This is a genomic window from Burkholderia sp. PR2 (assembly GCF_052372875.1).
Taxonomy (GTDB): domain Bacteria; phylum Pseudomonadota; class Gammaproteobacteria; order Burkholderiales; family Burkholderiaceae; genus Burkholderia; species Burkholderia diffusa.
On sequence record NZ_JBQRWH010000004.1, the window covers coordinates 3,170,772 to 3,227,059 of the forward strand.

The following is a 56,288-nucleotide window of genomic DNA, read 5'->3' on the forward strand; positions in this document are numbered from 1 at the left end:
TACGAAGCGTTCTTCCGCGTGATCAGCTCGTGGGAACGCCGCCATCTGCTGCTGCACGTCTGAGCGTGCGCACGACCGAATACGGAATCACGGAGGAAACATGACTTACCGCAACGAATCTGCATGGATCCAGCCGGCCGCGCCGGCCGCCGCACCGCGCACGACGCAGGCACGCTCGACCGCCGAATACCGCGCGCTCGACGCTGCGCACCACATCCACCCGTTCTCGGACATGGGTGCGCTGAACCGCGCGGGCAGCCGCGTGATCGTGAAGGCCGACGGCGTCTATCTGTGGGACTCGGACGGCAACAAGGTCATCGACGGGATGGCCGGCCTCTGGTGCGTCAACGTCGGCTACGGCCGCAAGGAACTCGCCGACGCCGCGTATCGCCAGCTCCAGGAACTGCCGTTCTACAACACGTTCTTCAAGACGACGCACCCGCCGGTGATCGAGCTTTCCGCGATGCTCGCGGAAGTGACGCCCGCCGGCTTCAACCACTTCTTCTATTGCAACAGCGGCTCGGAAGGCAACGACACGGTGCTGCGCCTCGTGCACCAGTACTGGCGCGTGCAGGGCAAGCCGCAGAAGAAATACGTGATCTCGCGCAAGAACGGCTACCACGGCTCGACGATCGCGGGCGGCACGCTCGGCGGGATGGGCTACATGCACGAGCAGATGCCGTCGAAGGTCGAGCACATCGTGCACATCGATCAACCGTATTTCTTCGGCGAAGCGCAGGCCGGCGAGACGCCCGAGGCATTCGGCCTCGCACGCGCGCAGCAGCTCGAGGCGAAGATCCTCGAACTCGGCGCGGAGAACGTCGCGGCGTTCATCGGCGAGCCGTTCCAGGGCGCGGGTGGCGTGATCTTCCCGCCGTCGACGTACTGGCCGGAAATCCAGCGGATCTGCCGCAAGTACGACATCCTGCTCGTCGCCGACGAAGTGATCGGCGGCTTCGGCCGCACCGGCGAATGGTTCGCGCATCAGCACTTCGGCTTCGAGCCGGACCTGATCACGATGGCCAAGGGCCTGACGTCGGGTTACGTGCCGATGGGCGCGGTGGGCATCCATGAACGCATCGCGCGCCCGATCATCGACAACGGCGAATTCAATCACGGCCTCACGTACTCGGGCCATCCGGTCGCGGCGGCGGTGGCGGTCGCGAACCTGAAGCTGCTGCGCGACGAAGGGATCGTCGAGCGCGTCAAGCACGACACTGGCCCTTACTTCCAGGCGCTGATGCGCGAGACCTTCGCGCGTCATCCGATCGTCGGCGAAGTGCACGGCCACGGGATGGTCGCGAGCCTGCAGCTCGCCGAGTCGCCGGCCGAACGCCACCGCTTCGCGAACGGCGGCGACGTCGGCACGATCTGCCGGGACTTCTGCTTCAGCGGCAACCTGATCATGCGTGCGACCGGCGACCGGATGCTGCTGTCGCCGCCGCTCGTGATCTCGCGTCAGGAAATCGATGAGCTCGTATCGAAGGCGAAGAAGGCCGTCGATGCGACCGCCCAGCAACTGGGCCTTTCGTAACGACTTTGCCTACAGGCGTGCGGCGGGTGCCGCACGCCGCCATAACCCAGGGGAATTCCACCATGCGTGCCTGCTTTCTTCGCCAAGCCTGTTCCGTCGCGGCCCTTGCCGCCGCGGCCGCGTTCACTTCGGTCGCCAGCCCGTCGGCGCACGCCGACGAACTGAACGTCTACAACTGGTCCGACTACATCGCACCCGACACGATTCCGAACTTCCAGAAACAGACGGGCATTCACGTCAAGTACGACAACTACGACAGCGACGACACGCTGCAGGCGAAGCTGCTCGCGGGCAGCTCGGGCTACGACATCGTCGTGCCGACCTCGAACTACATGGCCAAGCAGATCCAGGCCGGCGTGTATCAAAAGCTCGACAAATCAAAGATCCCGAACCTCGCGAATCTCGATCCGCTGCTGATGAAGATGATCTCGGATGCCGATCCGGGCAACCAGTACGGCGTGCCGTGGGCGTATGGCACCGACGGCATCGGCTACAACGTGCAGGCAGTGAAGAAGGCGCTCGGCGACAAGGCGCCGGTCGACAGCTGGGCGCTGGTGTTCGACCCGGCCAACATGGAAAAGCTGAAGGGCTGCGGCGTGTCGTTCCTCGACCAGGCCGTCGACGTGTTCGCAGCCACGCTGCAATACATGGGCAAGAACCCGAACAGCACGAACCCCGGCGACTACCAGGCTGCGTTCGAAGTCCTGAAGAAAGTCCGCCCGTACATCACCCAGTTCAACTCGTCCGGCTACATCAACGACCTCGCGAACAACGACGTATGCGTCGCGCTCGGCTGGTCAGGCGACATCGGTATCGCGCATCGCCGCTCGGCGGAGGCCAAGCGCGCGTATGACATCAAGTTCGCGAATCCGAAGGAAGGCGGGCTGCTGTGGTTCGACGTGATGGTTGTCCCGAAAGATGCGCCGCACCCCGAGGCCGCGATGAAGTGGATCAACTACGTGTCGGACGCGAAGGTCAACGCGGCGATCACCAACACGGTGTTCTACCCGACCGCGAACAAGGCCGCGCGTCAGTTCGTGACGCCGGCCGTCGCGCAGGATCCGACCGTCTATCCGCCCGAAGACGTGCTGAAGAAGATGGTGCTGATGAAGCCGATGCCGGCCGACATCCTGCGCCTCGAGAACCGTCTGTGGGCGCAACTGAAAACCGGCCACTGATCGCCATGCATCACGGCGGCGCAGGCATCGCTCCACGCCTGCGCGCCTGAGATACGCGGACCGCCGTCCGCCTGCGCGCGCCGCGCGCCCTGTTCCATCCGGCACGAGCCGTTGTCCGCGAGTCGCGTTGCGCGTCTCGCGCGGGGACGCTCACGCCTGCAATCCGTGAAGAACGAATGGTGACTCCCATGCAATCGATACCCTCTTCCGCTGCTGCACGCCAGACCCAACCGGCCGCCCCGGCCCGCTCGAAGAACGACGCGTTCGTGCGCATCGAAAACGTCGTGAAGAAATTCGGCGACAGCACGGCCGTCGACAACGTGAATCTGACGATCGCGAAAAACGAATTGTTCGCACTGCTCGGCAGCTCGGGCTGCGGCAAGTCGACGCTGCTGCGCATGCTCGCCGGGCTGGAAACGGCCACCTCCGGCAAGATCTTCGTCGACGGCGAGGACCTCGCGTCGCTGCCGCCGTACCGCCGGCCGGTGAACATGATGTTCCAGTCGTACGCACTCTTTCCGCACATGTCGGTCGAGTCGAACGTCGCGTTCGGCCTGAAGCAGGAAGGCACGCCGAAGAACGAAATCAAGGAACGCGTGGCCGACGCGCTTGCACTCGTGCAGATGAGCAAGTACGCGAAGCGCAAGCCGCATCAACTGTCGGGCGGCCAGCAGCAGCGCGTCGCGCTCGCCCGCTCGCTGGTGAAGCGCCCGAAGCTGCTGCTGCTCGACGAGCCGATGTCCGCGCTCGACAAGAAGATCCGCCAGAAGACCCAGCTCGAACTCGTGAACATCATCGAGAAGGTCGACGTGACCTGCGTGATGGTCACGCACGACCAGGAAGAAGCGATGACGATGGCGAGCCGCCTCGCGGTGATGAGCGAAGGCAAGATCGTGCAGATCGGCTCGCCCGGCGAAGTGTACGAATTCCCGAACAGCCGCTTCTCGGCCGAATTCATCGGCTCGACGAACCTGTTCGAGGGGCGCGTCGTCGAGGACGAACCCGATCACATCTTCGTCGAGAGCGACGACCTCGAGGCACGCATGTACGTGAGCCACGGCGTGACCGGCCCGCTCGGCATGCCGGTCGGCATCTCGGTGCGCCCGGAACGCGTGCACGTGTCCCGCGAAAAGCCCGGCTCGCATCACAACTGGGCGCGCGGCGTCGTGACCGACATCGCGTACATGGGCGCGTACTCGCTGTACCACGTGCGCCTGCCGAGCGGCAAGACGGTGGTGTCGAACCTGTCGAGCTCGCACCTGATGCACGACAGCGCGCCGGCGTGGAACGACGACGTGTTCGTGTCGTGGTCGCCGGCCAGCGGCGTCGTGCTGACGCAATGAGGGCGACATGATGAGAACTTCCGCTTCCACGCCTTCCGCGCCGGTGCCGACCGGTGCGACCGCTACGACTCAGGCCGCCAAACGCCGCAGCCGCTTCGCCGCGCTGTCGCGCTTCCTGCCGTCGGGCCGCGGCATCGCGATCGGCGTGCCGTTCGTGTGGCTCACGATCTTCTTCGCGCTGCCGTTCGTGCTGGTGTTCAAGATCAGCTTCGCCGACCAGGTGATGGGGATCCCGCCGTACACGTCGCTCGTCGAGATCAAGGACGGCGTCGTGCACTTCGCGCTGCAGCTGTCGCACTACGCGTTCCTGCTGCAGGACGACCTGTACATCGCGACCTACCTCAGCTCGCTGAAGATGGCCGCCGTGTCGACGCTGCTGTGCCTGCTGATCGGTTACCCGATGGCGTACTACATCGCGCGCTCGGAACCGGCCCGGCGCAACGTGCTGATGATGGCCGTGATGCTGCCGTTCTGGACGTCGTTCCTGATTCGCGTGTACGCATGGATCGGCATCCTGAAGGATGACGGCCTCCTGAACCACACGCTGATCGCACTGGGCATCATCCACACGCCGCTGCGCCTCTATCACAGCGACGCGGGCGTCTACATCGGGATGGTCTATTCGTACCTGCCGTTCATGGTGATGCCGCTGTATGCGCACCTCGTGAAGATGGATCTGACGCTGCTCGAGGCCGCGTACGACCTTGGCGCCAGACCGTGGGTCGCGTTCACGCGCATCACGCTGCCGCTGTCGAAGAACGGGATCATCGCCGGCAGCCTGCTGGTGTTCATTCCGGCGGTCGGCGAGTACGTGATTCCGGAGCTGCTCGGCGGCGCCGACACGCTGATGATCGGCCGCGTGATGTGGGACGAGTTCTTCAACAACATGGACTGGCCGATGGCGTCCGCGGTGACGGTCGCGATGGTGCTGCTGTTGCTGGTGCCGATGGCGCTGTTCCAGTACTACCAGGTCAAGGAACTGGAGGAAGCGAAATGATCAAGCCGAGCAAACCGCTGTCGACAGGCGTCCTCGCCTTCGGCTTTCTGTTCCTGTACATCCCGATCATCAGCCTGGTCGTGTACTCGTTCAACGAGTCGAAGCTGGTGACGGTGTGGTCGGGCTTCTCGCTGAAGTGGTACGCGGCGCTGTGGCAGGACGACGAGCTGCTCACGGCCGCGTGGCTGTCGCTGAAGATCGGCCTCCTGACGGCCACCGCGTCGGTCGTGATCGGCACGTGGGCGGGCTTCGTGCTCGCGCGCTTCGGCCGCTTCAAGGGCTTCACGCTGTACACGGGAATGATCAACGCGCCGCTCGTGATTCCCGAGGTGATCCAGGGCATCTCGCTGCTGCTGCTTTTCGTGGCGCTGGAGCAGATGTTCGGCTGGCCGAAGGGTCGCGGGATGGTGACGATCTGGATCGGCCACGTGATGCTCTGCGTGTCGTACGTGGCGATCATCGTGCAGTCGCGCGTGAAGGAGATGAACAAGTCGCTGGAGGAAGCTGCGCTCGATCTGGGCGCGACGCCGCTGAAGGTGTTCTTCGTGGTGACGCTGCCGCTGATCTCGCAGGCGCTGCTGTCGGGCTGGCTGCTGTCGTTCACGCTGTCGATCGACGATCTGGTGCTGTCGGCGTTCCTGTCCGGGCCCGGCTCGACGACGCTGCCGCTGGTGGTGTTCTCGCGTGTGCGTCTTGGCCTGAACCCTGAAATGAATGCACTCGCGACGCTGTTCATCACCGCAGTGACGATCGGCGTGATCGTCGTGAACCAGATGATGATCGCGCGCGAGCGACGCCGCGTGGCCGACATGAAGGCGGCGTTCGCGGCGGCCTGACTTCCCTCTTCCCGTTCCATCGATAACAAGACCCGCGCGCCGCGTGATGCGGCGCGCAAACCGATCACACATTGACAGGCCCACGACAAGGAGAATCCGCAATGAAGAAGAAACTGATCTGCCTGCTGGTGGCCGGCGCGTTGCCGGGCATCGCGCTGGCCGACTCGACCTCCGCCGAAATCAAGGCACTGCAGGCGCAGGTCGCCGCGCTGCAGAAGCAGATGAAGGCCATGCAGGCGCAGCTCGCCGCGAAACCGGGCGGCACGCCGGTCGCGCAGGCCGGCGCGACGGCCTCGGCCAAGCCGGCGATGGTGGCCGCCGATCCGTCCTCGCCGGACTACGGCCGTGCCCAGGCCACGCTGACCAACGACGAAGTCAGCGAAATGAAGCAGCAGATCGCGAACCAGCAGCTGAAGGTCGACTCGCTGACGGACGCGGCCAACACCGGGCCGCTCGCGGGCCTGTCGGTCACGGGCTACATCGACCCGACCTACATCTACAACCGCGCGGCCGGCACGTCGTCGTTCCTGTTCGCGAACCACGAGAACGCGTACAACTACTTCAACAGCACGTTCGGCGATCTCTACCTCGACATCAAGAAGACCTTCGGCGTCGGCCCGATGGCGCCGTCGGCGGAGATCACGCTGATGCCGAACCGCGGCAACGGCATCACGCTGCTGCAGAACTCGCGCGGCTCGATCACCGACAACCTGCTGAACACGGCGGTCGTCAACGTGCCGATCACCGCGTCGACGACGCTCGTCGCCGGTTTGATCCCGAGCTTCGGCGGCTACGAGGTGCAGCAGTCGAACCAGATGCTCACGCTCACGCACAACCTGCTGTACGATTTCTCGGATCCGGGCAGCTACGTCGGCGTCGGCGCGAACTACACGAAGGGCAACTGGGCGTGGAAGTTCTTCCTCGGCAACGAGCAGTACCGCACGTACGGCTCGGTCACGCAGACGGGCACCAATGCGCTCGGCGACCCGATCAGCACGAGCAACAAGGTGCCGACCTTCACCGCGCGCGCGGACTACACGTGGTCGAGCGCACTCGATATCGGCGGGTCGTTCAACATCGGGCGGCAGACGCTGGCGAGCGCGATCGACGACCAGGGCGTCGTCCACTACGGCCCGGGCGGCGCGGCACCGAGCGCCTATGGTTCGTTCTTCTTCGGCGAACTCGATGCGACCTACACGCTCGCCGATATTCAGTACAACGCCGAAGTCGACTACGGCCGGCAGCAGCATGCGGCATTCAACGGCGGGCTCGCGCAGTGGTACGGTCTGTCGCTGCTCGCGCACCGCAAGTTCAACGCGCCGGTGGTCGGTCGCATGGGCGTGACGCTGCGCTACGACCTGCTCGCCAACACGAAGAACGGCGGCGGCGGTGGCGGCATCGCGCTGAACGGCAACGGGATGGATCCGAACAACGGCTTCGGCGTCGACGCGGACTGCCTCGCGATGTCGAAGGCCGGCGGCGGCCTGGGCTTCGAGTGCAAGGGCGCGGTGCGCCAGGACGTCGCGCTCGATCTGCTGTTCTATCCGACCCAGCAGATCACCGTGAAGGTCGAATACCGGCACGACTGGGCGAACAACAAGGTGTTCCTGCGCAACGACGGCTCGTACGGCAAGTCCAACGACCTGCTCGCGACGCAGTTCATCTATTCGTTCTGATGCTGGCCTCGCGGGACGCCGTGCCGCGTGCATGGCGTCCCGCATCGTTTCACCCGGCCGGATCGCGGTGCGTCGCGCACCGGCGCCGGCCGTCCTCGAGGGAGTCGGTTTGATGACGCAGTCTTTCACCCGCCGCGCCGACGCGCTCGCGCGCGACTCGTACTACGAAGCGACCGCCGCGCGACCCGCGGCCGACGATCCCGTGCTGGAAGACGCGATCGACGTCGACGTGTGTGTGATCGGCGCGGGCTTCGCGGGCCTGTCGACGGCGCTCGACTGCCGCGCGCGCGGGCTGTCGGTCGCCGTGATCGATGCGCACCGGCCCGGCTGGGGCGCGTCGGGCCGCAACGGCGGCCAGGCAATCACGGGCTTCGCGAAAGACGAGGTGATCGAGCGGCAGCTCGGCGCCGCCGGCGCGCGTGCCGCGTGGTCGCTGTCGCTCGACGGCGTCGCGCTGATCGCCGAGCGCATCGCGCGCCACGGCATCGACTGCGACTTCACGCGCGGCTACCTCACGGTCGCGACGAAGCCGCGCCGCATCGACGACCTGCGCGCATGGATGGATGCCGCGACGTCGCGCTGGGGCCATCCGTCGCTCTCGTGGCTCGACACCGGCGCGATTCGCGCGCGCATCGCATCGTCCCGTTATCTGGCGGGCGTCTACGATCCGCTGTCGGGTCACCTGCATCCGCTCAAATATTGCCTGGGCCTCGCCGATGCCGCGCGCCGCGAAGGCGTCGCGCTCCATGCGCACACGCCCGCGCTCGACGTCGTTCGCGGCGCGCGGCCGGTCGTGCGCACACCGTCGGGCGAAGTGCGCTGCCGCTTCGTCGTGTCGTGCTGCAACGCAGGCCCCGGCGGCATCCTGCCGGCCGCCACCGCCGCGCGCATCGCGCCGATCGCGTCGTACATCATCGCGACCGAACCGCTCGGCCGCGCGCGCGCCGACGCGCTGATCGCGCAGCGCGAAGCCGTGTGCGACAACAACTTCTTCCTCGACTACTTCCGGCTGTCGGCCGACCATCGCATGCTGTTCGGCGGCCGCGCGAACTCCGCGGGCGCGTCACCCGACACGCTCGCGGAAACGATCCGGCAGCGCATGGTCGGCGTGTTCCCGCAGCTCGCCGACGTGCGCGTCGACCACGCGTGGGGCGGCTTCGTCGACGTCACGCGCAACCGCGCGCCGGACTTCGGCGCGCTCGATCCGAACTTCTTCTACGTCCAGGGCTTCAGCGGGCACGGCGTCGCGCTGACCGGAGTCGCCGGACGCGCGATCGCCGGCGCGATCGCGGGCGACACGCGCGCGTTCGACCTGTTCGCGCAGCTGCGCCACCGGCGCTTTCCCGGCGGCGACGCGTGGCGGCAACCCGCGCTCGAACTCGGGATGCTGTACCACCGCGTGCGCGAGCTGTTCTGAGCCCCTTCATTCGCTTTCCTGATCATGCAGACATTCGCCAACCAGCCGCACGTCGCGTCTTACTACGCGGCGACCGCCAACGATACGACCCGCCATGCGCCGCTCGCCGGCACGACCGACGCCGATGTGTGCGTGATCGGCGCGGGCCTCACCGGTTTGTCCGCCGCGCTCAACCTCGCCGAGCGCGGCCACTCGGTGACCGTGCTCGAAGCGTCGCGGGTCGGATGGGCGGCGAGCGGGCGCAACGGCGGCCAGCTGATCGGCGGCTTTGCATGCGACATCGACACGTTCGGCAACTTCATGCCGGAAGGCGACGTGAAGCGGATCTGGGACATGGGGCTCGAAACGCTGTCGCTCGTGAAGTCCCGCATCGCGCGGCACGACATCGACTGCGCGCTCGTACCGGGCTACCTGACCGCCGCGAACACCGAGCGCGACGCGGATGCGCTGAAGCGCTGGCGCGACGAGGCCGCGAAGCGCTTCGGCTACGACCGCTTCCATTTCGTGGAGGCAGACGAGCTCGGCGACTACGTGCAGTCGGCGCGCTATCGCGGCGGCCTGTACGACCCCGACAGCGGCCACCTGCATCCGCTGAACTACACGCTCGGGCTCGCGCGTGCGGCCACCGACGCCGGCGTGCGGATCCACGAGGACAGCTGCGCGACGCGCGTGCGCGACGTGTCGGGCGGCCACGTCGTCGAAACCGCCCAGGGGCAGGTGCGCGCGCGCTTCGTCGTGCTCGCGTGCAACACGTACGTGGGTACGCTCGCGCCCGCGCTGTCGAAGAAGATCATGCCGGTCGGCACCTACGTGATCGCCACCGAGCCGCTCGGCGAAGCGCGCGCCGCCGCGCTGATGCCCGCGCGCGCGGCGATCTGCGACAGCCGCTTCGTGCTCGACTATTTCCGGCCGGCGCCCGACACGCGGCTCGTGTGGGGCGGCAAGGTCAGCTATTCGACGCGGGAACCGCGCGATCTCGCGGCGGCAATGCGCGCGGACATGCTGAAGACGTTCCCGCAGCTCGCGGACGTCAAGGTCGACTACGCATGGGGCGGCTTCGTCGACATCACGATGAACCGCGCGCCGCACTTCGGGCGCGTGGCGCCGACGATGTACTTCGCGCAGGGCTTCTCGGGGCACGGCGTGAACACGACCGCGCTCGCGGGCAAGCTGATCGCCGAGGCGATCGACGGCCAGGCGAGCCGCTTCGACCTGTTCGGCAAGATCCGGCATCGCGACTTCCCCGGCGGCGCGACGCTGCGCACGCCGGCGCTGGTGCTCGCCATGAGCTGGTACCGGCTGCTCGACGCGTTCGGCATGCATTGAGCGGGCCGCGTCGGAGCGATGCGAGCCGTAAGCGCGTCGCACACCGCGCGTCTCACGCCACACACCGATGCAAAATGAAAAACGGCCGCGCAACCAGCGCGGCCGTGCAATCGATTCGCGTGACATCGGTGCGTCGGGCACATACCGTGCCCACGCACCGCGCACGACATGCACCGATCAGTCCGTCCCGTACTTCGGCGAATGCGGACCGTACAGCAGCCCGTTCGGCGGACCGGCCGACAGCAGCCGCGTGCTGGTGAACGCGGCGACGTCATGGCTCTGGTCGATCAGCGTGTTCGCGATCTGCTTGACCGCTGCCGTCACCAGCATGCCGATCAGGCTGCCGCCGCCGTTGTTGCCGCCCTCGTCGCTGCTCGCGCTCGCCCGGCCCTGCCACAGCACGTCGCCGGTGCGCAGATCGACGAGCTTCGCCGAGGCCGACACGACCGTTGCGCTCGCAAGGATCCGGTAGACGGTGCCGTACTGCGACACCTTCGAATACAGCGCGGCATCCGCACCGAAAATCTCGCGCAGCTTCGCGGGCGACGTCTGCTGGATCTCGGCCGCGTTGGTCAGGCCGTTCTGCTTGAACGTCTCGTCCATCACGGCAACCGGCACCACGTAGTAGCCGGATTCGGCCAGCGGCAGCGTCATCTGCGACAGCATCCCGTAGGTTGCCGCCACGTCGGACGTCTCGTTGAGGGGCGGCAGGACGAGGATCGAGCGCGGCTGGCTCTTCTTGAACGCCGTGTAGTCGGGTCGTTTCACCGGCTGCGCGCACGCGCTCAGCAGCGCGACGATCGACAGCACGGACATCAGCTTGAATGAGAGTGTCTTGAACATGGCGGGCGCGTTACGGTTTGGCGGTGGTCGGGGCAGTATCCTTCTGGCCGGCGATCGCCTGGGCGGCTGGCTTCTGATCCGCGGTCTTCGACGCGCCGGTCTTCTTCTTCATCAGGAAATCCATGAAGGTCGACGATTCCGGGAACGACTGCTTCTCGGCCTGCAGTTCCTGCTCGGCCTGCTGCTCGTTGCCGACGCTCGCGTACAGCATCCCCAGATGCGCATGGAAGCCCGGCGGCGGCATGTTGCCCTTCGCGCGAATCTCCTGCAGCGCCTTTTCGAGCGCGTCGATCTGCTCCTGCGGCGACTTCTGCCCCTTGAAGTACTCGTACACCTGCGGCTGATAGCCGGTCCACTGATAAAGCGGCGGCGTGGAGCTCGCGCAGCCGGCGAGCAGCAAGGCGGCGGCCGTTGCCGGCAGCCAGTTACCCCGTTTCATGGTCTGTTCTCTTTTGATGTCGTTGTCAATCGGTCCAGCGCGGCGCCGGCCCCGGCGCCGCGCTGCTACATGGGCTGCGACGCTTACTGCGGTACCTTCAGCGTGCCGGCGTCGACCTGGTCGACGAGATGATTCACGGCTTCCTGGATCGCGAGGTCAAGCACCTTGCCGTTGAGCGTCGAGTCGTAACCGGCCGTGCCGCCGAAGCCGATCACTTCCCGGTTCGACAGGCTGAACTCGCCCGCACCCTGGCTCGACGCGACGACTTCCGACGTCGTCGTGTCGACGATGTTCAGGTTGACCTTCGCATACGCGACCTGCGTCTTGCCGCGGCCGAGAATGCCGAACAGCTGGTGATCGCCGACGTCCTTGCGGCCGAACTCGGTCACGTCGCCGGTCACGACGTAGTTCGCGCCCTTCACGGCCTGTGCCTTCTTCATGAAGCCGGCTTCCTGCTTGATCTCGTCGAGGTTCTCGCGATCGAGCACGTTGAAGCGGCGGCTCTGCTGCAGGCGCGTGACGAGGATCGTCTTCGCCTGTCCGCCGAGGCGGTCGATGCCGTCCGAGAAGATGCCGCGCATGTAGCTCGAGCGGTTGTCGAACTTGCCGACCGCGATCGCGACGGGCTTGCCCGCATACGGCTTCTGCGCGCTGCTCACTGCCGGCACGTCGAGCGTGCGCGACGATTCGGTCGCGCAGCCGGACAGCGCCGCGACGAGCGCCGCCGCCACGAGAACGGTGCGTCGTGTCTGAATGTTCACTGCTGGTCTCCTTGCGTGAAAAGATTGCCCGGAACGGGCGCGCCGGCGCGTTGACGAGCCGGCGGTCGATGCGGTGATTGAAACGGTTGGGGCACGCATTGGCGCGCGCGACTTCATCGCCCGGACGGCGACGGAGATGGCGGCATGCGAAGGGAAAGTGCGCGCAACGGACGTGCTGCGGCAAGACGCGAACGCGCGGCGCATGGATCGACCACCCCGCTTGCGCCGGCTACCCCTTGATTTTGTTTACTGCGCTGTTGATCGCGCATGATCGGCCCCGAATATGATTTTCGGCCGATGATACCAAGCCTGATTATCGAGACGGGGATTCTTTGGAAGAATTGACGTTCTTTACGAATCATCGCGGATCCGTGGTGCGTCACACGCCAGCCGGGCGCGCGGAACACGCGCGCCGGCCGGCGAGCCGGCGCACCGGTTGCGGTCAGTCGGCCACTTTCTGGCGCATCGTCACGAATTCCTCCGCTGCGGTCGGGTGAATGCCGATCGTGTCGTCGAACTGCGCCTTCGTCGCGCCCGCGCGGATCGCGATCGCGATGCCCTGGATGATCTCGCCCGCGTCGCGGCCGACCATGTGCGCGCCGATCACGCGCTGGCTGTCGCGCGCGACCACGAGCTTCATCAGCGTGCGCTCGTCGCGGCCCGACAGCGTGTGGCGCAGCGCCTTGAACGACGCGCGGTAGATGTCGACCTCCCCGTGCAGGCGACGCGCATCGGCCTCGGTCAGGCCGACCGTCGCGACCTCGGGCTGGCTGAACACGGCCGACGGCACATAATCGTGATCGGCCGCGACACGCGCGCCGCCGAACAATGTCCGCGCGAGCAGTCCGCCGTCGCGTGTCGCCACCGGGGTGAGCTGCGGCCGCGACGTGACGTCGCCGATCGCATGGATCGAGGGCACCGACGTCGCCGAATACGCATCGACGGCGATCGCACCACGCGCGTCGAGCACGACGCCCGCCCGTTCGAGCCCCAGCCCTTCGACGTTCGGCACGCGGCCGGTCGCGTAGAGCACCGCGTCGTACGGCCCGTGCTGCGCGTCGCCGACACGCACGGAGAGCGTGCCGTCGTCCGCGCGCGCGATCGATTCGACCACCGCGCGCGCATGGATCGCGACGCCCTGCCTGGTCATCTCGTCGGTCAGGAATTGACGCACGTCGTCGTCGAAGCCGCGCAGGATCTTCTCGCCGCGATAGAAGAGATCGACATGGCTGCCGACGCCGTTGAAGATGCCCGCGAACTCGACCGCGATATAGCCGCCGCCGACCACCGCGATGCGTGCGGGCAGCGTCGCGAGCGACAGCGCCTCGCGCGACGTGATCGCATGCTCGATGCCGGGCCGCGACGGCAGCGACGGGCGCGAACCGGTCGCGATCGCGATGTGGCGCGCACGGATCGTGCGTTCGCCGATCGCGACGGTATGCGCATCGACGAGCGTCGCGCGCCCCGCGTGCATCGCGACGCCGGATTGCCGCAGCAGGTTGATGTAGATGTCGCTGAGCCGGTTGATCTCGCGATCCTTCGCGGCGATCAGCGCGGGCCAGTCGAGCGTGCCGGCGCCGAAGGTCCAGCCGAAGCCCTTCGCGTCCTCGAGCTCGTGCGGATAGTGCGATGCGTAGACGAGCAGCTTCTTCGGAATGCAGCCGCGCAGCACGCAGGTACCGCCGATCTGCTCTTCTTCCGCTATGCCGACGCGCGCGCCGTATGACGCCGACATCCGGGCGAGCCTCACGCCGCCGGAGCCGGCCCCGATGACGAACAGGTCGTAGTCGAAATCCATCGCAAGCCCTCATCTCGATTCGGATGACGGCACGATAACAAGATTCGGGAATTCGTGTGGACCGTGGCGCCGCAGGACGCGCGCGCCATAAAAAACGGCGAGAGACGTTGCCTCTCGCCGGTCAAACCAGCTGCCGGGTTTGCCATGCGTCACCGATCGACCACATGCCCGGCCTGCCGGCCGCGCGGCACCGGTCCGTCCGGGCGCGCGAGGGGCGCACCCGCGGCGGGACCGGCCGCCATGCTCAGGCCTGCGACGTGTCGCTGCCGTCCGTCGCCTGCGTATCGTCTGCCTGCTGGGGCTGCTCTTCCTTCTTCTCGAGCATGCCTTCGATCGCCTCGGCGCCCTTGAAGCCGGCGACGGCTGCCGCCGCCTTGGTCAGCAAACCCGCATCCGGATCGACCTTCTCGGCCGCCTCGACGGCTGCCACTGCGCCAGCGATTTCACCCACGGTGTTCAGGATACCCATCGTCATCCCCTTTCAAGAAAATCGTGAGCGCATCGTCCCACGAAAAAAACCGGCAGACCGTGTTTGTCATCACCGGATACACAAGTTACGCACGAGGCCGGCCGCACGCGAAACGCACGCCGGAACGACGCCCGCGCGTGCGTTGCGGCACGCGGCGGACCCTGCACGCAGCGTAGCGGAATCGCTTCGTGCGCACTGTCAAAGTATGTTCTGGAATGCCGACGGAATCCTTACGGGCTGGCAGTTCCCGATGGAGCGGTCGCTGAATGGTCGGCCACGCGCATGAAGGTCGCGTGACGAAAAAAAAGAGGCTCCCGCGGGAGCCTCTTCGATGCGCGCCGAGCCTGGGCCCGCGCATGCATGCCGACTTTCGTCAGAAGATATTGCGCAGGCCGATCGCGATGCCGGTCTGGTTGCTGCGACCCGGCAGTTCGACGTTCGCCGCGCCGTTCGTCTTGTTGAAGTCGATGGTGCCGTAGACTTCCGTGCGCTTGCTGAGCGCGTATTCGGCGATGCCGACGATCGCGTAGCGGTTGCCGCTCGCGAGCGTGCCGTTCGCGGTCATCGCGTTGCGCATGTGGTCGTAGTAGAACGCGCCCGTCAGCGTCAGCGGCGTGCTGACCTGCCAGCTCACGCCCGCGAACGGACCGTCGTCGATCCGGCCCGTGCCCTTCGCGACCGGAATCGACTGCTGCGCGAGCAGGCTGTCGACGAAACCGGTGTCATCCTTCGAGCGCAGGTAGCCGGCATAGACCTTCGCCTTGCTGAACGCGTACACGACGTTCGCGTGGTAGATCGTCTGCTTGCGTGCGGAGTTGTCGCTGTTCTGCTGCGCGCCGGCCGCGATGCTGAGCGGGCCCATCACGTACGACAGCGAGACGCCCCACGCATTGCCCTTGCCGAGCGAGCCCGGGATCTGGCCCGAGAAGCCGCCCGCGCCGGTCGATTCGTAGTTCGTGCCCGTCGAATACATCGCCTTCGCGGTCAGGCCCGCGAAAGTGCCCGAGTACTTGATCTGGTTGTCCGCATACAGGCCGCCGCCGAGTGCGACCGGCAGCCAGGCATTTTCGAAGTAGTTGCCGACCGTCAGCGGATCGTAGGTGTCCGACAGCAGGTCGAAGAGCGGCGTCTTCTGGCGGCCGAGCGTCACCGTGCCGTACGGGCTATCCAGGCCGACGTATGCCGCACGGTTGAACAGGCGGCCGCTGTCGGAGAATGCGCCGTTCTGCAGGTTCACGCCGCTTTCGAGCTTGAACACGGCCTTCAGGCCGCTGCCGAGGTCTTCCGTGCCGTAGATGCCGAAGCGGCTGTTGGTGATCGCGCCGTTGGTCATCGACAGCAGGCCGTCGTTCTTGGCGTTTGCGTTGGTCAGGTAGCGGACGCTGACGTCGGCGACGCCCCAGAGCGTGACCGAGCTTTGTGCGGCCGCGTACTGGCTGGCGAATGCGAGCGCGGCGCCCCCTGCGATGACTGCGAGTCGGGTGGTCTGCTTCATGAGCTTTCCTATTTGTAGGTGTCTCCGTTCATTGCCGGCCGCGTGCGCAGCCGGGTGGCGATCGCGCACGTTCATGGCGCGCGCGATATGGGCTGAATCATATGACGACTGCAATCTCTGAAAGAAATTGAAACGCGCGGTAATCGCGCGACTGTCGCCCGGGAACAACGTTTCCCGTACCGGGCTTGCCTCGCGCGCCGTCAGGCCGTTTGCGCCACCCCGTCGCCGTCGCGACCGTCGTCGCCGCCGTTCCCCGCGCGACGCCACGCGCGCCGCACGATCTCCGCGAACGCGCCCGCAAGCAGCAGCACGGCGCCCCACAGCGCGACGTCCGGCGCGAGCCGCGTCGCGAGGCCGCCGACCACCGCGCCGGCCAGGAAGCAGAAGCTGATCGTCGCGAGCAGCGCCGAGTCGTGCAGCGCACCCGCGTCGTAGCGCGGGATCAACCCGACGAACAGCTTCTGCGCGGCACGCCGCAGGTTGCCGGTCGTCATCACCGACGTGTACGACAGTTCCTCGAGATGGGTGAACGACAGCGTCTGCAGCGTCGCGACGAACGAGATGCCCGGAATCAGCCACGCGCTCGACGCGCCGACGAGGCCGCTCGCGGCGACGCCGAGAAACGCGATCTCGACGATCAGGCTCGCGAACGCGGTGTGCCGCATCCAGCCGCGCTGTGCGGCGAGACCGAGCAGGTGCGCGACGAACACTGCGATCACGAAGCCGACGAGCGGCGGCACGTGATGCAGCGCGGCGGCCCATTCGCCGGCCGACAGGTTGATGCCGAGCAGCGCGACGTTGCCGGTCATCGTGTTCGCGAACACGTGGCCGTGGCCGACGTACGTGTACGCGTCGAGGTAGCCGCCGGACAGCGTCAGCAACGCGGCGACAGTGAGATTGCGGCTGGCGCCGTCCAGATCCATCGATCCTCCCGTGAATATTCGCGCCAGTATGCTGCACGGGAGATGGCTTGTCCTTGGCTCACTGCCCGATGCCCGTGAGCCCGATCAACGCGCCGGCCGCGAGCAGCCATAGCGGATGGAGGCGCGTGCGCCACGCGAGCACCGCGCAGGCGGCCGTGATGCCCCATTGGATCGCCGTGCGGTTCGACGCCTCGGAGATCAGCACCGCGCTGGCCGCGACGAGCCCGACCGTGACCGGCATCAGCCCCTGCTGCACGTAGCGGCGCCACGGCCGGTCGCGAAAGCGCTCCCACGCGTGCAGCGCCAGCACCGTGACGAGCGACGACGGCCCGAACTTCGCGATCGACGCGACCAGCAGCCCGGCCCAGCCGGCCACGTGCCAGCCGACCAGCGACACGATCATCATGTTCGGCCCCGGCGCGGCCTGCGCGAGCGCGAACAGCGCGGTGAACTCGTGCGCGCTCATCCAGTGGTGCACGTCGACGACCTGCCGCTGCATCTCCGGCAGGATCGTGTTGCCGCCGCCAAACGCGAGCAGCGAAAGCTGGCTGAAGATCGTCGCGATCGCGACCAGCGTGTCGTTCATGACTGGCCTCCGTCGCGCGCGGCGGCGTGCTGCGGTGCCGGCGTATCGCGGCGGCGCGACGCGAGCCAGATGCTCGCGGGCGTCAACACCAGCATCGTGGTCAGGAGCGGCATGCGCAGCACCGCGATCGCGACGAACGCGAGCGCCGCGATGCCGGCCGCGGTGCGCGGCGCGTGCCGCAGCTGTTTCGCGACCTTCACGGCCATCGCGACGAGCAGGCCCGCGGCCGCGGCAGCGAGCCCGCCGAACAGGTGCTGCACACGCGGATCGCCCTGCGTCTTCGCATACAGCACGCCGAGCGCGACGACCACGAGCGTTGGGCCCGCGATCAACCCGAGAATGCCGGCGAACGCGCCCGCGACGCCGCGAAAGCGCATGCCGACGGCGACCGACAGGTTGATCACGTTGCCGCCCGGCAGGAACTGGCACAGCCCGAGCAGATCGGTGAATTCGTCGGCGGTGAGCCATTTGCGCTCGTCGACGATCGTACGCCGTGCGAACGGCAGCGCGCCGCCGAACGACATCAGGCCGAGCGACAGGAAACCGGTGAACAGCTCGGCGAGGCCGATCCGGCGCGGGGACGCGGCGGGCGGCGGAGAAACGGATTGCATGGGGGTCCTCATCAAACGGTGCCTCGAGGTTACCGCCGTTCCGCACCCCGGCAAAACGATTTTATCGGCGCGCCTTTGTGACTTAGAATCACAAGCATGGCACGCGATCTCCCTTCCTTTTCCGCGCTTCGGGCCTTTGAAGCAGCGGCACGACACGAAAGCTTCAGCGCCGCCGGCGACGAGCTGCATGTGACTCACGGTGCCATCAGTCGGCAAATCGCCGGGTTCGAGGCGTGGCTCGGCAAGCCGGTGTTCCACCGCTACGGCAAGCGCGTGAAGCTCACCGACGAAGGCCGCCGCTATCTGGATACCGTCCGTGCTGCGTTCGACAGCATCGCGCTCGCCACCGAGCAACTGCGCAACACCGGTGCCGCACGCGTGCTGCGCATCAATGCGCTGCCGACCTTCGCGATGAAATGGCTGCTGCCGCGCCTGTCGCGGTTCCAGCGCGACGTGCCGAACGTCGAGCTGAAGCTGTCCACGTCGAACGCGCCGCTCGACGCGCTCGACGGTTTCGACGTCGCGATCCGCCGCGGCCCCGGCCACTGGCCGAACTGCACGAGCGGCCACTTCCTCGACGAAAGCGTGATTCCGGTCTGCAGCCCCGCGCTGCTCAAGCGCGCGCCAATCGCCCGGGCGGACGATCTCGCGCGGCACGTGCTGCTGCATTCGGATACGCGGCCGGAAGGCTGGCGCGACTGGTTCGCGGCGGCCGGCGTGACGATGAAGGGGCGCAAGCGGCAGTCGTTCGATCACTTCTACCTGGCGCTGCAGGCGGCCGTCGACGGGCTGGGCGTCGCGCTCGGCCCGCTGCCGCTGATCGACGACGAGCTCGCGAGCGGCCGCCTCGTGATGCCGCTGCCCGGGCCGCGCATCGCGACGCGCAGCTACTGGTGGATCGCGCCGGGCGCGCCGGCCGGCGATACGCTCGTCACGCAGTTCTGCGCGTGGCTGCAGGCGCAGTCGAATATCGGCCCGTAAATACGTGCCGGCGGGCGGCATTGCACCGCCCGCTGCCGGGTCAGACCACCGGGCCCGGTTCCTTTTCCTTGCGCAGGATCGCGTACAGGATGATCGCGCCGAACGTCGCCGTGCCGATCCCGCCGAGCCCGAAGCCGCCGAACTTCAGCGAGAAGTCGCCGGCGCCGAGCACCAGCGTGACGGCCGCGACGATCAGGTTGCGGTTGTCGGAGAAGTCGACCTTGTTGACGACCCAGATCCGCGCGCCCGTCACCGCGATCAGCCCGAACACGACGATCGACACGCCGCCGAGCACCGGGCCCGGAATCGTCTGGATCACCGCGCCGAACTTCGGCGAGAAGCCCAGCCCGATCGCGATCAGCGCGGCGACCGCGAACACCAGCGTCGAATAGATCCGCGTGACGGCCATGACGCCGATGTTCTCCGCGTAGGTGGTCACGCCCGTGCCGCCGACGCTGCCCGACACGATCGTCGCGAGCCCGTCGCCGATGAACGCGCGACCGACGTAGCGGTCGAGGTTGGTGCCCGTCATCGCGCTCACCGCCTTGATGTGGCCGAGGTTCTCCGCGACCAGGATCACCGCGATCGGCGCGAGCATCAGCATCGCGTGCGGATCGAAGACCGGCGCACGGAAGCTCGGCACGCCGAACCACGCGGCATGCGCGACGATCGAGAAATCGACCGGCTTGCCGAGGCCCATCCCGTTGGTGGCGATCGCATAGATCACGTAGGCGATCACCAGCCCGACGAGGATCAGCAGGCGCTGCATCATCCCGCGCGCGAACACGGCAACGCCGCCGACGCACAGCACCGTGACGAGCGCCATCACCGAGTCGAAGGTCGACGCCGACACGCCCTTGACCGCGATCGGCGCCAGGTTCAGCCCGATCACCGCGACCACCGCGCCGGTGACGACGGGCGGCATCAGCGTCTCGATCCAGCGCGTGCCGATCGCCTGCACCAGCGCGCCGAGCGCGACGTACACGACGCCGCACGCGATGATCCCGCCGAGCGCGACGGGGATGTTCGGGTTCGGCCCGCTGCCGCCGTAGCCCGTCACCGCGATCACGAGGCCGATGAACGCGAAGCTCGAGCCGAGGTAGCTCGGCACGCGACCGCCGACCAGCACGAAGAACAGCAGCGTGCCGATGCCCGACATGAAGATGCACAGGTTCGGGTCGAAGCCCATCAGCAGCGGCGCGAGCACGGTCGAGCCGAACATCGCGACGACGTGCTGCACGCCCATCGCGACCATCTGCGGCCACGCGAGGCGTTCGTCGGGGCCGACCACGCGCGAGGCGGCGCCGGTCGGTTGCACCCGCCAGCGCGGGAAGTAGGAATCGGACATGGGGAAAAGGGCTCCTGTCGAACGCCGGCTGCGGACGGTGCGCCGGTCTGGAATCTGGCGCGAGTTTACGGAGCGGAATTGGGGCTGGCAAGCGCGAACCGCCGGTGCAGCGGTCGTGCCGTCGGGCGGAGTGCCGGACGGCACGATTGCGCAGATGAAGGCCGACGAAGCCAGATGAAGGCCGACGGAGGCCTGCCGGCGCTCGCCGCGATGCAAGCGTGCGCTCACATCGCGGCGGGCGCCACGGGGGTCACGGATTGATGTACTGGAACAGCGACATGTTCTGCAACTGCGCGTACGCCTTCTGCGCGCCGCTCAGCGCGTTCTGCACCTGCAGGTACTGGCTGATGGTCGTCACCATGTTGGTGCTGGTCAGGTCCGACAGGTTGCTGCTCGTCTGCAGCGCCGCAGTCTGGTTGACGGCCTGCATCGCCTTGACTTCCTGCTCGCGGCCGCCGACCGATGCCAGCACCGTCTTGACGTTGCGCATCGTGTTGTTGATCTTCGTCGCGGCCGTGCCCATCGTGTTCGACAGCGCGGCGCTCGCCGTCGGGTTGCCGGTCACGGGCGTCTTCAACGCCGTGATCATCGAATCGAGCGTCGAGAACACGTCGACCCCGCTCGCCTGCGGCGCAGGCGTGACCGAAAAGGTGTCGTTGACCGACGGCGTGCCCGACACCGCCACCTTCATCCCGCTGCCGAGCGCGATCGCGGTGCCCGACGTGTAGGCCTGCGCGGGCGTGGTCGTCGGCGGCGACGCCGTATTGTCGGTCACCGTGTAGGTCGGCGCGGCCGCCGTGCCGCCGAAGGTGATCGTGAACTGATGCGCGTTCGTCGCGGCCGACGGGTCCGTCACCGTGACGTTGCCGATGGTGGCCGTGCCCGTGTTGCCCACGCCTGCCGCCTGCACCGGCGAGCTGCCCAGCGCCTGCACCGACATGAACACCGAAAGGCCCGAGTCGCCCTGCGGCACGCTGCGCGAATCGTCGATCTGTACCGTGCGCGTGCCCGTATCGCCGACATAGCTGATGCCGCCGGCCGCGTTCTTCGTGAACGGCGCCGCCGCATTCTTGTAGCCGGCGAACAGGTAGTTGCCCGCGCCGTCCGTCGAGTTCGCGAGCGACAACAACTGGTCGCGATAGCCCTCGAGCTGCGTCGCGAGCGCCGCGCGGTCGCTGTCCGCGAGCGAACCGTCGCCGGCGCGCACGATCACCGACTGGACGCTGCCGAGCACGGTGCCGACGTTCTGCAGCGTCTGGTCCTCGGCCTGCAGCGACGCGAGCGCCACGTTCTGGTTCGCCGCGTACTGCGACAGCGTGGCCGACGTCATCGACAACTGCACCGCCTGCGCCGCGCCCACCGGGTTGTCGGCCGGCGTCGTCAGGCTCACGCCGCTCGAGATCTGCTGGTAGAGCTGCGCGAGCTGGGCCTGCTGATCGTTCATCTGGCCAACGTTCAGCTGGTAGAACTGGGTCGTGGAAATCCGCATCGTTTCTATCCTCTCGAATCCGGTCAGCTGAACAGGCCCAGCACGGTCTGGAACAGCGACGACGCCGTCTGGATCACTTTCGCGTTCGCCTGGTAGAGCTGCTGGTACTGCATCAGGTTCGCGGCTTCCTCGTTCTGGTTCACGCCCGACACCGACTGCTGCGCGGACGTGATCTGGCCGACCAGCGCCGTCTGTGCCGTGCTCGACGACTTGAGCTGGCTCGCGGCGTTGCCGATGTTGTTCACGTAGTTCGCATAGGCGCCGGTGAGCGTCGTCGTGCCGCCGCCGAGCGTCTTCGCGTTGACGAGCTTCGACAGCGCGAGCGCGTTGCTGCCGTCGCTCGTGCCGCCCGCGTACGGTCCGATCGTGAACGAATCGCCGTCCGACGGCGTGCCCGACAGCGTGACGGTCACGCCATTCATCGCCCCGGCGGCCGTCCCGGACATCGTCATCGCCGCACCGGTCGTCGGGTCGTACGGCACGGAGTCGGTCGGCGTGTTGATCGTCACCGAAGTCGGCGGCGTGCCCGGGATCGTCACCGTGGTTCCGACCGGGAAGCCCGACAGCGACTTCGTCGCCGCGTCGTAGGTCAGCTTGGTCGACGGCACCTGGTAGCCGGCGCTCACCCCGCTCAGCGCGATCTTGGCGGTGCCGATGTTGGTGCTCGACGGCGACGTGATGGCCGGCGACGCGGCCGCGATCGCCGAGCCGCTCGTCGTCGCGAGGCCGAAGCCCGACAGCGCGCCGCGCGTCGGAAGCACGGTGAACTGGTCGCCGGCATTCATCGCGCCGGACGAGAACGAGAAGTTCAGCCCGCCGAGCGAAAGCGGCATCGGCCCGGCCTTCTGGTCGACCACCGCGCCGCTCGCGCGGTCGGTCAGCGTGTAGTTCGTGCCGTCGTACGACAGCGTGTAGTCGCTCGTCGTCGGCTGCGACGCGTTGGCGAACGAGACGGAAAGCGACGCGTTGCCGGTATTGCCCTGATTCGAATAGACGGCCGGGGCCGCCACCGTGAACAGGTTGCCGCCCGGCTTGCCCGACAGATCGATGCCGAGCGCGTTCTGCCCGTTGACCTGCGCGGCGAAACTGGCCGCGACCGCGCCGAGTTGCGCCTGCGCGGGGTCGAGCGTCTGGCTGCGGAACGCGAGCAGGCCACCGAGCGTGCCGCCCGACAGCGACGCATCCGGCAGCGCCTGGTTCGGGCCTGGCGGATTCGCGCCGGCGATCCCCTGCGACACGACGGTCAGCTCGCTCGGATCCGACGGCGACGTGACGGTCGCGAGCTGATAGCTCTTGTCGGCGAGAACGAGCGGCTGGCCGCCCGCGAGGAACACGCTGTAGCCGCTGTCGTTGCGCACCACCTGCACGCCTGCGAGGCTCGACAGGTTCGACACCGCGAGGTCGCGCTGGTCCATCAGCTGGTTCGGCGGCTGCCCCTGGCTGCTCGCCGCCGAGATTTGCTGGTTCAGATTGGCGATCTGCGCGGTGTACGTGTTGATCTGCGACACCGTGCTGGTGAGCTGCGTATTCACGCTCTGGCGCAGCGCGTCGTACTGCTGGCCGGCCGCATTGAGCTGATTCGCGAGGATCTGCGCGTTGCTGATCGCGGTCTGCCGCACCGACGGATCGGCGGCGCTGTTCGCGACGTTCTGCAAGCCGGTGAAATAGCCCGTGATCGCGGTCGAGATCCCGGCCGTCGGGCTGCCGACGTAGTTGTTCAGCTGCGCGACGAGCGAATACCACGTCGACAGCGCGCCGCCCTGCGACTGCGCGCTGTTCAGCTGGTCGCTCAGGTACTGGCTGTACTGCCGCTGCACCGTGACGGTGTTCACGCCCTGCGGCATGTACCCGCTCGACGTGTACTGGCCGCTCGCCTCGGCATAGACCGGGCGTTCGACCGAATAGCCGGGCGTCGCGGCGTTGCTGATGTTCTGACCGGTCGTCGTGAGGCCCCAGAGCGCGGCATTGAGGCCGCTGACACCGAGGTTCATGAGTGTGTTGGACATGCGCGATCCTGATGAGCCGGCCGCGCTGCGGCCGCCGGGTTGCGTAACTCCCGGTATAACGGCCGCGGATCGGAAAAATTGAGGGAAAAATGCGCATGCGACGCGCGCGTGCGCGTCGTCTGTCGAACGGCGCGGCGGACGCTGCCGGCACCGGTGCGAAAGCGGCCCCGGGCGGGGCCGCGAGACGGGAGTACGTCAGGCCCGGGCGAGCGAGCGGCGCTTCATCTCGAGCTGCGTGATCAGGCGCTGCAGCGTGTTCTCCGCGCTGCCCGGCAGCGACATGAAGCGAAAACCGAGCTGGAAGCGGCGCGAACCGTTCGGCATCTGGGTCGAACGCTGCGACACGAGCCGCAGGTCGAGCGACAGCGTGCCGTGGCCGGTCAGCTCGAGCTCGACGTCCGGCAGCAGCGTGCCGACCTCGAGCGCCTCGACACGCTCGTCGGCCGTGCGCAGGCCGACGCCGCCGAGCGACAGGTTATGCACCTCGAACACGAAGCTCTCGCCGTCCGGCAGCTTGCCGCGACACAGGAACGGATCGACGATCGGCGCATCGACACGGAAATACTCGCGGCGCTGGATGCACATCAGCACGTCGGGGAAATCGGCGACGAACGCGGGCAGCCCCTCGTAGCGCGTCTCGCGCGGCGTACTCGTGGTGAATTCCACGCGCACGCCTTCGGGCGCCGCCGCGAACGTGCAATGCGACGCGCCGAGGATGCCGGCGTTCTGCTCGGACAGCGCACCCCAGTCGAACGTGAACGTGCGCGCGCCGACGTCGACCTCGAGCAGGCGCGTGACGAGCTGGCCGCCCGGGTACTGGACGGTCAGGAAGTCGCCTCGGTTCACGAGGTTGCGCAGCTGCACGCCGATCTCCAGCGGATTGCGGCGGGCGTAGTCAGGCCCGGAATGGCCCGCATCCAGGCTCGGGTCGGTCGACGTTTCGATATTCATGGCTAGCCGGTTTTCTTTTCATGGGCGCCCGGGCAACCGGTGCGCAGTAAAACCGGGCCAGAACATGGCCCGGTTGCAGGTCTCACACACTTAGCGGCAGTGCTCACCGAAAGTTTAGATCGAAATGCCGGTTTTTTTCGCGCAAACGTTGAAACCGCGCGCGGCAGGGTGCCGGACGCGGTCCGTAAGACTGCAAGAAACGGGCGGCAGGCGGGGCCGTTCCGGCCCCTGCCCCGTCAACCGATCTGCTGCATGATCGAGATCAGCTTCTTCGCGTAGTTCGGGTCGGTCGCGTAGCCGGCCTTCTGCATCCCGTGCGCGAAGCCCTCGACGCTGCGGCTCGCGCTCAGCACGCCCGCGTAGCGCGGGTTGTTCTTCAGCAGGTTTGCATAATCGGTCATCGCGTGCTCGTACGAATCGTACGCGCGGAACTTCGCGACGACGCGGCGCGGCGTGCCGTTCACGTATTCGGTCGTCAGCGCCGACACCGTGCGGCCCGTCCAGCCCTTGTTCGCCTTGATGCCGAACACGTTGTAGCTCGTCGAGCCGTCGCTCGCGCGGATCTCGCGCTTGCCCCAGCCCGATTCGAGCGCGGCCTGGCCGACGATGAAGCGCGCCGGGATGCCGGTGGTCGCGCTCGCCGCCTGGGCCGGGCCGGCGAGCCGGTCGACGAACGCGTCGGCGTCCTGCGCGCCGCTCGCGCCCTTCAGCGGCGGCGTCAGCGCGCTGCCGGCCGTGTAGCCGCGCGCGCCGGCGAGCCCGCCGTTGTTCGCCGCGTTCGCGTAGGCCCTCGCCATCGCGTTCATCGCGGCCAGGCTGCCTTCGTTGCCCGACGTGCCCGAGCCGGCCGCACCCAGGCCGACCGCGCCGAGCCCGGCCGCGCCGGCGTCGGCCGCCGTGTCGCCGCCCGCGCCCTGCCCCGCGTTGCGCAGCAGCTGCTTCATCAGCGCGTCGGCCACGCCGATCCCGCGCTTCGACATCTGCTGCGCGAGTTGCTGGTCGAGCATCGACGTGTACATCTTCGACGTGTGCGAATCGAGCAGCCCGCCGTCGGGCGACGCGTCGCGCATGCTCTTGAGCATCATCTGCGTGAACATCGCGTCGAACTGGCCCGCGACCGCTTTCGCGCCGGCCTGCGGCGACTGCTTCGCCTGCGCGCGCAGCGCGTCGAAGCCCTGCACGTCGAGTGCGAAGCGCTGCGTCAGGTCATTCGCGTTCGGGAGGTTCGCTGCCATTTAGATGATCTCCAGATCGGCGCGCAACGCGCCGGCCGCCTTCATCGCCTGCAGGATCGACATCAGGTCCGCCGGCGTCGCGCCGAGCGTGTTCAGCGCCTTCACGACGTCGGCGAGGTTCGCGCCGGCCGTCACCATCTTCAGCGCGCCGTTGTCCTGCTTCAGCTGGATCTGCGATTGCTGCGCGACCACCGTCTGCCCGTTCGAGAACGGCCCCGGCTGCGACACCACGGGCTGCGTGTTGACGACCACCGACAGGTTGCCGTGCGCGACCGCGCAGCTTTGCAGCGTGACCATCTGGTTCATCACGATCGAGCCGGTGCGCGCGTTCAGGATCACCTTTGCGGCGGCCTTGTCCGGGCTCACGTCGAGGTTCTGCAGGCGCGCCATGAACGCGACCTGCTGCGCGGAATCCGCCGGCGCGGCGAGCTGGATCGTGCGGCCGTCGAGCGCCGTCGCGGTGCCCGGGCCGAAGCTCGAATTGACCGCGGACACGATCCGCTGCGCGGTGCCGTAATCCATGTCGTTCAGTTGCAGTTGCAGCACGCCGTTCATCTGCGCGATCGCGTTCGGCACCGAGCGCTCGACGATCGCGCCGCCGACGATCCGGCCGGCCGCGAGCTGGTTCACCTGCACGCGGCTGCCGTTCGCGCTCGCCCCCGCGCCGCCGACCGCCATGTTGCCCTGCGCGAGCGCGTACACCTGGCCGTCCGCGCCCTTCAGCGGCGTGAGCAGCAGCGTGCCGCCGCGCAGGCTCTTGGCGTTGCCGAGCGACGAGACCGTCACGTCGAGCGCCTCGCCCGGCCGCGCGAACGGCGGCAGTGTCGCGGTCACCATCACGGCCGCGACGTTCTTCAGCTGCATGTTGTTCAGCGACGACGTGCCGCCGTTCGCCGAGCCGTTGTTGATCGAGATGCCGAGGTTCGCGAGCATGTTCGCGAGCGTCTGCGTGGTGAACGGCGTCTGCATCGTCTGGTCGCCCGTGCCGTCGAGGCCGACGACGAGGCCATAGCCGATCAGCGGGTTGTCGCGCACGCCCTGGATCTGCGCGAGGTCCTTCAGGCGCTCCGCGTGCGCGGGTGCCGCGCCGAGCGCGCATGCCGCCAGCACGAACGCGGCGGCGAGCCGCGCGACGGCAGGCACGCGCGACACACGGGACGACAGGCGATGGAAAAGAGGCTGCTGCATCGTCATCACCACGGTGCGATGTTGAGGAAGAAGCGCTGCAGCCAGCCCATCGTCTCGGCTTCGTTGATGTAGCCCTTCGCCGAGTATTCGATCCGCGCGTCGGCCACCTGCGTCGAGTAGACCGAGTTCGCGCCCGAGATCGTGTTCGGGTTGACGACCCCGGAGAAGCGCACGAACTCGTTGCCCTGGTTGATCAGCATCTGCTTCTCGCCGCTCACGACGAGATTGCCGTTCGGCAGCACGTTGGTGACGGTCACGGTGATCGTGCCGTTGAACGTGTTCGCCGCGCTGGCGCCGCCCGTCGCCGCGAACTTGTTGCTGCCGGCCGCGGAGAGGTTCGCCTTCGCGAACAGCCCGCCGAGGAAGCCGGCCGTCGGCACGTTGAAGTCGGTGTTGCCTTGCCGGTTGGTATTCGCGCCCGACGACTTGGTCGCGTTGATGTTTTCCGCGATCACGATCGTCAGGATGTCGCCGATGTTGCGCGGCCGCTGATCCTCGAACAGCGGCCGGCCCGCGTAGCCCGGGTTGTAGATCGAGCCGGGCGCCTGCATCGACATCGGCATCGGCGGCTGCGCCGTCATCGGCTGCTGGATGATCGGGTCGCGCGGAATCTGCGCGCAGCCGGCGAGCGCGGCCACCGCGACCGCGCACGCGGCGCGGACGGGGGCTGACGGGAGGAGGCGAACCTGCTTCATGGCGACGACGGGACTTTCCGGTTAGCTCTTCATCTGCGTGACGGTCTGCAGCATCTGGTCGGACGTCGTCACGGCCTTGCTGTTGATCTCGTATGCACGCTGCGTCTGAATCATGTTGACGAGTTCCTGCACGACGTTCACGTTCGACGCCTCGACATAGCCCTGGTTGAGCACGCCGGCGCCGTTCAGGCCCGGCTGCGACACGTTCGGCGCACCCGACGACGTGGTCTCGGCGAACAGGTTCTCGCCCTTCGCCTCGAGGCCGGCCGGGTTGATGAAGGTCGCGATCTGCAGCGAGCCGATCTGCACCGCGTTGCTCGAGCCCGGCTGCGTGACCGATACGACGCCGTCCTTGCCGATCGTCAGCGACTGCGCGTTCTGCGGCACGGTGATCGCCGGCAGGATCTGGTAGCCGCTCGACGTGACGAGCTGGCCTTGCGCGTTGGTCTGGAACGAGCCGTCGCGCGTGTACGCGTTCGTGCCGTCCGGCATCAGCACCTGGAAGAAGCCCGCGCCGTTGATCGCGACGTCCTTCGAGTTGCCGGTCTGCGTGAGGCCGCCCTGCGTGTACAGGCGCTCGGTCGCGACCTGCTGCACGCCGGTGCCGAGCTGCAGGCCCGACGGCAGTTCGGTTTGCTGCGTCGAGTTCGCGCCCGGCTGGCGGATGGTCTGGTACAGCAGATCCTCGAACACCGCGCGCGACGCCTTGAAGCCGTTCGTGCTGGTGTTCGCGAGGTTGTTCGAGATCACGTCCATCTGCGCCTGCTGCGCATTCATGCCGGTGGCGGCGATGTAGAGCGATCGGTTCATGTTGAATCTTCTCCTGGTAGCGAGGGCCGTGCCGCTCAGCTGAAGTTGAGCAGCTGGTTCGCCGACTGCTCGTTCTGGTCGGCCGTCTGGATCAGCTTCGACTGCAGCTGGAACGCCCGTGCGTTGTCGATCATCGCGACCATCGCGGTCACCGGGTTCACGTTGCTGCCTTCGAGCGAATTCGGCGTGACGACCACGCCCGGGTCGGCGTCGGCCGGATTGCCGTCGGCGGTGCGGAACAGCCCGTCGTTGCCGCGCGTGAGCGTGGCAGGGTCGGGGTTCACGAGCTTCATCTGGTCGACGATCGCGACCGCCGTCGGCGGGTCGCCCGGCATCAGCGCGGACACCGTGCCGTCCTTGCCGATCGTCACTTCCGCGTTCGGCGGCACCGAGATCGGGCCGCCGTTGCCGATCACCGGCAGGTTGCTCGCGTTGACGAGCTGGCCGTTTTCGTCGACGTGCAGGTTGCCCGCACGCGTGTACGCCTCGCTGCCGTCGGCGGTCTGCACCGACAGCCAGCCGGCGCCCTGCACCGCGACGTCGAGCGGGTTGCCGGTGCGCGTGATCGGGCCCGGTGCGTAATCCGCGCCGGGCGTCGACGCGAGCACGTAGGTGCGCGTCGTCGTCGGGTCGATGTTGCTGCCGTCGCCGAAATTCATCGGCACCGCGCGATACGTCGCGAGTTGCGCGCGAAAGCCCGTCGTCGACGCGTTCGCGAGGTTGTTCGCGACGATCGCCTGCTGGTCGAGCGACTGCGACGCGCCCGTCATCGCCGTGTAGATCAGTCGGTCCATGGCTGCCGGTTATCCGCGCATTACAGGTTGATGAGCGTCTGGTCGACGGTCTGCTGCGTCTTGATCGTCTGCGCGTTCGCCTGGTAGTTGCGCTGCGCGGTGATCAGGTTGACGAGCTGCGACGTCAGGTCGACGTTCGAGTTCTCGAGCGCACTGCCCTGCAGCGCACCGTGGTTCGTGCTGCCCGGCGACGAAATCTGCGGCACGCCCGACGCGGACGATTCGGCGTACTGGTTGCCGCCGAGGTTGACGAGCCCGTTGGGGTTGTTGAAGTTCGCGAGCACGATCTGGCCGAGCACCGCCGTCTGGCCGTTCGAGTAGTTGCCGGTCAGCTTGCCGTCGGCGCCGATCGAGAAGGTCGTCAGCGTGCCGCTCGCATAGCCATCCTGCGCGAGATTGTTCACACCGTCCTTGCCGCCGTACTGCGTGGTGCCGGTCAGGTCGAGCGTGAGCTGCTGCGGCGTCGCCGAGCCGTCGGTGTTCGGGACGGTGAACTGGAACTGGCCGAGCGATGCGGTCGGGGTGGCCGGCGTGCCCGTCGTCGTGCTCTGGATCGCGCCCGACGAGTTGAACGTCACCGTGCCGAGATCCGTCGTGGCGCCGCCCTGCGTGCCTGCGTAGGCTTCCCACGTGCCGGCCGCCGATTTCACGAAGTACATGTTGACCGCCTGCGAGCCACCGAGCGAGTCGTACACCTGGATTGACGTCGAGTAGTTGTACGTCGTGGTGTCGGTCGCGCTGAACGGCGTCTTGGCCGGCACCGTGTCCTGCGAGTTCAGGTTGAACTGGGCGGAGATCTTGGTCGTCGCGGTCGGCGCGATGTTGGTGGTCGGCGCCTGCAGCGGCACGGTCTGCGCGGTGTTGATCACGCCGCCCGTGTTGGCCGCGTAACCCATCAGGTTGCGGCCTTGCGAATCGACGATGAAGCCGTTCTTGTCGCGCTGGAACGTGCCGTCGCGCGAGTACGTCGTCACGCCGTTGTTCGACATCTGGAAGAAGCCGTTGCCGTTGATCGCGACGTCGAGCGACGAGTTCGTCGTGTTGATCGTGCCTTGGCCGAATTGCTGCTGCACCGATGCGAGCGTCGTACCGATCCCGATCTGCGTGTTGACCGACGTCGCGACCGAGTTCGCGTACATGTCGGAGAACTGCGCGGTGCTCGACTTGAAGCCGACCGTGTTCGCGTTCGCGATGTTGTTGCCGATCACGTCGAGCGCGTTCGATGCGCCGGCGAGGCCGCTCAGACCCTGTTGATAACCCATTTCGGTCTCCGTTTTCGAGAAAGCTGGATCAGTTGGTGGTGGTCGTGCCGCCGGACGACGACGACGCGGTGTTCGGGAAGATCGACGCGACCTGGGTCAAGCCCACCGTCGTGCCGTTCGACAGCACGAGCCCTGCCGTGCCGTCGGCCTGCTTGATCACGCTCTGCACCTGCGCGGCCGCGAGCACGGTCGGCGCATACGTCTTGCCGTCCGAGCCCGTGTACTGCGCGCTCACGGTGTAGTTGCCGTCGGGCAGCGCGTTGCCGGCCGCATCCGTCGGCGTCCAGTTGAACGGCACCGTGCCGGCCGACTGCTTGCCCGCGTCGATCGTGTTGACGACGGCGCCCGAGCTGTTCTTCACGGTGATCGTCAGGTTCGACACGTCGCTCGTGAGCGACACGCCGAACGGCGACGCCGCGCCGCTCTTCACCGCGACGCTGTTGCCCGGCGCGAGCACGTTCGTGCCGATCAGCAGCGCGGCCTGCGTCTGCTGCCCGGCCGCGAGCTGGGTCGACAGCGACGTGAGCGACGTGTTCAGCTGCGCGATGCCGCTCACCGTGTTGATCTGCGCGAGCTGCGACGTCATCTGCGAGCTGTCGACCGGGCTCGTCGGATCCTGGTTCTGCAGCTGCGTGACGAGCAGCTTCAGGAACGTCGCCTGCAGGTCGCTCGCCGACGTGCCGTTCGTCGACACGTTGTTGGTGTTCATCGTGTCGGTCGGCAGGGTCGACACGTTGGTGCCGCTGCCGCCGATCGTCGTGCTGGAGGAAGTCATCCTGGGTGGCCTTGTTTCGGAACTGTCGGGTCTGGGTCTCGATGGGGAAGCACGCGCTGCGCGCGGCTTACGTGCCGATCGTCAGCGTCTTGAGCATCAGCGTCTTCGCGGTGTTCAGCGTCTCGACGTTGGCCTGGTACGAGCGCGACGCCGAGATCATGTTCACCATCTCCTGCACCGGATCGACGTTCGGCATCTGCACGTAGCCGTTCGCGTCGGCGGCCGGGTTCGCCGGGTCGTAGGTCGACTTCATCGGCGACGGATCATCGACCACCTTCGTCACGCGCACGCCGCCGACGCCCTGGCCGGACGCGGTGCGCGCGCCGCCGATCGGGTCAGTCGCGAACACGACCTGCTTCGCCTTGTACGGCTTGCCGTCGGGGCCGGTCGCGCTGTCGGCGTTCGCGAGGTTCGACGCGGTGACGTTCAGGCGCTGCGATTGCGCGGACAGCGCCGAACCGGCGACGCCGAAGATGTTCATCAACGAGGGCATGGGGGCTCCTTGTGCTCGGATACGGAAGCGGCGCGCGCTTACGAGTTCGTCGAGATCGCGGCGATCATCGCCTTGATCTGCTGGGTCATCACGGTCATCCCGGTTTCGTAGTGCAGCGCGTTGTTCGCGAACTGCACGCGCTCGACGTCGAGATCGACCGTGTTGCCGTCGAGCGACGGCTGCAGCGGCATCCGGTACTGCGCGCGACCGTAGTCGTCGGCCGGGCCGCCCGTCGGAATCAGCTTCGCGGTGCCGGCCATGTGGCCCGGCGCCGTCGACACCATCGTCATCCCGCTCGTCACGCCGGCCGGCTGCGCCATCGGCAATTGCGCGGCGTTGCTCGGCGCGAGGCCGCCGCCGGTCTGCTTCAGCGAGCGCGCGAGGGTCGACGCGAAATCGACGTCGCGGGCCTGGTAGCCGGGCGTGTCGGCGTTCGCGATGTTCGACGACAGCAGTTCCTGCCGATAGGCGCGCACGTCGAGCGCCTGTCGGCCGAACGCGAATTCGGCATCGAGTTTGTCCAGCATGTGTGCGTCTCTCCGTATGAAGCGCTGCACGCCCCCTTGCGCCGGATGGCGACCCAAGGGGCTTTTTTCCATGACAGCGATGGTAGGCGTCGGGCGCAACCGGCAATCGGACGAATAACGCGGCAAAGGCCCCCTCTATTCATCGTTTGCGCGACGGCCCGGCTCCCTAGAATGCGAATCGGATCAACGGCTTCGAGGACACGGCGATGACAGGCGCACTTCGCGGAAACGACGGACGCGGCACGCGCATGGCGCGTGCGTTCGCGCTCGCCGCGGCGCTGTGGCTCGCGGTGCCGCTTGCGCACGCGGACGACGGGATGATCGTGATTCCCGGACGCGGCGAGACGGCCGAGACCGCGCTCGCGCATGCGAACGCGGCGAGCGGCGGGCAGTTCGGCGGGAATGCGGGCACGGCGTCGGGTACGGGCATCGCGATGGCCGGCGGTGCGGGTGGCGCGGGCGGTGGCGCCGGCGTGACCGGCGCGGCCTCGGCCGGCTATGCGGCGCAGCCGGCCGGCGCGATGGTCGTGACGAGCGTCCCGCCGCCGGCCGCCGTGCCGGCGCCCGCGCCGCGCCCCGCCTACGCCGCCGCGCGCACGAACGCAGGCGATGACGCGCGGCGCGCCGCCGATCCGGGTGCCGTCGCGACCGTCGTCGCCGGCACGGCCGAACCCGCATCGAATCCCGCGCGAGCGGCCATCGCCGCGCGCATGGCGGCGGCCCGGGCCGCTTCAGCCGCGCCGGCCTCTCGCGCGCCGGGCGCTGCCGTGAACCCGGCCCAGGCCACCACCGCGTCCCAGCCGGCCACGCTGCCCGGCCAGCAGGACCCCGACACGATCCGGCGCACGGCCCTCGCGTTCCTGCAGCAGCAGGTCGCGGGCCTGCCGGGCAAGACCACCGCGACCGTCGCGGCCGCGTTTCCGCGCGGGCTCGCCGCGTGCACGACGCTCGAGCCGTTCCTGCCGACCGGTGCGCGCCTGTGGGGCCGCACGACGGTCGGCGTGCGCTGCGCCGGCGAGCGGCCGTGGACCGTCTATCTGCAGGCGAAGGTCGCCGTGCAGGCCACCTATTACGTCGCCGCTCGGCAGATCGCGCCCGGCGAGCCGCTCACCGCGGCCGACCTCGTCGCGCGCGACGGCGACCTGACGGTGCTGCCGCTGGCGGTGATCACCGATCCCGCGCAGGCGGTCGGCGCGATCGCGCTGGCCCGGATCTCGGCCGGGCTGCCGTTGCGCCAGGACATGCTGAAGAGTGCCGCGTCGGTGTCGGCCGGCCAGACGGTGCGGGTCGTCGCGGCCGGACCCGGCTTCACGATCTCGGCCGAGGGCAGCGCGCTCGCGAATGCGGCGCCGGGCCAGTCGGTGCGGGTCAGGATGGCGGCGGGCCAGATCGTCACGGCGATCGTCAAGGACGCCGGGACCGTGGAAATTCCGCTATAGGGACGGATCGCGCCGCAAGATTGTAAAGAATTGTTTATTCGGAGGATTTCGGGCTCACGATGCTAAAGTTCGGGCCGACCCGGCCGTTATCTGGGTCATACCGTACAGGAAACCCATCGTGAAGATCGATTCCACTCCGAACCCGAGCCCACTCGCGTCGACCGGCAACGGCGCGACCCGCGCGCAATCCGGCGCGGCATCGTCGTCGTCCGCGCAGGCGGCCGACGCAGGATCGACCGGCGGCGACACGACCGTGAACCTGTCGGGTCTGTCCGGCCAACTGCGTTCGCTGTCGGCCTCCGGCAGCGCCGACATCGACACGGCCCTCGTCCAGTCGATCAAGGACGCGCTGAACAACGGCACGTTGACGATCGACGTGAACAAGATCGCCGACGGCGTACTGAATACCGCCCGCGACCTGCTGCAAAAGCAGCGCCCGCAGGGCAACTGAGCCGGCCCGGGGCCCGTCACGCCCTGACCGGTCCCCTGGTTTGCCGGCATGCGGAGACGCGTGCCGGCGCGACGAGCATGACGCGATGAGAGAAGAGCTGCTGGCCACGGTCAACGACGAACACGCGACGGTCGAAGCGTTCGCGTCCCTGCTCGCCTACGAGGAAAAGGCACTGACGACGCCGGAGCCGCTTGAAATGCTGCCCGGCATCGTCGAGAAGAAAAGCGCGCTGATCGACCGGCTCGCGCAGCTCGAGCGCACGCGCGACACGCAGTTGTCCGCGCTCGGCTTTCCGGCCGGCAAGAAAGGGATGGACCAGGCCGCCGAGCGCGATGCCCGCCTCGCCGGCCGCTGGCAGTTGCTGCTGCAGGCCGCCGAACGCGCGCGCCAGGCCAATGCGACCAACGGGATGCTGATCCGGATCCGGATGGACTACAACGAGCGCGCGCTCGCGGTGCTGCGCTCGGCGCCCGCGCCGGCCGGGGTCTATGGCCCGGACGGGCGTGTGTCGGCGCTGATGCGTTGATGCACCGACTGCACCGATTGCCCCGATTCCACTGACGTACCGATCACGCCGGCGCACCGACGCGCCGGCTGCGCATCGCGCGGCCCTGCCGCGGCCGCGCGCACTTTCCCCGTCTTAAAGCAGCGGACACGCGGTGACCTGCGTGCCGCGTTCCACGCAAAGCCGTTCATAGTCGCGCAGGTACGCGCGCTCGTCGTCGTTCAGCAGCTCGACGTCGATCAGGTCCCAGTCGTAGCCGACCGTGACGATGTTCTCGAACGCCACGGTGTCCGATGCTTCGTCGTCCGCGCGCACGATCACGATGTTCTCGATCCGCACGCCGCCCTTGCCCGGCAGGTAGATGCCCGGCTCGACCGAAATCACCGCATTCGGCACCAGCCCGTACTGCGCGCCCGGCGCGAACCGCACACCGCCCTCGTGCACGTGGATCCCGACGCCGTGCCCGGTGCCGTGGCCGAAATCGTAGCCGTGGTCGCGGCACACCTGGCGCACCGTCGCATCGACGTCGCCGCCCGTCGCCGTCTTCGGGAAGCGCGTGACGAGCCCCTTGATGCACGCCTTCAGCGCGACCGTGTAGATCTCGCGCTGCCACGGCTGCGCGACCGTCTCCGGCTGCGTGCGACGCAGCACGACGCGCGTGCAGTCCGTCGCGAAACCGGCGTCGTAGTAAGCGCCGCTGTCGAGCAGCACGAGCTCGCCTTCCGTCAGCTCGACGTCGGCGCTCGCCGCCGTGTAGTGCGCGAATGCGCTGTTCGCGCCGTTCGCCGCGATCGACGGGAACGTCAGCGCGACCGCCGAGCGGGCGCCATACGCGTCGTTGATCGTGCGGGCCAGGTCGTACTCGGTATGGCGCTGCCCCGGCTCGCCGGCCTTCGCCCAGCGCATCGTTTCGGCGATCGCCGCCGAGCTGCGCGCGAACGCGTCGCGGAACCGGTCGAGCACCGCCGGCGTCTTGCCGGCCCGCAGCGCCTCCACCGGGTTGAAATCGGCGTGGCGCGCATGCGGCCACACGCGGCGCACCGACTCGACGAGCGCGCAGTTGACCGATTCGAACCCGTAGCACACGTGGTCGACCGCGAATTGCGCGAGGAAACGCTCGAGTTCGACGAAGTCGCGCCGGATCACGTGCAGCGCCGGATACGACGCCAGTTCGACCGGACATCGGTCGCAGCCTTCCGGCAGGAACAGCGCGACCTGCTCGCCGACCGCGAACAGGAAGCCCAGGTGCGACGATGCATTCGGGATGTGATAGCCGCGGCTGTTCAGCAGGTAAGCGAGATCGTCGGACGCGCATGTGAAGAACGCGGTCTTGCCGGGCGCCGCGCCGGTGTGCGCGGCGAGCCGCCGGTTCAGCGCGTCGAGGTTGTCCGCGACGCTCGCGCCGGTCATCGCGTCCGGCAGTTCGAAGATCGGCCGCTCGACCACCCAGCCCGGCAGCGCGATCGCGCGGTCGATTTCGCGCTCGACGAGGCTCGTCCAGTCGAGTGACGCCGCCTGCGTGCGCTCGACCAGCCGGTCGCGCTGCGCGACGCTGATCCGCAGCGCGTCGTAGCCGACGCGCGCGAGCCGGCTCGCGTGCGCGAGCAGCCAGTCGGCCAGCGCCTGCCAGATCGTCACGTTCATCCCGAGCTTTTCGATGCGCACGCGCGCCGGGTCGCACTGCTGTTCGGACTGCAGGTGATAGCGGCCGTCGACGAACAGCACGAACGGCGGCACGCCGAGCGCCTGCGCGGTCGCCGCGCTCAGGAAAATCCCGCAGCCGGCCGAGCCGTCGAAGCCCGACAGCGCGTAGCGCGGGTTGTTGCGGCGCGGCAGGTATTCGGTGATGTACTCGTCCTGCGACGTGACCACGACCGCGTCGAGCCGGGCGGCGTCGAGCAGTCGCGACAGGCCGGCCTGCGTGTCGGCGACGGACGCGTCGTACGAGGGAAGGCCGGAGAAGCTGTATTTCAGTCGATCGATCATCGGATACCCGTTATTGATTGTTGTCGGCGGCCGGCGGCGTCACGCGCCGGCGCATGCCTGGCGCGGCACGCCGCCCGTGCGGGGACGAAGCGCGGCCCGGCGGGCAGCCGTGCCGCGGTGTCGTTCCATCGACGGATTTTCGGGGAAATTTTTGTCTCACTTAACTTTGTTTGATGTGAGCGACAGAATCTAGAGCACGCTGAAATCGAGGTCAAGCCAAAATTTTCGTAGGCCTAAAATTGCCGGCACCGCGCGCGACGGCGGCGCGGCCCCACGTGGCCCTGCCTGGCGCATGGCGTCCTGGCGTCCGGGCGCCGGCGTGCGCGGTACAATGCGCCGGCATCGTCGTCCCGACGGCCGTGCTTCGTGCGATTCGCGGAAAGCCGCATCCCGGCGACGGCACCGCCCCTCCGCTCGCCTTGCGACTCGTTGCCACGAAAGAGATTCATGGATTCAGACATCATGCGTATCGGCCAGCGCATTCGCCGCCTGCGCCGGGAAGCGAAGAAGACGCTGCTGGAAGTCGCGACCGAAGCGAACCTGTCGGTCGGGTTCCTGTCGCAGGTCGAGCGCCACCTCACCGGCATCTCGCTGTCGTCGCTCGTCAACGTCGCGAAGGCGCTGAACGTGCCGCTCGGCACGCTGATCGACCAGCCGCGCCAGGCGCAGCCCGACTCGCACGCGGGACGCCGCGAACCGTACGCGGTCGATGCCGCGTCGCAGTGGTACGAGCGGCTGTCCACCACCTTCGACGGCAGTCAGATCAACGCGCTCAAGGTCCGGATGATGGAGGGCTACCGATCGGAATGGGTCGCGCATGGCGGCGACGAGTTCGTGTACGTGCTGACCGGCCGGCTTTGCTACACGATCGGCAAGAAGGATTACCCGCTGTCTGCCGGCGACTCGCTGCACTTCGACGCGAGGAAGCGCCACCGCGTCGCGAACGTTGGCGACGGGGCCGCCGAAATGATCGCGGTCGGCACGCTGCCGCTCTTCGACGACAACGGCGCCGAGCTGGGATCCGAGGCGATGAAGATCAGACTGCTCGCACGCGATGCCGGCGCGGCGCCGGGCGAACCGCGCGTGAGCCGCCGCAAACCCGCACCGAAGCGCGAGCGCGACGCGGATTCGATCGCGGCCGCGCCCGTCGACACGCCGACCCGCCCGGCGGCCAAGCCAGCGGCCGGGAAGCCGCGCGCGGCCGCCGGCAAACGTCCGGCCGCCGCCACCCCGGCCCGCCGCGCCACCGCCCGCACGAAACAATGACGGCAGCCGGCCGGGCGGCGCACCACGCCACCCGGCGCTTGCGCACTATTCCCCGATCGCCAGTGCCTGCTTGACGGCCTCGATGCGCGCGCGATGCACGGCGTCCTTGATCTGCATCGCATCGTTGGCGAAGCCGCGCGCGATCGCGCCCGCGTCGACGCTGCGCGCCGCCACCAGCGCCACGCGCAGCCGCTCGGCCTGCGGATACGGCTGCGTGTCGAGCCCGAGCCGGCCGCGCGCATCCGATTCGCACGCCTGCAGCATCTCGGCGAAGCGCGCGGGCTTGCGCAACGCGTCGCTGCGCTCGAAGAGCCGCACCAGCGCGGCTGCGCCCATTTCCATCACGCGATGCAGGTTGCCGTGCTCGCGCGCGACCACCAGCGCGAGATCGCGGCACTCGTTCGGCACCCGCAGCCGCTCGCACAACGGCTTGATGAGGTCGACGCTGCGGCCTTCGTGGCCGACATGGCGCGGCAGCACGTCGGCGGGCGTGGTCGCCTTGCCGAGATCATGCGTGAGCGCCGCGAAACGCACCGGCAGCGAGTAGCCCTGCTTCGCTGCGTAGTCGACGACCATCATCACGTGCACGCCCGTGTCGACTTCCGGGTGGTAGTCGGCGCGCTGCGGCACGCCCCACAGCGCGTCGACCTCGGGCAGGATGCGCGCGAGCGCGCCGCACTCGCGCAGCACCGCGAACATCCGCGACGGCTTCACCTCCATCAGCCCGCGCGCGATCTCCTGCCACACGCGCTCGGGTACCAGCGCGTCCGCTTCGCCCGCGTCGACCATCCGCCGCATCAGCGCGAGCGTATCGTCCGCAACCGTGAAATCCGCGAAGCGCGCGGCAAAGCGCGCGATCCGCAGGATCCGCACCGGATCCTCGACGAACGCGTCGCCGACGTGTCGGAACACCCGTGCACGCAGGTCGGCCTGCCCGTCGAACGGATCGATCACCGGGCCGACCAGCGCGCCCTCCGGGCTCACTTCACGCGCCATCGCGTTGATCGTCAGGTCGCGCCGCGCGAGGTCCTCGTCGAGCGTCACGTCCGGCGCGTAGTAGAACTGGAAGCCGTGATAGCCGGCCGCCGTCTTGCGTTCGGTGCGCGCGAGCGCGTATTCCTCCTGCGTATCCGGATGCAGGAACACGGGGAAATCCTTGCCGACCGGCCGGAAGCCCTGCGCGGCCATCTGCTCGGGCGTCGCGCCCACCACCACGTAGTCGCGGTCCTGCACCGCCACGCCGAGCAATTCGTCGCGGATCGCTCCGCCTACTGCGTAGATGTTCATGGCGTCGGTTCGTATTCGGCGATCACGTGGGTTTCGCGGCGCGCGGCATCGATCCAGCGCTGCACCGCCGGCAGCGCCGTCACGCGCGCGGCATACCCGGCCGCCTCCGGCGACAACTCCGGCGCATACGTGTTGAAACGCATCACGACGGGCGCATACATCGCATCGGCAATCCCGAATTCACCGAACAGGAACGGTCCGCCCGATGCCTCGATGCATGCACCCCACAGCGCGTCGATGCGCGCGACGTCGGCAAGCGCATCGGGCGTCGCACCGCGCCCCGGCATCGACGCGCGCACGTTCATCCCCATCTGCGTGCGCAGCGCGGCGAAGCCCGAGTGCATCTCGGCCGAGATGCAGCGCGCATGCACGCGATCGAGCGGATCGGCCGGCCACATCGGGAACTGCGGATAGCGCTCGGCGAGCGTCTCGGCGATCGCGAGCGAATCCCAGATCGCGACGCCGTGGTCGTCGATCAGGCACGGCACCTTGCCGGTCGGCGAATACTCGCGGATGCGCGCGGCCGTGTCGTCGCGGCGCAGCTCGATGGCGATCTCGTCGAACGGGATGCCGAAATGCGCGAGCAGCAGCCACGGCCGCATCGACCACGACGAGTAATTCTTGTCTCCAATGATGAGTTTCATGGCGAGGTTCCGAAAAGCGCGAAAGTGAATGACGGAAGCGACGGCCCGCGACGCCTAGCGGCGCGAGCGGAACCAGTCGAAGCGGGAGCGCCGCGCGGCATGGCCGAGATACGCGGGCGCGATGCTCTCGAGACTCGCGGGCGCGATCCCGAGTTCGGGCGCGAGCGGCCCGGACAGCACGTTCGGCACCGACATCGACGCGAGATTGTCGCGCGTGATCACCGGCTCGCCGGGCAGGCATTCGAACACGCTCGCCTGCAGCCGCGCGAGCGCGTCGGGCAGGCGCACGATGCGTGCCTGACGGCCGACCAGCGTGCCGCAATAGCGCACCAGTTGCTCGAGCGTGTAGACGGTCGGGCCGCCGAGTTCGTAGGTCTTGCCGTGCGCGGCCGCGAGATCGAGCGTGTTGACGAACGCGCGCACGACGTCGCCGACGAACACCGGCTGGAAGCGCGCGTCGGGCATCGCGAGCGGCAGCACCGGCAGCGTGCGCTGCAGGTTCGCGAACGTGTTCAGGAACGCGTCGCCGGGGCCGAACACGACCGATGGGCGGAAGATCGTCAGCGCGAGCGAATCGGTCGCCGCGACCGCATGCAGCGCGGCCTCGCCGTCGCCCTTCGAGCGCTGGTACATGCTCGGGCCGTGCGAATCGGCGCCGAGCGCGCTCATGTGCAGCACGCGCCGCACGCCGACTTCGACGCACGCGGCGGCCAGCGCGGCCGGCAGCGCGACGTGCGCGCGCTCGAACCCGGGCCCGTACGGCGTGCCGCGGCCGCCGTGCAGCACGCCGACGAGGTTGACGGCCGCATGCGCGCCGGCAACGAACCGCGCCAGCGTGCGCGTATCGAGATCGTCGAGCTCGACGATCTCGATCGGCAGCATCTGCAGGTGGCGTGCATGCTCGCGCCGCCGCGTGCCGATCCGCACCTGCTTGCCGGCGTCGATCAGCGCATTGACGAGCCGGCTGCCGATGAAGCCGGTGCCACCCAACAGCGCGACGGTCTGACGATCCATGATGGTGACCTCAAAAGCACACTGCCGCGTCTCGCGCGGCAGTGTGAAGATGGCGGATCAGGGCGAGATCATGCCTAGGCGTTTTTTCAACGACTGCGGTTTGCCTTCGAAGAGCGCCGCGTAGTAAACGGTATTCGACAGCACGTTCTTCACGTAGTCGCGCGTCTCGTTGAATGGAATCGTCTCCGCGAAGATCGCGCCTTCGACCGGCTGCGTCAACACCTGGCGCCACTGGCGCGGCCGGCCCGGGCCCGCGTTGTAGCCGGCCGTCGCCAGCACCGGCGAGCTGTCGAAGTTGTTGTAGATGTCCGACAGGTACCAGGTGCCGAGCTGGATGTTCGTATCGATGTCATGCATCTGCGCACGCGTGATCGTGCCCATCCCGAGCTTCTTCGCGACGATCTGCGCGGTGGCCGGCATCAGCTGCATCAGCCCGCCCGCGCCGACCGACGAACGCGCGTTCGTGATGAAGCGCGATTCCTGGCGGATCAGCCCGTACGCCCATTCGACGTCGAGGCCGGTCGACTGCGCGTAGCGCTCGACGATGTCTCGGTACGGCGACGGGTAGCGCAGCGTGAAATCGTGCTCGGCCTTCGTGCGGTCGGCCGTGTTGACCGTGCGGTCGAGCAGGTCGATGCGCTTGCCGTATTCGGCGGCCGCGAGCAGCTGGCGATCAGTCATCCCGCGCAGCGGCCAGTTCCATTCGCGGTTGCCTTCGAGGCGCAGGTTCAGCCCATAGAAGCGTTGCGCGAGCGCGAAGCCCGGGATCTTGCTCATCGCGTCGACGTCGGCGTCGCTCACCTTCGTGCGCGGCGGGATCGACGTGCGCTGGCCGAGCTCCTCGCCGGCGAGCTGTCCGTAGAAGTTGAACTGGCCCGCGACCTGCTCGAATTCCTGGTTCGCCTGCAGCGTGTCGCCGCTCTGCTTGAGCGCGCGTGCATGCCAGTAGATCCACGCCGGATCGCTGCGCAGCGACGGCGGCATCTGTTCGATCGACCAGCGCACCATCGGCCAGTTGCCGACGAGCAACGCGGCGCGCGTGCGCCATTCGTAACCCGGGTTCGACAGCGGCGCGTTCGCGGATTTCGCATACCAGACCGAGGCGAGCGCCGAGCGCTTGATCGCCCCCTGGTAGCCGATCGCACCCCATGCGATCGCCTGCTCCTGCTTCGTCAGCGAGCCGGCGATCGACGTCAGCATTCCCGCCGCGGCGTCCGGATCGTTGCGCGCCATGCGGCCGAGCGCGATCAGCGCGAGCTGGTGCGATGCCGCGTCGGGGCCGACGCCGCGCGCGAGGTACAGCGGCGGCGCGCTGGTTGCCTGGTCGAAGCCGACCGGCCGCGGCCCGAGCGCGTCGACGATCTTCCCGCCAAGTGTCGTGTAGTTCTGCTCGTACGCGAGGCGTGCCTGCAGCCACACGTCGTCGCTCGTGAACTGCTGGTTGACGGTAAGCGCCGTAATCAGGTCGACACAGGCGTCGCCGTAGTATTTCGGCTCGACGAGCAGCGCGCGCGCCGCCTCGGCGACGTTCTCGCCGCGCGCCGCGCGCGATTCGAGCGCGTAGCACTTGACCTGCGTGTCGTCGTCGAGCACGAAGCGCTTGTACTGGTCGTCGAAGCTGCGCCAGTCGTGGCGCGCGCCGAGCACGAGCAGGTAGTCGTTGCGCAGGCGGTCGGCGATTGCCTGGCCGTCGTAGCGCTGCAGGAACGACTGCACGGGGGCGTCGGGAGCGTCGACACGTGCGCGGCCCGTCGAATCGAACAGTTGCGGCTTGATCTGGAAATACTCGACGTAGGACGGGACCGGATAGTTCGGAATCATCGCCGCGAGCTGCGCGGCCTTCGCGGCGTCGTTGCGGCGCGCGGCTTCGCGCAGCTGCACGAAGATCTGGTCGTCCCCGGCGAGCGTGTCGTCGTTCGGTGCGGCGCACGCGGCCGTGCCCGCGACGAGCGCGGCGGCCGAAAGCGCGAACGCGACCGCGCGATATACTCGGAAAAGGCTGTTCGACATCGTTTTGAATGGAGCACGAAGTGAGCGAAAGCATAGCATGCAACCCTGTGCCGAACCCGAAGGTTGCACTGCGCAAAGCGCTGTCCGGCGCGCGTCGCGACGCCGCGTCGCAGCCCGCCGCGAATGCCGCGCTCGACGCGCGGCTGCGCCTGTTGCTCGAACGGCTCGCACCGCGCACGGTCGGCTTCTACTGGCCGCTGCCGGGCGAATTCGACGCACGCGACGCGGTGCTCGCGTGGTCCGCGGCAGGCTCAGGTCGCCGCGCCGCGCTGCCGGTGATCGGCGAGAAGCACACGCCGCTCGCGTTCCATGCGTGGGATGCGCACACGCCGATGCGCGAAGGGCATCACCGGATTCCGGAGCCGGCGTCCGGGGTCGTCGTCGTGCCCGATCTGTTGCTGATTCCGTGTGTGGGATTCGATCTGCAGCGCTACCGGCTCGGCTATGGCGGCGGCTATTACGACCGCACGCTCGCGGTATGGCCGGGCGAGACGCTGCCGGTGACGGTCGGCATTGCGTATGAAGCGTGCCGCGTGGATGCGCTGCCGGCCGAAGCGCACGATCTCGCGATGCGCTGGATCGTGACCGACGGCGCGCTTTACCCGGCCGCCGGATGACGGGGCGCGCGACGCGGCGTCTGCGGCATGCCGCGCGTCACCGCGTCGACCGTCCTGTCCGCAATCGTTTACAGCGACGCCGCCGCGCGCGCGGCGGTGTCGTAGAGGCCCGATGCGTGGCGCAGCAGCTGCGCCGCGTCGCCGATCTGCTCGTTGGTGAGGCCGCTGTCCTTCAGCGTCTCGATCAGGCAATGCTCGCGCACCTCCCGATACTTCATGCACAGCTCGCGGCCCGCGTCGGTCGCGAAGAAGAACACTTCCTTGCCGCTCTTCTCGCTTTTCACATAGCCGCGCGCGATCAGTTTTTTCAGCGCATAGGTCGCGACGTGCGTATCCTCGATATTGAGCACGAAGCAGATGTCGGCGAGCTTCTTCTTGCGTTCGCGATGGCTGACGTGATGCAGCAGCGACACCTCGACCGCCGTCATGTCCTTCGCACCCGCGGCCGACATGCAGCGCACCATCCAGCGGTTGAAGGCATTGCCGGCCATGATGAGCCCGTATTCGAGTTCCGACAGCTCCGCGCTCGAATCGGAAACGAGGTGTTCGGATGACACGATCTTGGTCGGGGGACGCTTCATGGAAAGGCGGCGCAAGCAGGATGTCAGGGTGTGCCGAGTGTACGTCAGAAGCCCGGGTATACGGGCTAGGCGAAAACGCTTATTGGTAAATTATCGATATGTTATTGACAATGTGCGCTAACATTGCCGTCCGAACCGTGCCAGTCCGATGACGCAACCCCGCATTTATCCGCTCGGCGATGCCGCCCTCGTCTGCGAGGTGCCGCCGCCCGCCACGCTCGATTGCCAGCGCCGCGTCTGGGCCGTCGCCGAGATCGCGCGCGCATGGCCCGACGTGATCGACGTCGTGCCGGGCATGAACAACCTGACGATCGTGTTCGACGCGCTCGCCGCGACGGCCGAGTCGCTCACGCCCGCGCTGCGCGACGCATGGGAAACCGCCGACGTCGAGCATGCGGACGGCCGCGAGATCGAGATTCCGGTCGAATACGGCGGTGCGGCCGGCCCCGACCTGGCGGCCGTCGCCGCGCATACCGGGCTGTCGGCCGACGAAGTCGTCGCGCGACACGCAGCCGGCGAATACGTCGTGTTCTTCATCGGCTTCCAGCCGGGCTTCGCCTATCTCGGCGGCCTCGATGCGTCGCTGCACACGCCGCGCCGCGCGGCACCGCGCCTGGAAGTGCCGGCCGGCTCGGTCGGCATCGGCGGTGCGCAGACGGGCATCTACCCGGCCACGTCGCCCGGCGGCTGGCAGCTGATCGGCCGCACGTCGCACGTGCTGTTCGACCCGGTGCGGCCGCAGCCGACGCTGCTGCTGCCCGGCGACCGCGTGCGCTTCACCATTGCCGGAGTCGACCCGACATGAGCCAGAACACCGCACCGGGCACGATCGAGGTGGTCCGCGCCGGCCCGCTGTCGACCGTGCAGGATCTCGGCCGCCGCGGCATGCGCCATCTCGGCGTTGCGCAGGGCGGCGCGCTCGACGGCCTCGCGCTCGAAGTCGGCAACCGGCTGGTCGGCAATCGCCCCGACGCGGCGGCCGTCGAAATCACGATCGGCCCGGCCGCGTTCCGCTTCACGCGCGCGACGCGCATCGCGATCACCGGCACCGAATTCGGCGCGACGCTCGACGGCAAGCCCGTGTATTCGTGGTGGAGCCTGCCGGTCGACGCCGGGCAGACGCTCGTGCTGCCGGCCGCGAAACGCGGGATGCGCGGCTACCTGTGCATCGCGGGCGGCATCGACGTGCTGCCGATGCTCGGCTCGCGCAGCACCGATCTCGCATCGCGCTTCGGCGGCCTCGGCGGCCGCGCGCTGCGCGATGGCGATCGGCTTCCGGTCGGTGTGCCGCCGGCCGGCGCCGGCTGCCTCGCCGCCGATGCGCCCGAATTCGGCGTGAAGGCGCCTGCGTGGTGCGCGTTCGTGCGCGTCGACGAACCGCCGCGCCGCCACCGGCCCGCGCATGCGCCGTGGGCGATGCCCGTGCGCGTGCTGCCGGGCCCCGACTACGCGTCGTTCGCGGCCGATTCGCAGCAGGCGTTCTGGGACGAGGAATGGCTCGTCACCGCGAACAGCAACCGGATGGGCTATCGTCTCGCCGGCGCCGAGCTGGTGCGCGAGCGGCCGGTCGAGCTGCTGTCGCATGCGGTGCTCCCCGGCACGATCCAGGTGCCGCCGAACGGCCAGCCGATCGTGCTGATGCACGACGCGCAGACCACCGGCGGCTATCCGAAGATCGGCACGGTGATCCGCGCGGATCTCTGGAAACTCGCGCAGGCGCGGCTCAACCTGCCGATCCGCTTCGTGCGCACGACACCCGACGCCGCGCGCGCCGCCCTGACCGCGGAACGCGCCTATCTCCGGCAGATCGACGTCGCGATCGAGATGCGCGAGGAAACCCGCCGCCGCGTTCAATCGCGCGCGGCGTGACCATGGCGGAAGCAGGACGAAGGACGCGCCACGCCATCAGTGGACGAGGAACATCATGGAAATCGATCTGAATGCCGATCTCGGCGAAGGATGCGGATCGGACGAGGCGCTGCTCGACCTCGTCACGTCGGCGAACATCGCGTGCGGCTGGCATGCAGGCGGCGCCAATGCGATGCGCGACTGCGTGCGCTGGGCCGTGCAGAAAGGCGTGTCGATCGGCGCGCACCCGAGCTTTCACGACCCGGAGAATTTCGGCCGCAAGGAGATGCAACTGCCGGCCGGCGACATCTATGCCGGCGTGCTGTACCAGCTCGGCGCGCTGTCGGCGATCGCACAGGCCGAGGGCGGCCGCATCGCGCACGTGAAGCCGCACGGCGCGCTGTACAACCAGGCCGCGCGCGACCCGATGATCGCCGACGCGGTGGTGTCCGCGATCCACGACTTCGATCCGTCGCTTGCCGTGTTCGGGCTGGCGAACAGCGTGTTCGTCGCGGCCGCGCGGCATGCGGGGCTCGCCGCGGTGGAGGAAGTGTTCGCCGATCGCGGCTACCGCGCGGACGGCTCGCTCGTGCCGCGCAGCCAGCCCGGCGCGCTGATCGATGACGAGGAAGCGGTGCTCGCGCGCACGCTCGACATGGTGCGCGATCGGCAGGTGCAGTCGGTGAGCGGCGAGTGGGTGCCGCTCAATGCGCAGACCGTCTGCCTGCACGGCGACGGCCCGCATGCGCTCGCGTTCGCGAAGCGGATCCGCGCGGCGCTCGAAGCGGCCGGTATCGATGTCGTCGCCCCGGGCGCGCTGGAGGCCGACGAAGGCGCCTGACCGGCGCGCAAGCCGCGCTGCCGCCAGATGAAAAACCGCCGCACCAAAGAAAAAAGCGCCCTCGTGGCGCTTTTCTGTTGGCGCAATCGCCGCGGCCTTCGCCGTCTGTTGATTCGCCCCCCGAAACCGTCTTTCGACGGTGACCGGAAAAATGCTCCGGAATAAAAAAACGTCCGCCGCCACCCGATTGCTGCTTCCCCCGGTCGGACGACGGAACGTCGCTTATCCGCAAGTCTGTCGCATGCATTTGTTGTACCGACGATGTTTGGCCCCGCCGTGCATGCAGACACTACGCGGCCGGCACGACATCACGTGCCGGCTACGCTAACCCCGCGCATTGTTTTCTGCTACCCCGTAGAACTTTTTCTATTCTTTTCATTTTTTCAACTTGTGGGATGAAGAATAGAGATCGGCAGAACCGGATGTCAATCGTTTTAAACGCTATTTTCTGAGGATTCAAGGGTTTTCCTTATCGAATCGAGCGGCGGCACGGGCACCCGCCGGCACCTCGCAGCGCGTGCGTGTCGTCGATCAAGCAGGGGAGGATCGGTGCACGGCGCCCGGCGCGATCAGTTCGCGTCGACCTGATACCCTTGCTGGCGCAACAATTCGAGCACCCCGCGCGGGCCGCCCAGATGCAGCGCGCCGATGGCGACGAATACCGGCCGGTTCGGCGCGGCGATTGCCGTCATCCGTGCAACGAAGCGCCGGTTGCGTTCGTACAGGATCTTGTTGTCGATCGACGCCGACAGCGCCTTCGAACGGGCCAGCCGCTCGCTCTTCGCGACCGCCCACGCCGAGATCGCATCGGCGTCGCCAATTTGCCACAGCCGGTGCAGCGCCTTGATGTCGTCGGCGTTCTGCGCCGGCGTCTGCACCATGTCCTGCGCGAGCATCTCGCGCTGCTCGGCGAGCGTCAGCCCGGTGAACGCACGCATCTGCTCGGCGAGCGTCTCGAGCCCGATCACGCGGCCGCCCTTCTTCTTCAGGAACACGTTCTGCAGTTGCGCCTCGGTGCCGTACTCGGTCTGCAGGCCGGCCGACAGCGAGTCGTAGGTTTCGACGACGAGCGCCGCGAGCCACGGCCGCATCTTGCGGATCTCGGCAAGCGCCGCCGGATTGCCGCGCAGGCGCCCCGCGAGGCGCTGCCACAGCGGATCGGGCAACAGGCGCTGCAGGCACGGGTAGCGGCACACGCCGTACTTCGACACGTCGTCCTGCGATTCGAGCAGATCGTCCGGCGACAGTTCGAGCGCGAGCGTCGGCGACGCCGCGAGCGCCCCGAGGATGCGCGGCCGGAACGGCTGCGCGGGCGGATAGTCGGACGGGTCGCCCGTATGCAGCGTGCCGAGCACGTACAGCGTGACCCTGCCCTTGGTCGCAACGTAGAACGGCATGCGCGCGGGCTGCACGCGCACGGTGCCGCGCGACACCGTGCCGTCCGACACGGCGGGCGCGTGGAAGCCCGGCAGGCTCATGCCGGGCGGCGGGACTTGCGACGGATGGATCGGTGAAGTGGCCGGCGCGCGCCCTTCGGCGCGCGCGGATTCGACGGGAACAGCAACGCTGGCCGCCACGCACGCGCCGGCCAGCGCCGCGCCCGTAACGGTACGCACGCTCCAGCGCCGCGCGTAGCGGTACGCGCGCATCACGCGCGCGCTGCTTGCCCCCGCACGGCGCACGCCGGACGCGCGCGCCGCCAACGCTTCAGGCATTCGCCTCCCCTACCTCCTCGGCCCGATGGCAGGCTACACGCCGGCCGTCCACTTCGCGCAGTTGCGGCTCCTCGACGCGGCAGCGCTCGACCGCGTACGGGCAGCGCTGGTGGAACGCGCAGCCCGACGGCGGATTGAGCGGCGACGGCAGCTCGCCCTGCAGCTTGATCTGCACGCGGCGGTCTTCCTCGAAGATCGCCGGCGTCGCCGACATCAGCGCGCGCGTGTACGGATGGCGCGGCCGCGCGTAGATCGTCGCCTTGTCGCCGAGCTCGGCGACGCTGCCGAAGTACATCACCATCACGTCGTCGGCGACGTGCTCGACCACCGACAGGTTGTGCGAGATGAACACGTAGCTCGTCTTGAACTGCTCCTGCAGATCCATGAACAGGTTCAGGATCTGCGCCTGGATCGACACGTCGAGCGCGGACACCGGCTCGTCGGCGACGACGATCCGCGGATCGAGGATCATCGCGCGCGCGATCGCGACCCGCTGGCGCTGGCCGCCCGAGAACATGTGCGGATAGCGCTTCGCGTGCTCGGGCCGCAGGCCGACCGTGCGCATGATCTGCGCGATGCGCGACGCGCGCTCGGCGGCCGTCAGGTTCGCGTTGATCTCGAGCGGCTCGGAAAGCGTCTGCTCGACGGTCTTGCGCGGGTTCAGCGATGCGAACGGGTTCTGGAACACCATCTGCACGCGGCGGCGCAGCTCGGCGACCCGGTGGCGGTCGGCGCCCGCGACGTCCTTGCCGTCGATCGACAGATGGCCGGACGTCGGCGTCTCGATCATTGTCAGCTGCCGCGCGAGCGTCGACTTCCCGCAACCGGATTCGCCGACGACGGCGAGCGTCTTGCCGCGCTTGAGCGAAAACGACACGCCGTTCAGCGCCTTCACCGTGCCCTGGCCGAACATGCCGCGCTTCACCGTGTAGTGTTTCGCGAGCTGGTCGGCGACCAGCACGACGTCGTCATCGTGCGGCGCACGCGTTTCGTGGACTGCATTCATCGTGCGCCTCCCGTCAGGTCGAGGTTGGAAACATTAAGTGGCTTGATGCAGCGCGCACGCATCGCGTCGTTGGCCGGCACCAATGTGTCGAGCGCCGGCCGCGCCTTGCGGCAGTCGTCGACGACGTACTTGCAGCGCGGCGCGAACAGGCACCCGGACGGGCGATCATCGCGGCCCGGCACCATGCCCGGCAATGCGGCAAGGCGACGCGCCCCCTGATTGTGCTCGGGAATCGCCGCGAGCAGCGCTTCGGTGTACGGATGATGCGGCGCACGGAAGATGTCCGGCACGCGGTTGGTCTCGATGACCTCGCCCGCATACATCACCGCGACGCGCTGCGCGACCTCCGACACCACGGCCAGATCGTGCGAGATCAGCACGAGCGCCATCCCGCGCTCCTTCTGCAGCTTCACGAGCAGGTCCATGATCTGCGCCTGGATCGTCACGTCGAGCGCGGTGGTCGGCTCGTCGGCGATCAGCAGCTTCGGGTTGCACGCCACCGCCATCGCGATCATCACGCGCTGGTTCATCCCGCCCGACATCTGGTGCGGGAACGCCGTGATGCGGTTCTTCGCATCGGGAATGCCGACCTGGTCGAGCAGTTCGAGCGCGCGCCGATGCAGCGCGTCGCCGCGCAGGCCCTCGTGCAGCTTCAGCACTTCCTTGATCTGGTAGCCGACCGTGTAGCTCGGATTCAGGCTCGACAGCGCGTCCTGGAACACCATCGCGATGTCCTTGCCGACGATCTTGCGGCGCGCCTTCGGCGACGCCTTCAGCAGATCGACACCGTTGAACGTGACTTCATCCGCCGTCACCTTGCCCGGCGCGTCGATCAGGCCCATCAGCGCCATCATCGTCACGCTCTTGCCCGAGCCCGATTCGCCGACGACGCCCACCACCTCGCCCGGCGCGATCGACAGGTTGATCCGGTCGACGGCGGGCAGGCCGTTGAAGTTCACCGCGAGATTGCGGATGGTCAGAAGATCTTGGCTCATGTTCACGCCATCCGTTTCAGTTTGGGATCGAGCGCGTCGCGCAGCCCGTCGCCGAGCAGGTTGATCGCGAGCACCGAAATCAGGATCGACAGGCCCGGCATCGTCACGATCCACCATGCGTTGTCGATGTAGTCGCGCGCGGAGGCCAGCATCGCGCCCCACTCGGCGGTCGGCGGTTGCACGCCGAGGCCGAGGAAGCCGAGCGCGGCCGCGTCGAGAATGGCCGACGAGAAGCCGAGCGTCGCCTGCACGATCAGCGGCGCCGTGCAGTTCGGCAGCACCTGCGAGAACATCAGGCGCAGCGTGCCGGCACCGGCCACGCGCGACGCCGTCACGTACTCCTTCTGCAGTTCGCCGAGCGCCGACGCGCGCGTGAGGCGCACATAGGCCGGCAGCGCGACGATCGCGATCGCGAACATCGTGTTGGTGAGGCCCGGGCCGATGATCGCGACGACCGCGACCGCGAGCAGCAGCGACGGCAGCGCGAGCAGCACGTCCATGATGCGCATCACGGGCGTGTCGGCCCACTTCTGGAAGAACGCGGCGACCAGCCCGAGCACGATGCCGGGGATCAGCGCGAGCACGACCGACACGAAGCCGATCCAGAACGACATCCGCGCGCCGAACATCAGGCGCGAAAGAATGTCGCGGCCCGCTTCGTCGGTGCCGAGGATGAACTGCCAGTTGCCGCCCGCGAGCCATGCGGGCGGGATCTTCACGTAGTCGCGGTATTGCTCGACCGGGCTGTGCGGGGCGATCAGCGGCGCAAGGAGCGCGACCAGGATCAGCACGAGCACGACGATGCCGGCGCCGACGGCGCCGCGGTTGCGCGAGAAGTTGGCCCAGAACTCGCGCAGCGCGAGCGCACGGCCGCCGGCCGGCGCGGATTCGCTCGGCAGGGTGTTTTGCAGATTGCTCATGGAATTACCTCGTGTGGCGGATGCGCGGATTCAGCACGCCGTACAGCAGGTCGACGACCAGGTTCACGACGATCACGAGCGTCGCGATCAGCAGGATGCCGCCCTGGACGACCGGATAGTCGCGGCGGCCGATCGCATCGATCAGCCACTTGCCGACACCGGGCCACGAAAAGAGCGTCTCGGTCAGCACGGCGCCCGCAAGCAGCGTGCCGATCTGCAGGCCGATCACGGTGACGACCGGGATCAGCGCATTGCGCAGCGCATGCACGACGACCACGCGCGCGGGCGACAGCCCCTTCGCGCGTGCGGTGCGGATGTAGTCCTCGCGCAGCACTTCGAGCATCGACGAGCGCGTCATCCGCGCGATCACCGCAAGCGGGATCGTGCCGAGCACGATCGCGGGCAGGATCAGGTGGCTGACCGCCGACCTGAACGAGCCTTCGTCCGGCGCGAGCAGCGCATCGATCAGCATGAAGCCCGTCGGGTGCGGGAAGTCGTATTCGACGGCGATGCGCCCCGACACGGGCGTCCAGCCGAGATACGACGAAAACACCATGATGAGGATCAGCCCCCACCAGAAGATCGGCATCGAGTAGCCGGTGAGCGCGGTGCCCATCACGCCGTGGTCGATGACGGAGCCGCGTCGCAGCGCGGCGATCACGCCGGCCGGCAGCCCGACCGCGAGCGCGAACACGAGTGCGCACAGCGACAGCTCGACGGTCGCCGGGAAGCGTGCGAAGAATTCGCCCGCGACGCTCGTGTTGGTGATGATCGACGTGCCGAGATCGCCATGCAGCGCCCGGCCGATGTAGTGGAGGTACTGCATGGGCAACGGCTGGTCGAGCCCGAGGCGTTTCATCGCCTCCGCATGCATCGCGGGATCGACGCCGCGCTCGCCCATCATCACTTCGATGGGGTCGCCCGGTATCAGGTGAATCAGCGCAAACGCCAGGATGGTGATGCCGATGAAGGTCGGGATCACCATCCCCACGCGGCGCAACACGAATGTGAACATGATGCGTCTCGTATTTTCTTGTGGGAAATGTGCGACCGGCGACGGGAAGCTTTTGGCCTCCCGCCGCCGGATGAATTACCGGTCTCGGTCTTCGGGGACAGCTTACGCCGGTCGTATTACTTCACGCCGACACCGTCGAAGCGTGCATAGCCGAGCGGCTCGATGCGCATGTCGACCACGTTCTTGCGTACCGGCTGGTAGACCGTCGAGTTCGCGATCGGCGAGAACGGCAGCTGCTGCGCGAAGATCTGCTGGGCCTGCGTGTAGATCTTCGTGCGCGCGTCCTGGCCCGTCGTCGTGCGGCCCTTCTGGACCAACTCGTCGAACGGCTTGTAGCACCAGTGGGAGAAGTTGTTGCCCTTGATCGCCTCGCAGCCGAGCAGCGTGCCGAGCCAGTTGTCGGGGTCGCCGTTGTCGCCCGTCCAGCCGATCAGCATCGTGTCCTGCTCGCCCGTGTGTGCGCGCTTGATGTACTCGCCCCACTCGTACGTGACGATCTTCGCCTTCACGCCGATCTTTGCCCAGTCGGCCTGGATCATCTCGGCCATCAGGCGGGCATTCGGGTTGTACGCGCGCTGCACCGGCATCGCCCACAGCGTGATCTCGAAACCGTTCGGATAGCCTGCCTTCGCGAGCAGCGCCTTCGCCTTCGCGGTGTCGTTCGGCGCCATCTTCAGGTTCTTGTCGTACGACCATTGGGTCGGCGGCATCGGTGCGGTCGCGGCCTGGCCAGCGCCCTGGTACACGGACTCGAGGATCGCCTTCTTGTTGATCGCCATGTCGAGTGCCTGACGCACTTCGAGCTTGTCGACCGGCTTGTGCTCGACGTTGTACGCCAGGTAGCCGAGGTTGAAGCCCGGCTGCGACGGCATGTCGATGCCCGAGTCGGCCTTCAGCGTCGCGATGTCGGCCGGACGCGGATAGCTCATCACCTGGCATTCGTTGCGCTTGATCTTCTGCACGCGCACGCCCGGGTCGGGCGTGATCGAGAAGATCAGCTTCGAGATCTTCACCGCGCCCTTCTTCCAGTAATCAGGATTGCCGTCGAAACGGATCGTCGCGTCCTTCGTGTAGCTGCGGAAGATGAACGGGCCCGTGCCGACCGGCTTCTGGTTGATGTCGGCGGCCTTGCCTGCCTTCATCAGCTGATCGCCGTATTCGGCCGACAGGATCGACGCGAATTCCATCGCCATGTTCTGGATGAACGGCGCGTTCGGCTCGGCCAGCGTGAACTTTACGGTGTACGGATCGACCTTCTCGACCTTCGTGATCAGCTTGTCGAGGCCCATGTCGGTGAAGTACGGGAACGACACCGGGTAGGCCTTGCGGAACGCCTGGTTCGGATCGAGCATGCGCTCGAACGTGAACACGACGTCGTCCGCGTTGAATTCACGCGTCGGCTTGAAGAAGTCGGTCGTGTGGAACTTCACGCCATGGCGCAGGTGGAAGGTATACACCTTGCCGTCGGACGATACGTCCCACTTCTCGGCGAGGCCCGGCTCGACCTTGGTGCCGCCGCGCTCGAATTCGACGAGGCGGTTGTAGACGGTGAATGTGGCGGCGGTGAAATCGACGCCGGTCGTGAATTGCGCGGAATCGAAACCCGCCGGGCTGCCTTCTGAGCAGTAGACGAGCGTTTTGTTCGGGATCTGTGCGAATGCAGAACCCGCGACGCCGAGCGATGCCGCTGCCACGCCTGCAATGGCGGTAACACGCAGGGTGTGCAACAGACGGTTGTATTCCATGTTTCCTCCAGGTCTCCAGATCGGAACCGGTCCCCCCAGGGGCCGGGTACGCGGATATTACTTGAGCTAGCGATTTTGCAACAAGCTGGAGAAAAAACTCTTCTAGACGCATTCACGCGGGTTTTTGCGGATGTCTCGCGCACGCGAAAAGTGCGTCCGCGCGCACGGGCGACGAATTCGTTCATCCCGCGCGTGTTTCCTTCGACAACTAAACAATTCGTGTGCAAACGCGAACGAGCGTCGCGCCGATTTCGGGGCCAAGGCCCGCATCGTTGCGGATTTCGAAACGATGATCGCGCTGCAGTGCAGCCGTCAGGCCGGCGCGTCGAGATCCGCGCTGCGCGCGGGCACGAACGCGACCGAGACGATCGACAGCGCGAGCCCGGCCATCACATAGTAGGTCGGCGCCAGCGGCGAACCCGTCGCCTTGATCAGCCACGTGACGATGAACTGCCCGAAACCGCCGAACAGCATCACCGCGACGTTGTACGCGATCGACAGCCCCGTCGAGCGCACGTTGGCCGGGAACAGCTCGGCGATCATCGCGCCGAACGGCCCGTAGTAGCCGGCGAGCGTCACCGACAGCACGGCCTGCACCGCGATCAGCCGCCCGATGCTCGGCGCCGCGTCGAGCCACGCGAACAACGGATACATCAGCGCGAGCGTCAGCACGAGCGACCACAGCGACAGCCCCTTGCGGCCGATTCGATCGGACCACGCGCCCGCGACCGGCGACAGCACCATCAACAGCAGGTTGCCGACGATCACCGCATAGAACGATTCCGCGTACGGCAGCTTCAGCTGCTTCACCGCGAAGGTCGGCAGATAGCTGATCAGCACGTAGATCGTCACCGTCAGCGCGATCACCGAGCCGAGCCCGCACAGCACCTCGCGCGGGTGGCGCGTGAACACTTCGCCGAGCGTCGCGCGGCGTGCGCTTTGCTGCGCATGCAGGAACGCTTCGGAATCCGCGAGATGGCGGCGGATGTAGAAGCCGATCGGGCCGATCACGAGCCCGAGGATGAATGGCACGCGCCAGCCCCAGCTGCGCAGCGCATCGGGCGACAGCCCGCGCGTGACGGCCGCGCCGACGAGCGCGCCGATCAGCAGCGCGGCCGCCTGGCTCGCCATCTGCCAGCTGCCGTAGAAACCGCGCTTCGAGAACGGCGCGGCTTCGATCAAGAGCGCGGTCGCGCTGCCGAATTCGCCGCCCGCCGAGAAACCCTGCAGCAGGCGGCCAAGCACGATCAGGAGCGGGCCGCCGATGCCGATCGCCGCATAGGGCGGTGCGATCGCGAGCAGGAAGATGCCGGCCGTCATCAGCAGGATCACGAGCGACAGCGCGGCCTTGCGGCCCGCGCGGTCGGCGTACAGGCCGAACACGATGCCGCCGATCGGGCGCATGAAGAACGCCACGCCGAACGTCGCGGTGGTCAGCAGCAGCGACGAGTATTCGCTGGTCGTCGGGAAGAACAGCTCGGCGATCACGACCGTCATGAAGCCGAACACCGTGAAGTCGTACCACTCGAGCGCGTTGCCGATCACGGCCGCCACGACCGCGCGCCGGTTCAGCGCACGCTCGGGCCGGATCGTTTTCGTTGAATTCGCAATCGTCGC

At 67.8% G+C, this 56,288-nt stretch carries 53 protein-coding genes (2 of these 53 cut by a window edge); 18 read left to right on the top strand and 35 right to left on the bottom strand.

The genetic code is table 11. The features are described from left to right. The 9 genes from ACT2FV_RS31860 to ACT2FV_RS31900 all read left to right on the top strand — a co-directional run. Positions 1 to 63, top strand: the end of a protein-coding gene (locus ACT2FV_RS31860) for a glutamine synthetase family protein (RefSeq protein ID WP_059605738.1). The gene continues 1,275 nt to the left of window position 1, outside the view; only the last 63 of its 1,338 coding nucleotides appear in the window; its start codon lies off the left edge, out of view; it ends in the stop codon at positions 61 to 63. A gap of 37 nt (positions 64 to 100) precedes the next feature. Then, positions 101 to 1,534: an aspartate aminotransferase family protein gene (locus tag ACT2FV_RS31865; protein ID WP_174920175.1), complete on the top strand. Its 1,434-nt coding sequence runs from the start codon at positions 101 to 103 to the stop codon at positions 1,532 to 1,534. Between the two features lie 62 nt (positions 1,535 to 1,596). Beyond that, a complete protein-coding gene (locus ACT2FV_RS31870) occupies positions 1,597 to 2,712 on the top strand; it encodes a polyamine ABC transporter substrate-binding protein (RefSeq protein ID WP_151051074.1) in 1,116 nt (371 codons plus the stop codon). A gap of 188 nt (positions 2,713 to 2,900) precedes the next feature. Next, complete coding sequence (locus tag ACT2FV_RS31875) at positions 2,901 to 4,055, top strand: ABC transporter ATP-binding protein (RefSeq protein WP_124902987.1); 1,155 nt, start codon at positions 2,901 to 2,903, stop codon at positions 4,053 to 4,055. Positions 4,056 to 4,065: 10 nt separating this feature from the next. Beyond that, positions 4,066 to 5,052, top strand: a complete 987-nt coding sequence (locus tag ACT2FV_RS31880) for an ABC transporter permease subunit (protein ID WP_124902993.1) — start codon at positions 4,066 to 4,068, stop codon at positions 5,050 to 5,052. Continuing rightward, a complete protein-coding gene (locus ACT2FV_RS31885; protein WP_044847895.1) occupies positions 5,049 to 5,888 on the top strand; it encodes an ABC transporter permease subunit in 840 nt (279 codons plus the stop codon). Before ACT2FV_RS31880 ends, ACT2FV_RS31885 begins: the two co-directional genes overlap by 4 nt. A 101-nt stretch (positions 5,889 to 5,989) precedes the next feature. Then, positions 5,990 to 7,564, top strand: a complete 1,575-nt coding sequence (locus ACT2FV_RS31890; protein WP_124902985.1) for a DUF3138 family protein — start codon at positions 5,990 to 5,992, stop codon at positions 7,562 to 7,564. 112 nt (positions 7,565 to 7,676) lie between these two features. Next, positions 7,677 to 8,981: an NAD(P)/FAD-dependent oxidoreductase gene (locus ACT2FV_RS31895; protein ID WP_124626912.1), complete on the top strand. Its 1,305-nt coding sequence runs from the start codon at positions 7,677 to 7,679 to the stop codon at positions 8,979 to 8,981. A 24-nt stretch (positions 8,982 to 9,005) separates the two neighbouring features. Continuing rightward, positions 9,006 to 10,307: an NAD(P)/FAD-dependent oxidoreductase gene (locus ACT2FV_RS31900; RefSeq protein WP_226117629.1), complete on the top strand. Its 1,302-nt coding sequence runs from the start codon at positions 9,006 to 9,008 to the stop codon at positions 10,305 to 10,307. A 177-nt stretch (positions 10,308 to 10,484) separates the two neighbouring features. On the opposite strand, the gene ACT2FV_RS31905 is transcribed toward ACT2FV_RS31900, so the two are convergent. The 9 genes from ACT2FV_RS31905 to ACT2FV_RS31945 form a co-directional block, all read right to left on the bottom strand. Beyond that, positions 10,485 to 11,150 carry a DUF799 domain-containing protein gene (locus ACT2FV_RS31905; RefSeq protein WP_124626915.1) on the bottom strand — a complete coding sequence of 222 codons (666 nt, stop codon included), beginning with the start codon at positions 11,148 to 11,150 and terminating at the stop codon, positions 10,485 to 10,487. A 10-nt stretch (positions 11,151 to 11,160) separates the two neighbouring features. Continuing rightward, positions 11,161 to 11,589, bottom strand: a complete 429-nt coding sequence (locus tag ACT2FV_RS31910; protein ID WP_174909373.1) for a DUF4810 domain-containing protein — start codon at positions 11,587 to 11,589, stop codon at positions 11,161 to 11,163. A gap of 83 nt (positions 11,590 to 11,672) precedes the next feature. Further along, positions 11,673 to 12,344: a CsgG/HfaB family protein gene (locus ACT2FV_RS31915; protein WP_182670311.1), complete on the bottom strand. Its 672-nt coding sequence runs from the start codon at positions 12,342 to 12,344 to the stop codon at positions 11,673 to 11,675. Positions 12,345 to 12,792: 448 nt separating this feature from the next. Continuing rightward, a complete protein-coding gene (gene gor, locus ACT2FV_RS31920; protein WP_124626919.1) occupies positions 12,793 to 14,148 on the bottom strand; it encodes a glutathione-disulfide reductase in 1,356 nt (451 codons plus the stop codon). Positions 14,149 to 14,392: 244 nt separating this feature from the next. Beyond that, positions 14,393 to 14,617: a hypothetical protein gene (locus ACT2FV_RS31925; protein ID WP_014895816.1), complete on the bottom strand. Its 225-nt coding sequence runs from the start codon at positions 14,615 to 14,617 to the stop codon at positions 14,393 to 14,395. A 373-nt stretch (positions 14,618 to 14,990) separates the two neighbouring features. Beyond that, complete coding sequence (locus ACT2FV_RS31930) at positions 14,991 to 16,112, bottom strand: porin (protein WP_444505397.1); 1,122 nt, start codon at positions 16,110 to 16,112, stop codon at positions 14,991 to 14,993. Between the two features lie 200 nt (positions 16,113 to 16,312). After that, a complete protein-coding gene (locus ACT2FV_RS31935; protein ID WP_059679054.1) occupies positions 16,313 to 17,035 on the bottom strand; it encodes a YoaK family protein in 723 nt (240 codons plus the stop codon). Between the two features lie 58 nt (positions 17,036 to 17,093). Beyond that, complete coding sequence (locus tag ACT2FV_RS31940; protein ID WP_226117625.1) at positions 17,094 to 17,621, bottom strand: chromate transporter; 528 nt, start codon at positions 17,619 to 17,621, stop codon at positions 17,094 to 17,096. Continuing rightward, on the bottom strand, positions 17,618 to 18,232 hold the full coding sequence (locus ACT2FV_RS31945; protein ID WP_059679052.1) for a chromate transporter: 615 nt from the start codon (positions 18,230 to 18,232) through the stop codon (positions 17,618 to 17,620). The genes ACT2FV_RS31940 and ACT2FV_RS31945 overlap by 4 nt, the downstream gene beginning before the upstream one ends. Positions 18,233 to 18,328: 96 nt before the next feature. Here ACT2FV_RS31945 and ACT2FV_RS31950 point away from each other — a divergent pair, with 96 nt between their 5' ends. Continuing rightward, positions 18,329 to 19,213, top strand: a complete 885-nt coding sequence (locus ACT2FV_RS31950; RefSeq protein ID WP_444505398.1) for a transcriptional regulator GcvA — start codon at positions 18,329 to 18,331, stop codon at positions 19,211 to 19,213. Between the two features lie 40 nt (positions 19,214 to 19,253). On the opposite strand, the gene ACT2FV_RS31955 is transcribed toward ACT2FV_RS31950, so the two are convergent. The 13 genes from ACT2FV_RS31955 to flgB form a co-directional block, all read right to left on the bottom strand. Further along, on the bottom strand, positions 19,254 to 20,561 hold the full coding sequence (locus ACT2FV_RS31955; protein ID WP_124902973.1) for a solute carrier family 23 protein: 1,308 nt from the start codon (positions 20,559 to 20,561) through the stop codon (positions 19,254 to 19,256). A 250-nt stretch (positions 20,562 to 20,811) separates the two neighbouring features. Beyond that, positions 20,812 to 22,050 carry a flagellar hook-associated protein FlgL gene (gene flgL, locus ACT2FV_RS31960; protein ID WP_444505399.1) on the bottom strand — a complete coding sequence of 413 codons (1,239 nt, stop codon included), beginning with the start codon at positions 22,048 to 22,050 and terminating at the stop codon, positions 20,812 to 20,814. A 23-nt stretch (positions 22,051 to 22,073) separates the two neighbouring features. Further along, positions 22,074 to 24,056 (bottom strand): flagellar hook-associated protein FlgK, encoded by a 1,983-nt coding sequence (gene flgK / locus ACT2FV_RS31965; protein ID WP_444505400.1) that lies wholly within the window; start codon positions 24,054 to 24,056, stop codon positions 22,074 to 22,076. A 195-nt stretch (positions 24,057 to 24,251) separates the two neighbouring features. Further along, on the bottom strand, positions 24,252 to 25,007 hold the full coding sequence (locus ACT2FV_RS31970; RefSeq protein WP_124626932.1) for a flagellar brake protein: 756 nt from the start codon (positions 25,005 to 25,007) through the stop codon (positions 24,252 to 24,254). Positions 25,008 to 25,243: 236 nt separating this feature from the next. Further along, positions 25,244 to 26,242: a flagellar assembly peptidoglycan hydrolase FlgJ gene (gene flgJ / locus ACT2FV_RS31975; RefSeq protein ID WP_059607357.1), complete on the bottom strand. Its 999-nt coding sequence runs from the start codon at positions 26,240 to 26,242 to the stop codon at positions 25,244 to 25,246. After that, positions 26,243 to 27,430 (bottom strand): flagellar basal body P-ring protein FlgI, encoded by a 1,188-nt coding sequence (locus tag ACT2FV_RS31980; RefSeq protein ID WP_059607544.1) that lies wholly within the window; start codon positions 27,428 to 27,430, stop codon positions 26,243 to 26,245. A gap of 5 nt (positions 27,431 to 27,435) precedes the next feature. Continuing rightward, on the bottom strand, positions 27,436 to 28,125 hold the full coding sequence (gene flgH, locus ACT2FV_RS31985) for a flagellar basal body L-ring protein FlgH (protein WP_151052119.1): 690 nt from the start codon (positions 28,123 to 28,125) through the stop codon (positions 27,436 to 27,438). 21 nt (positions 28,126 to 28,146) lie between these two features. Then, positions 28,147 to 28,935, bottom strand: coding sequence for a flagellar basal-body rod protein FlgG (gene flgG, locus ACT2FV_RS31990; protein WP_014895799.1), 789 nt, complete (start codon positions 28,933 to 28,935; stop codon positions 28,147 to 28,149). A 35-nt stretch (positions 28,936 to 28,970) separates the two neighbouring features. Beyond that, entirely contained in the window at positions 28,971 to 29,729 is a 759-nt protein-coding gene (gene flgF, locus ACT2FV_RS31995) for a flagellar basal-body rod protein FlgF (RefSeq protein WP_059607361.1), read from the bottom strand. Between the two features lie 20 nt (positions 29,730 to 29,749). Next, a complete protein-coding gene (gene flgE, locus ACT2FV_RS32000; RefSeq protein ID WP_059607363.1) occupies positions 29,750 to 30,991 on the bottom strand; it encodes a flagellar hook protein FlgE in 1,242 nt (413 codons plus the stop codon). A 28-nt stretch (positions 30,992 to 31,019) separates the two neighbouring features. After that, positions 31,020 to 31,766 (bottom strand): flagellar hook assembly protein FlgD, encoded by a 747-nt coding sequence (gene flgD / locus ACT2FV_RS32005; protein WP_124626945.1) that lies wholly within the window; start codon positions 31,764 to 31,766, stop codon positions 31,020 to 31,022. Positions 31,767 to 31,833: 67 nt separating this feature from the next. Then, positions 31,834 to 32,259, bottom strand: coding sequence for a flagellar basal body rod protein FlgC (gene flgC / locus ACT2FV_RS32010; RefSeq protein WP_059448498.1), 426 nt, complete (start codon positions 32,257 to 32,259; stop codon positions 31,834 to 31,836). Between the two features lie 38 nt (positions 32,260 to 32,297). Continuing rightward, a complete protein-coding gene (gene flgB, locus ACT2FV_RS32015) occupies positions 32,298 to 32,786 on the bottom strand; it encodes a flagellar basal body rod protein FlgB (RefSeq protein WP_059448497.1) in 489 nt (162 codons plus the stop codon). Between the two features lie 206 nt (positions 32,787 to 32,992). Here flgB and flgA point away from each other — a divergent pair, with 206 nt between their 5' ends. The 3 genes from flgA (at position 32,993) to ACT2FV_RS32030 (ending at position 35,202) form a co-directional block, all read left to right on the top strand. Then, positions 32,993 to 34,225, top strand: coding sequence for a flagellar basal body P-ring formation chaperone FlgA (gene flgA / locus ACT2FV_RS32020; protein ID WP_175867837.1), 1,233 nt, complete (start codon positions 32,993 to 32,995; stop codon positions 34,223 to 34,225). Between the two features lie 118 nt (positions 34,226 to 34,343). Then, positions 34,344 to 34,676 carry a flagellar biosynthesis anti-sigma factor FlgM gene (gene flgM, locus ACT2FV_RS32025; RefSeq protein WP_124626948.1) on the top strand — a complete coding sequence of 111 codons (333 nt, stop codon included), beginning with the start codon at positions 34,344 to 34,346 and terminating at the stop codon, positions 34,674 to 34,676. A gap of 85 nt (positions 34,677 to 34,761) precedes the next feature. After that, positions 34,762 to 35,202, top strand: coding sequence for a flagella synthesis protein FlgN (locus ACT2FV_RS32030; protein ID WP_039317824.1), 441 nt, complete (start codon positions 34,762 to 34,764; stop codon positions 35,200 to 35,202). Positions 35,203 to 35,316: 114 nt separating this feature from the next. Here the strand turns inward: ACT2FV_RS32030 and ACT2FV_RS32035 are convergent, their stop codons facing one another. Further along, positions 35,317 to 37,167, bottom strand: a complete 1,851-nt coding sequence (locus ACT2FV_RS32035; protein ID WP_444505401.1) for a M24 family metallopeptidase — start codon at positions 37,165 to 37,167, stop codon at positions 35,317 to 35,319. 447 nt (positions 37,168 to 37,614) lie between these two features. On the opposite strand from ACT2FV_RS32035, the gene ACT2FV_RS32040 reads away from it, so the two are divergent. Continuing rightward, a complete protein-coding gene (locus ACT2FV_RS32040; protein WP_174920043.1) occupies positions 37,615 to 38,433 on the top strand; it encodes a helix-turn-helix domain-containing protein in 819 nt (272 codons plus the stop codon). Positions 38,434 to 38,478: 45 nt separating this feature from the next. On the opposite strand, the gene ACT2FV_RS32045 is transcribed toward ACT2FV_RS32040, so the two are convergent. Genes ACT2FV_RS32045 through ACT2FV_RS32060 form a run of 4 tightly spaced genes read right to left on the bottom strand, consistent with a single transcriptional unit; the run spans position 38,479 to position 43,388 of the window. Then, on the bottom strand, positions 38,479 to 39,720 hold the full coding sequence (locus ACT2FV_RS32045) for a multifunctional CCA addition/repair protein (protein ID WP_444505402.1): 1,242 nt from the start codon (positions 39,718 to 39,720) through the stop codon (positions 38,479 to 38,481). Continuing rightward, positions 39,717 to 40,364: a glutathione S-transferase family protein gene (locus ACT2FV_RS32050; RefSeq protein WP_059607377.1), complete on the bottom strand. Its 648-nt coding sequence runs from the start codon at positions 40,362 to 40,364 to the stop codon at positions 39,717 to 39,719. The genes ACT2FV_RS32045 and ACT2FV_RS32050 overlap by 4 nt, the downstream gene beginning before the upstream one ends. Positions 40,365 to 40,418: 54 nt before the next feature. Next, positions 40,419 to 41,378: a complex I NDUFA9 subunit family protein gene (locus tag ACT2FV_RS32055; RefSeq protein ID WP_174909397.1), complete on the bottom strand. Its 960-nt coding sequence runs from the start codon at positions 41,376 to 41,378 to the stop codon at positions 40,419 to 40,421. Between the two features lie 57 nt (positions 41,379 to 41,435). After that, on the bottom strand, positions 41,436 to 43,388 hold the full coding sequence (locus tag ACT2FV_RS32060; RefSeq protein ID WP_124902957.1) for a lytic transglycosylase domain-containing protein: 1,953 nt from the start codon (positions 43,386 to 43,388) through the stop codon (positions 41,436 to 41,438). Positions 43,389 to 43,396: 8 nt separating this feature from the next. Here ACT2FV_RS32060 and ACT2FV_RS32065 point away from each other — a divergent pair, with 8 nt between their 5' ends. Then, entirely contained in the window at positions 43,397 to 44,005 is a 609-nt protein-coding gene (locus ACT2FV_RS32065; protein ID WP_059607382.1) for a 5-formyltetrahydrofolate cyclo-ligase, read from the top strand. A 68-nt stretch (positions 44,006 to 44,073) separates the two neighbouring features. Here the strand turns inward: ACT2FV_RS32065 and ACT2FV_RS32070 are convergent, their stop codons facing one another. Further along, positions 44,074 to 44,586 carry a winged helix DNA-binding protein gene (locus tag ACT2FV_RS32070; RefSeq protein ID WP_059607383.1) on the bottom strand — a complete coding sequence of 171 codons (513 nt, stop codon included), beginning with the start codon at positions 44,584 to 44,586 and terminating at the stop codon, positions 44,074 to 44,076. A gap of 148 nt (positions 44,587 to 44,734) precedes the next feature. Here ACT2FV_RS32070 and pxpB point away from each other — a divergent pair, with 148 nt between their 5' ends. The 3 genes from pxpB to pxpA are packed head-to-tail and all read left to right on the top strand — an operon-like array spanning position 44,735 to position 47,275. Beyond that, positions 44,735 to 45,391: a 5-oxoprolinase subunit PxpB gene (gene pxpB / locus ACT2FV_RS32075; protein ID WP_444505403.1), complete on the top strand. Its 657-nt coding sequence runs from the start codon at positions 44,735 to 44,737 to the stop codon at positions 45,389 to 45,391. Continuing rightward, positions 45,388 to 46,455, top strand: a complete 1,068-nt coding sequence (locus ACT2FV_RS32080; RefSeq protein ID WP_059607386.1) for a 5-oxoprolinase subunit C family protein — start codon at positions 45,388 to 45,390, stop codon at positions 46,453 to 46,455. Before pxpB ends, ACT2FV_RS32080 begins: the two co-directional genes overlap by 4 nt. Positions 46,456 to 46,510: 55 nt before the next feature. Next, a complete protein-coding gene (pxpA, locus tag ACT2FV_RS32085) occupies positions 46,511 to 47,275 on the top strand; it encodes a 5-oxoprolinase subunit PxpA (RefSeq protein ID WP_124626961.1) in 765 nt (254 codons plus the stop codon). 569 nt (positions 47,276 to 47,844) lie between these two features. On the opposite strand, the gene ACT2FV_RS32090 is transcribed toward pxpA, so the two are convergent. The 7 genes from ACT2FV_RS32090 to ACT2FV_RS32120 all read right to left on the bottom strand — a co-directional run. Then, positions 47,845 to 48,990, bottom strand: coding sequence for a TraB/GumN family protein (locus tag ACT2FV_RS32090; protein ID WP_151049582.1), 1,146 nt, complete (start codon positions 48,988 to 48,990; stop codon positions 47,845 to 47,847). Further along, positions 48,983 to 49,996, bottom strand: a complete 1,014-nt coding sequence (locus tag ACT2FV_RS32095; protein WP_124626963.1) for a peptide ABC transporter ATP-binding protein — start codon at positions 49,994 to 49,996, stop codon at positions 48,983 to 48,985. Before ACT2FV_RS32095 ends, ACT2FV_RS32090 begins: the two co-directional genes overlap by 8 nt. After that, positions 49,993 to 50,991 (bottom strand): ABC transporter ATP-binding protein, encoded by a 999-nt coding sequence (locus ACT2FV_RS32100; protein ID WP_059607392.1) that lies wholly within the window; start codon positions 50,989 to 50,991, stop codon positions 49,993 to 49,995. Before ACT2FV_RS32100 ends, ACT2FV_RS32095 begins: the two co-directional genes overlap by 4 nt. Before the next feature lie 2 nt (positions 50,992 to 50,993). Further along, positions 50,994 to 51,911: an ABC transporter permease subunit gene (locus ACT2FV_RS32105; protein WP_059607393.1), complete on the bottom strand. Its 918-nt coding sequence runs from the start codon at positions 51,909 to 51,911 to the stop codon at positions 50,994 to 50,996. 4 nt (positions 51,912 to 51,915) lie between these two features. Beyond that, positions 51,916 to 52,926 (bottom strand): ABC transporter permease subunit, encoded by a 1,011-nt coding sequence (locus tag ACT2FV_RS32110; protein ID WP_059607395.1) that lies wholly within the window; start codon positions 52,924 to 52,926, stop codon positions 51,916 to 51,918. 116 nt (positions 52,927 to 53,042) lie between these two features. After that, positions 53,043 to 54,671: an ABC transporter substrate-binding protein gene (locus tag ACT2FV_RS32115; RefSeq protein WP_059607397.1), complete on the bottom strand. Its 1,629-nt coding sequence runs from the start codon at positions 54,669 to 54,671 to the stop codon at positions 53,043 to 53,045. 312 nt (positions 54,672 to 54,983) lie between these two features. Continuing rightward, a protein-coding gene (locus ACT2FV_RS32120) for an MFS transporter (RefSeq protein WP_444505404.1) crosses the window boundary here: on the bottom strand, positions 54,984 to 56,288 show its 3' portion. Its footprint extends 3 nt past the window's final position; the window shows 1,305 of its 1,308 coding nt (coding positions 4-1,308); its start codon lies beyond the right edge, outside the window — the gene reads right to left on this strand; the stop codon is at positions 54,984 to 54,986.

Bases quoted from the DNA above. Each gene is read 5' to 3' on its own strand.
- ACT2FV_RS31865 (WP_174920175.1), top strand. From the start codon at position 101: ATGACTTACCGCAACGAATCTGCATGGATCCAGCCGGCCGCGCCGGCC.
- ACT2FV_RS31870 (WP_151051074.1), top strand. From the start codon at position 1,597: ATGCGTGCCTGCTTTCTTCGCCAAGCCTGTTCCGTCGCGGCCCTTGCC.
- ACT2FV_RS31875 (WP_124902987.1), top strand. From the start codon at position 2,901: ATGCAATCGATACCCTCTTCCGCTGCTGCACGCCAGACCCAACCGGCC.
- ACT2FV_RS31880 (WP_124902993.1), top strand. From the start codon at position 4,066: ATGAGAACTTCCGCTTCCACGCCTTCCGCGCCGGTGCCGACCGGTGCG.
- ACT2FV_RS31885 (WP_044847895.1), top strand. From the start codon at position 5,049: ATGATCAAGCCGAGCAAACCGCTGTCGACAGGCGTCCTCGCCTTCGGC.
- ACT2FV_RS31890 (WP_124902985.1), top strand. From the start codon at position 5,990: ATGAAGAAGAAACTGATCTGCCTGCTGGTGGCCGGCGCGTTGCCGGGC.
- ACT2FV_RS31895 (WP_124626912.1), top strand. From the start codon at position 7,677: ATGACGCAGTCTTTCACCCGCCGCGCCGACGCGCTCGCGCGCGACTCG.
- ACT2FV_RS31900 (WP_226117629.1), top strand. From the start codon at position 9,006: ATGCAGACATTCGCCAACCAGCCGCACGTCGCGTCTTACTACGCGGCG.
- ACT2FV_RS31905 (WP_124626915.1), bottom strand. From the start codon at position 11,150: ATGTTCAAGACACTCTCATTCAAGCTGATGTCCGTGCTGTCGATCGTC.
- ACT2FV_RS31910 (WP_174909373.1), bottom strand. From the start codon at position 11,589: ATGAAACGGGGTAACTGGCTGCCGGCAACGGCCGCCGCCTTGCTGCTC.
- gor (WP_124626919.1), bottom strand. From the start codon at position 14,148: ATGGATTTCGACTACGACCTGTTCGTCATCGGGGCCGGCTCCGGCGGC.
- ACT2FV_RS31925 (WP_014895816.1), bottom strand. From the start codon at position 14,617: ATGGGTATCCTGAACACCGTGGGTGAAATCGCTGGCGCAGTGGCAGCC.
- ACT2FV_RS31930 (WP_444505397.1), bottom strand. From the start codon at position 16,112: ATGAAGCAGACCACCCGACTCGCAGTCATCGCAGGGGGCGCCGCGCTC.
- ACT2FV_RS31935 (WP_059679054.1), bottom strand. From the start codon at position 17,035: ATGGATCTGGACGGCGCCAGCCGCAATCTCACTGTCGCCGCGTTGCTG.
- ACT2FV_RS31940 (WP_226117625.1), bottom strand. From the start codon at position 17,621: ATGAACGACACGCTGGTCGCGATCGCGACGATCTTCAGCCAGCTTTCG.
- ACT2FV_RS31945 (WP_059679052.1), bottom strand. From the start codon at position 18,232: ATGCAATCCGTTTCTCCGCCGCCCGCCGCGTCCCCGCGCCGGATCGGC.
- ACT2FV_RS31950 (WP_444505398.1), top strand. From the start codon at position 18,329: ATGGCACGCGATCTCCCTTCCTTTTCCGCGCTTCGGGCCTTTGAAGCA.
- ACT2FV_RS31955 (WP_124902973.1), bottom strand. From the start codon at position 20,561: ATGTCCGATTCCTACTTCCCGCGCTGGCGGGTGCAACCGACCGGCGCC.
- flgL (WP_444505399.1), bottom strand. From the start codon at position 22,050: ATGCGGATTTCCACGACCCAGTTCTACCAGCTGAACGTTGGCCAGATG.
- flgK (WP_444505400.1), bottom strand. From the start codon at position 24,056: ATGTCCAACACACTCATGAACCTCGGTGTCAGCGGCCTCAATGCCGCG.
- ACT2FV_RS31970 (WP_124626932.1), bottom strand. From the start codon at position 25,007: ATGAATATCGAAACGTCGACCGACCCGAGCCTGGATGCGGGCCATTCC.
- flgJ (WP_059607357.1), bottom strand. From the start codon at position 26,242: ATGGCAGCGAACCTCCCGAACGCGAATGACCTGACGCAGCGCTTCGCA.
- ACT2FV_RS31980 (WP_059607544.1), bottom strand. From the start codon at position 27,430: ATGCAGCAGCCTCTTTTCCATCGCCTGTCGTCCCGTGTGTCGCGCGTG.
- flgH (WP_151052119.1), bottom strand. From the start codon at position 28,125: ATGAAGCAGGTTCGCCTCCTCCCGTCAGCCCCCGTCCGCGCCGCGTGC.
- flgG (WP_014895799.1), bottom strand. From the start codon at position 28,935: ATGAACCGATCGCTCTACATCGCCGCCACCGGCATGAATGCGCAGCAG.
- flgF (WP_059607361.1), bottom strand. From the start codon at position 29,729: ATGGACCGACTGATCTACACGGCGATGACGGGCGCGTCGCAGTCGCTC.
- flgE (WP_059607363.1), bottom strand. From the start codon at position 30,991: ATGGGTTATCAACAGGGTCTGAGCGGCCTCGCCGGCGCATCGAACGCG.
- flgD (WP_124626945.1), bottom strand. From the start codon at position 31,766: ATGACTTCCTCCAGCACGACGATCGGCGGCAGCGGCACCAACGTGTCG.
- flgC (WP_059448498.1), bottom strand. From the start codon at position 32,259: ATGCCCTCGTTGATGAACATCTTCGGCGTCGCCGGTTCGGCGCTGTCC.
- flgB (WP_059448497.1), bottom strand. From the start codon at position 32,786: ATGCTGGACAAACTCGATGCCGAATTCGCGTTCGGCCGACAGGCGCTC.
- flgA (WP_175867837.1), top strand. From the start codon at position 32,993: ATGACAGGCGCACTTCGCGGAAACGACGGACGCGGCACGCGCATGGCG.
- ACT2FV_RS32030 (WP_039317824.1), top strand. From the start codon at position 34,762: ATGAGAGAAGAGCTGCTGGCCACGGTCAACGACGAACACGCGACGGTC.
- ACT2FV_RS32035 (WP_444505401.1), bottom strand. From the start codon at position 37,167: ATGATCGATCGACTGAAATACAGCTTCTCCGGCCTTCCCTCGTACGAC.
- ACT2FV_RS32040 (WP_174920043.1), top strand. From the start codon at position 37,615: ATGGATTCAGACATCATGCGTATCGGCCAGCGCATTCGCCGCCTGCGC.
- ACT2FV_RS32045 (WP_444505402.1), bottom strand. From the start codon at position 39,720: ATGAACATCTACGCAGTAGGCGGAGCGATCCGCGACGAATTGCTCGGC.
- ACT2FV_RS32050 (WP_059607377.1), bottom strand. From the start codon at position 40,364: ATGAAACTCATCATTGGAGACAAGAATTACTCGTCGTGGTCGATGCGG.
- ACT2FV_RS32055 (WP_174909397.1), bottom strand. From the start codon at position 41,378: ATGGATCGTCAGACCGTCGCGCTGTTGGGTGGCACCGGCTTCATCGGC.
- ACT2FV_RS32060 (WP_124902957.1), bottom strand. From the start codon at position 43,388: ATGTCGAACAGCCTTTTCCGAGTATATCGCGCGGTCGCGTTCGCGCTT.
- ACT2FV_RS32065 (WP_059607382.1), top strand. From the start codon at position 43,397: ATGGAGCACGAAGTGAGCGAAAGCATAGCATGCAACCCTGTGCCGAAC.
- ACT2FV_RS32070 (WP_059607383.1), bottom strand. From the start codon at position 44,586: ATGAAGCGTCCCCCGACCAAGATCGTGTCATCCGAACACCTCGTTTCC.
- pxpB (WP_444505403.1), top strand. From the start codon at position 44,735: ATGACGCAACCCCGCATTTATCCGCTCGGCGATGCCGCCCTCGTCTGC.
- ACT2FV_RS32080 (WP_059607386.1), top strand. From the start codon at position 45,388: ATGAGCCAGAACACCGCACCGGGCACGATCGAGGTGGTCCGCGCCGGC.
- pxpA (WP_124626961.1), top strand. From the start codon at position 46,511: ATGGAAATCGATCTGAATGCCGATCTCGGCGAAGGATGCGGATCGGAC.
- ACT2FV_RS32090 (WP_151049582.1), bottom strand. From the start codon at position 48,990: ATGCCTGAAGCGTTGGCGGCGCGCGCGTCCGGCGTGCGCCGTGCGGGG.
- ACT2FV_RS32095 (WP_124626963.1), bottom strand. From the start codon at position 49,996: ATGAATGCAGTCCACGAAACGCGTGCGCCGCACGATGACGACGTCGTG.
- ACT2FV_RS32100 (WP_059607392.1), bottom strand. From the start codon at position 50,991: ATGAGCCAAGATCTTCTGACCATCCGCAATCTCGCGGTGAACTTCAAC.
- ACT2FV_RS32105 (WP_059607393.1), bottom strand. From the start codon at position 51,911: ATGAGCAATCTGCAAAACACCCTGCCGAGCGAATCCGCGCCGGCCGGC.
- ACT2FV_RS32110 (WP_059607395.1), bottom strand. From the start codon at position 52,926: ATGTTCACATTCGTGTTGCGCCGCGTGGGGATGGTGATCCCGACCTTC.
- ACT2FV_RS32115 (WP_059607397.1), bottom strand. From the start codon at position 54,671: ATGGAATACAACCGTCTGTTGCACACCCTGCGTGTTACCGCCATTGCA.